Origin of the sequence: uncultured Parasphingopyxis sp., assembly GCF_937129435.1 — a bacterium.
In the GTDB taxonomy this organism is placed as follows: domain Bacteria; phylum Pseudomonadota; class Alphaproteobacteria; order Sphingomonadales; family Sphingomonadaceae; genus Parasphingopyxis.
The window spans coordinates 1-47,232 of sequence record NZ_CAKZNF010000035.1 but is presented as its reverse complement, the minus strand read 5'-3'; the positions used below and the strand labels follow the sequence as shown (position 1 = coordinate 47,232).

Sequence of the window (47,232 nt, the reverse complement as noted above, 5' to 3'; positions counted from 1 at the left end):
TTCGGGCACAGTCAATATATTCGGACAAGAAATGTCGTTTGATACCGGGAGCCGTTTCGCATGCAGATTGCCAAGGGCGTCGAATGGGCCGCCCATGCCGCCGCGCTTTTGAATGCGCTTCCGTCCGGCAAAGGGCTGCGCGCCGAATCGCTGGCCCGCTATCACGGCGTGCCGGGCCCCTATATGGCCAAACAGCTACAAGCGCTGAGCAAGGCAGGGATCGTTCAGGCGGCCCGCGGCCGCCATGGCGGCTATCGCCTGGCGCGCCCCGCGAACGAAATCTCCCTCTGGGATATCATGGCCGCGATCGAGGGGCCCGCGCCGGCCTTCACCTGCACCGAAATCCGCCGCAATGGGCCGTGCGGCGCAAAGCCGGCCGAATGCAAACGCCCCTGCGCCATCGCCGCCTCCTTCCATGCTGCCGAAACCGCCTATCGCGAGAGTCTCAAAGCGAAATCGCTCGTCGACATCGCCGTCGATGTGGTCGGAGAATCGGCGCACGAACATTTGCGCGATGTCGGCCGCTGGCTCGAACGTGAAGCCGTATCGCTAGGCTAACCGGTCTCGGGTATGAAATCCGCGAAGTAATCGTAGATCGCCTCTTCCTCGCGGCTCGCAGCGTTATTCCAGGTCGTCGCCGTTTCGGGATTGAGCAGGCGACCCGAGGATGAAAGCACGAGGACGGTCGGCGTGCCGGCAATCTCGTCGATGCCGTAGCGCGCCGCGACGTCGAGATTGCGCCCTTCGCCCCGCTGCGGCCGGCCGACGTCGACATAGACCAGCTCGTAGCGATCGCCGAGCATCTCCGCGAAGCGCGGGCGTTCAAACCAGCCGGCCAGTCCCCGGCTGTCATGGCACCAGTTGCCGCCCAGGACGACGAGTACGCGTTTGCCCGTCATCAGCGCGCGGGCGCGTGCCAGAAGGATGTCGGCAGCGGCGTTGCGATCGGCGTCGAAGGGCCGGGCTTCGGGATGTTCGGCTTCGGCTGCCGTAGCGACGGCTCCGGTCATTGCGGGCACTGCCGCAAGCGCCAATGCCATCGCTGCAAAAAGCCTCACTCCGCCGCCTTCAGGCCGTCGTTCAGCCGGTCATATTCGACGAACTCATGCGCGATCGAGCCTTCGACCAGCGCTTCCCAGACATCGGCAATCACGCTTTCCGGAATGCCGTGGCGGCGCGCCTCGGCGCGGGCATTGGCGATGACCTCGGCCTTGCGCGCTTCGTCGCGGACCTGTCCCCGCTCGGGCTTGATGCGCGCGGCGGCGTCCATATAGCCGAAACGGCGCTTCAGCAGCGCAACGATTTCCCTATCGACCGCGTCGACGCCTTCGCGCACTTCGGCCATGGTTTTGCAATCTTCGGGAGCGACCGTCCCTGCACTATCCTTCACTCGGCCGCCTCTGCGGTTTCGGTGGCGTTCGCGGCTTCGATCTCGGCCGCCTTCGCCTCGACCAGCTCGACGATATGCTCGATCATGTCCCCGTCGGCGACGTGATGGTCGGTGACGCCGGACAGATAGACCATGTGCTTGCCCTTGCCGCCGCCGGTGATGCCGATATCGGTTTCGCGCGCCTCGCCCGGGCCGTTGACGACGCAGCCGAGGACCGAGAGCGACATCGGCGTGTTGATGTGCTGGAGCCGCTCCTCGAGCGCCTGGACGGTGCGGATGACGTCGAAGCCCTGGCGCGCGCAGCTGGGGCAGGAAACGACGCGGACGCCGCGGGTGCGGATGCCGAGCGATTTGAGGATCTCGTATCCGACCCGGACTTCCTCTTCGGGTTCGGCCGAGAGGCTGACGCGGATCGTGTCGCCGATCCCCGCCCAGAGCAGATTGCCGATGCCGATCGCCGATTTCACCGTGCCGCCGATCAGGCCGCCGGCCTCGGTGATGCCGAGATGGAGCGGGCAATCGACGGCGTCGGCGAGGCCCATATAGGCCGAGACCGCGAGGAAGACGTCGGACGCCTTCACCGCGACCTTGAATTCGTGGAAATCGTGATCCTGCAGGATCTTGATATGGTCGAGCGCGCTTTCGACGAGCGCCTCGGGACAGGGCTCGCCATATTTTTCGAGCAGGTCCTTTTCGAGGCTCCCCGCATTGACGCCGATCCGGATCGCGCAGCCATTGGCCTTGGCCGCGGCAATCACTTCCTTCACGCGCTCTTCGCTGCCGATATTGCCCGGGTTGATGCGCAGGCACGCGGCGCCTGCATCGGCCGCCTCGAGCGCGCGCCTATAGTGGAAATGGATGTCCGCTACGATCGGCACCCGTGCGGCGCGAACGATCTCCGGCATCGCGGCGGTGCTATCCTCGTCGGGGCAGGAGACGCGGATGATATCGACGCCCGCCTCTTCGCAGCGGCGGATCTGGTCGATCGTCGCGGCCGCGTCCGAGGTCGGCGTGTTGGTCATCGTCTGCACCGTCACCGGCGCATCGCCGCCGACCGGCACGTTGCCGACCATGATCTGCCGCGATTGGCGGCGCTCGATATCTCTCCAGGGGCGTACGGACATGCGCGCGATATAGAGGCTTGGCGTTACAAGGGAAAGGCGGAGCGCGATCAGGCGACCGAGCGTACCCAGACATCCTGACCGCCTCGCTGCGCATAGTGATCGCGCTTGGCGCAATAGAGCGCCTCATCGGCAGAGGCCATGACCGCGTCGGGCGATGTTCCGTCGCGCCCCGACAGCGCATATCCGAGGCTACCCGAGAGCGGGACGGTCGTTCCATCGACATCGGCATCGCGGCACAGCGCCGCCATCATATGCTCTGCCCGAGCCGCGGCATCGGCTGCGTCGGCAACTTCACGCATGAGCACCAGAAATTCATCGCCGCCGGTCCGCCCCACCATATCTCCCGCGCGTGCCGATGCGCCCAGCCGTTCGGCGACGATCTCCAGCAGCCGGTCGCCGGCCTGATGGCCCAGCGTATCGTTGATCTGCTTGAACCCGTCGAGATCCAGAACGGCCAACGCATAGCCGGCCCCTTTGCCGTCGGTGGCCTCCACCGCCTCCATGATCGCGCGGCGGTTGGCGAGGCCGGTCAGCGGATCGGTGAGCGCGAGGCGGCGGATTTCCTCTTCCATCACGATGCTGCCGATGATCCGCTCATAGCTTTCAAGGATGAAGACCGTCATCAGTAGCATGACGGTGATCATGCTGGCGCCGAGCAGCCGCGTCTCGAAATCGCCGGTCAGCACCATGAAGAGCCCGCAGGGAAGGACGCCAACAAGCAGCACGCCGACGGCGGCGCGGCGGATCGGCGCGAGGCAATGCGCGATCACCGTCGATCCGAACACCAGCGAGATCGGGATGAGCATGATATCGACGATAAGGCCGCTGGAATAGGCGTAGATGGTCCATGCACTCAGCCCCGCGATCAGCGTCATCGATACGGTGGTGAGCGTGACCATCATCCGTTCGGCATTGTGACGCAACCCGGACTTGTCCCGCTGACGCATCCAGTAGAGCATGCGGGCGAACGCGCCGATGCCGACGATTCCCATCCAGCCATAGGTGGAAAGCGGCAGCCCGCGATGCCCGCACAGGATCATGACGAGCATCAGGTTGAAGATCGCGACCGCGTAGATCATCGGCACATGGGCGAGTGCCCGTTCGAGCTGGACGGCGCGGACGGCATCGGCGATGTCGCCGGATATCCGGTCTTCGCCGCCGGTCGACAAATGGCCGCGTATTCGCCGCATCAGCTCCATTGCGCCCGTGCCCTTCATCCGCGTCAAATCCAGGGTTTTCTTAGCAAAATCAAGGTTAACAACGCGTCAATCAGCCGAACGGATCGTCGATCGAAGGCGGTGGTGTCGTGAAATAGCGCGGCCCTGCTTCGGTCATATGGAAGCAGTCTTCAAGGCGGATGCCGAAGCTGCCGGGAAGATAGAGCCCGGGTTCGTTGGAGAAACACATGCCGGGCGCGAGCGGGGTTTCCTCGCCGCGGACGAGGTTGATCGGCTCATGCCCCTCCATGCCGATGCCATGACCGATGCGGTGCGAGAGGCCGGGAAGGTCGTAATCGGGTCCGTAGCCGAGGCCTTCATAATATTCGCGCACGGCATCATCGACATTCCCCGCCGGCGCGCCAACCCGCGCGGCGGCGAAGGCCACATCCTGTCCCCGCCGCATATGGCTCCAGACGCGTCGCTGTTCGGCGTTCGGCTCGCCGAAGACGAACGTCCGAGAGATATCGCTCTCATAACCAAGGACGTTGCAGCCGCAGTCCATCAGCACGACCTCTCCCTCCCGCACCTCCTGCGGCTGGCCCGATCCATGCGGATAGGCACTCGCCTCGCCCAGCAGGACCAGTTCGAACGAGGGCGTCCCGCCCAGTGCGCGCGTCGCGTCGTTCATGATCGCGGCGATGTCCGCAGGAGTCATTCCCGCTTCGACGCGGGGACATGTATGGCGATAGGCGGCGAGCGTCACATCGTTCGCCTTCTGCATGAGCGCGATCTCGTGCGCCGACTTGATCATCCGGCAGCCGCGAATTACCGGCGCGCCCGGGCGGATTTCGACGCCCCGCAGGGCGTTGCGTAGCCCATCGACAGCAAAGAACCGCACCGTTTCCTCGATCCCCACCGGATCGGTCACGCCCCGGTCGCGCAGCACCCCGGCAACCGTTTCGAGCGGATTCTCATGCTCGTTCCAGACGCGAACATCGGCTTCGATCTTGAGGCTTTCGCGCACCGATGGTTCTTCGAAATGCGGGGTGACGATCACGGGATCGCCCGATAGCGGCAACACCGCCGCCGTCAGCCTTTCGCTGCGCCACCAGCGGACGCCGGTAAAATAGGTCATCGACGCGCCCGGCTCAATCAGCAGCGCGCCGATGCCGTACTCGCGCATCAGGCGCCGCGCCTGTTCGACGCGCGCGGCATGTTCGGCCGGGGAAATCGGCACGGCATCGCCGGTCATCAACGTCAATTCGCTCGTCCCTGTCTGGGCGGCGAGCGGACGCGGCAGGAACAGCGCGGCACCGGCGGCGGCGCTTGCGGCGAGGAGGGTTCGTCGGTCGATTTGCATGGCGCAGGATTGGACCGGGGCCCGGCAAAGCGCAAGCTGCGCCCGTATTTGGAAGAATTGATGGTTAAACCGGGCCGAAGGCGCGCGGTTAACCCATAATCTAGATGGCGCATTCAAGATTCCGGGCGTCTAGGATCGGCCATGCAGCGGCAGGAATCCATTTCGCCTGGCACGGACTTTGCCGGTGGGCGGCATTACGGCCTCGACTGGCTGCGGATCGGCGCGTTCGCGATCCTGATCTTCTACCATATCGGCCTGTTCTTCGTGAACGGAGAGTGGCTGGTGAAAACCGCCGAGCCGGTCGAATGGCTTGCGATCCCGATGGTGTTCACGACGCCGTGGCGGCTCGCGCTGCTGTTCGCCGTGTCCGGCTTCGCCAGCGCGGCGCTGCTGGGCAAGCTCGGCGGCATCGAACGGTTCGTGCGCGAGCGATCGAAGCGCCTGCTGATCCCCCTTGTCTTTGCGATGGCCGTAATCATCCCGCCGCAAAGCTGGGTCGGGCTCAGTTTCAACCATGGGCTGACCGAGAGCTATTGGACGTTCTGGAGCACCGGCTATTTCCGCTTCGGACAGCTCCACGGCGTCACGCTCCCCGGCTGGGAACATCTCTGGTTCGTCGCCTATCTCTGGGCCTTCACCATGGTGCTCGCGATCGGCCATTTCTTCGCGTCCGGCGCGATTCGGCGACGCATCGTGGCGGCGATCGACTGGATGGCGCAGGGCTATCGGCTGTTCTGGCTGCCGCTCGTCTATTTCGTGCCGATGCGCGCCGCGATCACCTTCACGCTGGGCGAATCGCACGGCCTGTTCGACGACTGGCTGACCGATGCGCTTTACCTGCCTGTCTTCCTGTTCGGTTTCGCCCTGGCTCGCTCGCCGCAGCTCTGGCCCGCGATCATGCGCTGTGCCCGGCCCGCACTGCTCCTTGCTTTGGCGAGCTATGCCGTGCTGGCGGCTCTCGAAATCCGGTTCCCCGACATGGAAGGCATATCGCACGCCGAGATGGCGCTGGACCGGGCTGCCGTGGGCGCGATGATGTGGGCCATGGTGCTGTTCCTGCTCGCCATCGGCACGCGCTTTCTCAATCGCGACCATCGCTGGCGCAAGACGCTCAGCGAGGCGATCTTCCCGATCTATATCCTGCACCAGACCGCGATCGTGCTGATCGGCTGGTGGCTGCTGCCCTATGGCCTGCCGCCGCTCACGGAGTTCGCGATCATCCTGACGGGAACGGCTTCGTCCTGTGCGCTGTTCTACCTCGTCGCGCGGCGCGTCTCCTGGCTTGCACCGGTAGCAGGGTTGTCGGAACGCAAGGACGCACCGGTCGCGACCGCACCCATGGCAGAGCCCGCGCGCCAAAGCTGATGACAGTGCGCAAATTGCACTGCTAAGCCTGCTCCCATGAGCTGGGAGAAGGAACTCGAAGAGCTGCGCCAGCGCGAGGCGTGGGCCGAGGAGATGGGCGGCGCCGAAAAGGTGCAGCGTCAGCACGACCGCGGCAAGCTCGACGCGCGCGAGCGGATCCGGCGGCTCGTCGATCCCGGCAGCTTTCGGGAGATCGGCAAGATCGCCGGGCGCGGCAGCTATGACGAGGCCGGCCGGCTCGAACATGCGAGCCCCAGCAACCTGATCTTCGGGCGCGCCGATATCGAGGGGCGTCCGGTCGTTGCGAGCGCCGACGATTTCACGGTGCGCGGCGGCGCGGCCGATGCGGCGCTGCATCGCAAGTTCGTGATGTGCGAGAAGATGGCGCACGAGATGGGCATTCCGCTCATTCGCATGATCGACGGCACCGGCGGTGGCGGTTCGGTCAAGACGCTGGAGGATACCGGCTTCACTTACGTCCCGGCCGTGCCGAGCTGGGAAGACATCATGAAAAACCTCGAGACGGTGCCCGTGGTGGCGCTGGCGCTCGGGCCGACGGCGGGGATGGGTGCGGCACGGACGGTGGCCTCGCACTATTCGGTGATGGTGAAGGGGCTGAGCCAGATCTTCGCGGCGGGGCCGGTCGTCGCACAGGCGATCGGAGAGGATGTCGACAAGGAAGGTCTCGGCGGGAGCGAACTGCACACACGCAACGGCGTGGTCGACGAGGAGGTCGCGAGCGAGGACGAAGCTTTCGCCCATGCGCGGCGCTTCCTGTCTTACCTGCCGAGCCATGTCGGCCAGCAACCGCCACGCACGGACTGCGACGATCCTGCCGACAGGCGCGAAGAGAGCCTGATTTCGCTCGTGCCACACGAGGACAAGCAGGTCTACTCGATGCGCGCGCTGATGGACGCGGCGTTCGACAGGGGCAGCGTGTTCGAAATGGGCCGACGCTGGGGCCGCGCGGCGATCACGGCGTTCGCGCGGCTGGACGGCTGGCCGGTCGCGGTGCTCGCGAGCGATCCGAGTTTTCTTGGCGGCAGCTGGGAGGCGCTGACGAGCCAGAAGGTCAAGCGCTTCGTCGAGACCGCCGAGCTGTTCCGCCTGCCCGTCGTCCACCTGGTCGACAATCCGGGCTTCATGGTCGGCGTCGAGGCCGAGCGGACGGGGACGATCCGCTACGGCGTCGAGGCAATGAACGCGGTCTACAAGGCGACCGTCCCCTGGGCGAGCGTGATCGTGCGGCGCGCCTACGGCATCGCGGGGTCGGCGATGTCGAACGCGACGCGCTTCCAGTACCGCTTCGCCTGGCCGTCGGGCGACTGGGGATCGCTGCCCATCGCTGGCGGGCTCGAGGCGGCGTACAAGAGCGACATCGAGGCCGCCGACGACCCCGCCGCGCGGCTCGCCGAGATCAAGGCGAAGCTCGAACGCGTCACGAGCCCGTTCCGCACCGCCGAACATTTCAGTGTCGAGGACATCATCGACCCGCGCGACACCCGGCCCCTGCTATGCGAATTTGCCGACCTCGCCTGGCGTAAGCTGGGCGCCTCACCCTGATGGAGAGATTTTCATGCGATTGTTGCTTATCCTTGCGGCGCTGTTCCTGACTATGCCCGCCGCCGCCCAGGACGCGCCCGAATGGACGCTCGTCATCCACGGCGGCGCCGGGACGATCGAGCGCGACCGGATCACGCCCGAGCAGGACAGCGCGATCCGGGCGGCGCTGACGCAGGCGCTGGAGACGGGGAGCGCGATCCTCGACGAAGGCGGCAGCGCGCTCGATGCGGTGGAGGCGACGCTGCGCGTGCTCGAGGACGATCCGCACTTCAACGCCGGGCGCGGCGCGGTGTTCACCTGGCAGGGCACGATCGAGCATGACGCATCGATCATGGACGGCGCAACGCGCGATGCGGGGGCGGTGACGGGAACGTCTAACACGCGCCATCCGATCACGCTGGCCCGCCGGGTGATGGACAGCAGCCCGCATGTCTTTCTGAGCGGTGAAGGCGCCGACCAGTTTTCGCGCGAACAGGGTCTGGAGCAGGCCGAGAATAGCTGGTTCGAGACCGGTTACCGGCGCGGGCAGTGGGAAGAGTTCCGCCAGCGCACCGAAGCGGGCGAGGAGCTCGGCGCGCTCGATGTCGAGTTCAAATACGGTACCGTCGGCGCGGTGGCGATGGACCGCGAGGGCCATATGGCAGCCGCGACCTCGACCGGCGGGATGACGGGCAAGCGCTGGGGCCGGATCGGCGATTCGCCGGTGATCGGCGCGGGCACCTATGCCGACGACCGCGCCTGCGCCGTCTCGGCCACGGGCGACGGCGAATATTTCATCCGTGCGGGTGTCGCACAGGAAATCTGTACGCGGATCCGCTACCGTTTCCGCGAGGCGATCGAGGAGGCGCAGGCCTCCGTTCCGGTCGATGAGGAAGGCGTCCCGACCTACGTCGTCCATGCCAGCGAATTCGATCTGCCCGACGAAGACATCCAGCAGATCGCCGACGAGGTCATCGCCGATCAGGAAAGCCTCGGCGGCACCGGTGGCGTTATTGTCACCACACCATGGGGCAATCGCATCTACAGCTTCGACACGCCCGGCATGTATCGCGGCATGGCGGCCGAAGGCGAGGAACCGAGCGTCGCGATCTACGGCGACGAATAGAGACTAGTCTCCACGTCATTGCGAGGAGCGAAGCGACGAAGCAATCCAGAGCCGCAGGGTTCAACGCTAGCCGCTCTGGATTGCTTCGCGACGCTCGCAATGACGGCGAAGGCTTAAATCTCCGGCTTCTCCGCCTTCTCCACCTTCCATCGCGGCCTGGGCGGCTCGTCTCCCGCCGGCCAGCCTTCGCGCTGCCGTGTCCTGTCACCATCGGCCTCTTCGGTCTGATCGTGGAACAGCATGACCTGCGTCGGGAAGGGCAGGTCGATGCCCTTCTCCGCGGCCGTGTCGTAAATTGCCAGCAGCACGCGCGAGCGCACATCGAGCTGCTCGGCGCGCGGCGATTGCGCCCACCAGCGTGCGCGCAGATCGAGCGTCGAATCGTTGAGCTTCCACGGCAGCACCTCGGGCGCGGGATCGGCGAGCACGCCGTCGACGCCTTGAATCGCTTCGAGAAACGCCTCGCGCGCCGCGCGCGGCTCGTCGCCATAGCCGATGCCGATGTCCATCTCGTCGCGCCGGATGTCATAGGCGGTGTTGACCGTGACGGGCGAGGTATAGACGTCGCTGTTCGGAATGATCACGCGCCGTCCGTCATAGGTGCGGATCATCGTCGCGCGGCTTTCGATATGTTCGACCGTGCCTTCGAAATCGTCGACCTTGATCTGGTCGCCGCGATGATAGGGCCGCCGGATCAGGAGGAGCAGACCGGCGAGCAGGTTCTGCAAAATGTCCTTGAACGCGAAGCCGATGGCGACCGAGCCGATACCGAGCATCGCGAGGATGTCGCCGGGATTGACCGTCGGAAAGACGATTGCGGCCGCGGCCAGGATCGCCAGCAGGTAGAAGATGCCCTTGGCGAGCGAACCCAGCAAATTGCCGAGATCGGGCCGCTGCCGCCGCGTGGCGATGCCGGCAACGATGCGCGCCACCACCTTGCCGAACAGCCAGGCGAAGACCAGCAGGATCACCGCCGCGATGATGTTCGGGAGCTGGAGGTAGAACCCCTCGACCATCGCCTGGGTCTTGCCGCTGATCAGCTCGATCGGGGCACGGATGATGCGGTCGGTTCCGGAGGCCATGTATCGTGAACGCTGGGGCGGAAGGCCATGTTCCGCCCCGGTCGATTCGTCGTCGCCGCAATCCGTTGCGGCTGGGCGGATTCTAGAGCGGAACCACCGTCACGGCGCGGCGGTTCTGCGCCCAGCTTGCCGGGTCGGAGCCCAGCGCGACGGGGCGTTCCTTGCCGTAGCTGATGACCGTCATCCGGCTCGCATCGACGCCGCGTGCGGCGAGATAGTTCTTGGCCGAATTGGCGCGCCGTTCGCCGAGCGCGAGATTGTATTCGCGCGTTCCGCGTTCGTCGCAATGGCCCTCGATCGTGACGCGGACGCCGGGATTGGCGACGAGCCAGCGCGCCTGCGCATCGAGGATCGCGCGCGATTCGGGATCGAGATCGTGCGAATCGGTTTCGAAATAGACGGTGTCGGTTCCTGCCTGCTGAACGAAATCGGCGCGGCTGCCGGGGACGATGCCGCCATCGTTCATACCGTCGTTCATGCCGTTGTCGTTCGAGCCGATCGGCGCGGGCGGCAGTTCTTCGGGTGCATCGCGCGAACAGGCACCGAGCGCGAGCGCCGATCCGGCTGCCACGAGAATGGCCGTTTTGGGAAGTCGAGCCATGGTCATCTATCCTTCTCTATCAAGGGTGCGGCCCCGCTATCTGCCGCTCTGTTATACGCGCGGGATACGAAATCGGTTCATTTGCGAGTCTTCAGTCATGCGTTCCTAGTCATTGAGCGGCGACCAGCTCGGGTCGGAGGCGCCGACCGGGGTCGGCAGCCGCCGCTCCATCCGCCCGGTCACGTCGACCGAGTAGAGCGAGGGCAGGCCGTCGCCGCGCGGCGTGCGGAAGAAATGGATGACGCGCCCGTTCGGCGCCCAGCTCGGCGCCTCGTCCTGCCAGCTGTTGGTCAGCAGCCGCGACCCGGAGCCGTCGGGCCGCATGACGCCGATGCGAAAACCGCCGCCGACCTGCGTATAGGCGATCAGGTTGCCGCGCGGGCTCCATTCGGGCGTCGCGAAACTGCCGCCGCCGAAGCTGATCCGCCGCTGGTTCGACCCGTCGGCGTTCATGACGTAGAGCTGCTGCGAGCCCGAACGGTCGCTCTCGAAGACGATCCGGCTGCCGTCGGGCGAATAACTGCCGCCTGTGTCGATCCCCGGCGTGTTCGTCAGCCGCTCGGGCCGTCCGCCGGAAACGGGAACGCGATAGATGTCGGTATTGCCGTTCACCGCCATCGAAAAGACGACATAGCGGCTGTCCGGCGAATAGCGCGGCGCGAAGGTCATATATTGCGAATCGACGAGCGTGCGCTGCCGCCCGCTGGCAAGATCGTAGAAATAGACGCGCGGTTCGTCGTTGAGATAGCTCATATAGACGATGCTCTGCCCGTCCGGCGCATATCGCGGCGTCAGCACGATCGACTGGCCGTTGGTCAGGAAGCGGTGGTTCGCCCCGTCGGTGTCCATCACCGCAATACGGCGCGTGCGATTGTTCTTCGGTCCCGACTCCGCGACATAGACAACGCGGCTGTCGAAATAGGCGCCCTCGCCCGTCAGCCGGGCATAGACCATGTCGGCGCAGCGATGCGCGGCGCGGCGCCAGTCGGCATAATCGACCTCATAACCGGCCCGGTCGAGCGAGCTTTGCGCGAACACGTCGTAGAGATAGCAGCCGATGGTCAGCCGGCCATTGCCGCCATTCTGGACATAGCCCTGAACCAGATGCTGCGCGCCGACCTGGCTCCACGCCGGATAATCGGGGCTCGTCACCTGCGGCATCGTCACGCGGCGCAGCAGGTTGCGCGCAACGGGGTTGAAGAAGCCGGAATTGCGCAAGTCCGCCTCGATCACCTGCGCCACCTGGCGGCCGATCTCGGCGGTATTGCCGGCGGGCGTCCCGACATCGGCGGGCGTCGGGAAATCGGGGATCGCGATGCTGCTGGGGTTGGAGATGCCGCCGACGACATCGCCTTCGATCGGGCCGGAGTTTTCCTGCGCGGAAGCCGCGCTCCCGGCGGAGAACACCATCAGCGCAACGGCGAGACGCCGCAGGAACCGGTGAAGGGAAAGGGTCGGGGCCATCGGTATCGCTCCTCAGGTCAGCTGGGCCGGGATGAAGTTCAGCACGACATCGCTCCAGCCATTTTCATACATGTTGTCGGGAAGGTCGGGAAAGCCGCAGCTCAGCACGGCGGATCGCGCCGCTTCCTGCATCTGCCGCTCATATTGCCGGTTCGACCCGTTGACGCCGCGTGTGCTCCTCACGCTGATCTGGCCGCCGGATATCGAACCGTTGCGCGATGGCTGGAGACGCAGCGAGACGATGATGTCCTCCGCCGCCGTGCCACCCATTGCGCCGAGATTGTAGCAGCGGCGGACATGCCGGGTGATCGCGCTGATCAGGCTCGCCTGGTCGGAGGCGCCGACAGGCGCCTGCGAGCTCGACGTGCCGCTGTCGTTGCTGGCGCTGATGCCGTCGGTAATGCCCGCCATGCGGTTGGGACGGCTGCTCGAGATATTGTCTGCGCGGCGGCGGTCGCCGCGGTCGACCGGGCCGCTCGCCTCGCGCTGCGTCTGCCGCGGGCGTTCGCGCTGGCGCGGACGGACGCGCTCGGTGGGCCGAGTCGAGGGTCGCGGGGCGGGCGAAACCGAGGGCTGCGGCGTCGGAATCACGTCGGGCAGCGGCAGCGGTTCGATCCGGTCGATCGATTCGGGGCTCGGCCTTGCCGCAGCCGCCGGACGATCGCGCGCGGTGGACGTCTCGCCGATATTGTCGGTCAGTACGACGCTGACGGCCTCCCGGCGCGGAATTTCCTCGCGCACGAGCAGCGTCGAGGACAGGATGACGAACAGCAGGGCGTGCGCGACGATCGCGACACCCAGGCCGATCTGTTCGCCGCGTTCCATCAGCCCTCCTCGCTCTCGTCGGCGTTGCCTTCACCCGGCGCGCTGTCGGCGCTGGTCGTGACAAGCGATATCCGGTTGAGCCCTGCGCGGTTGAGCTCGCCCATGACGAGCATCACACGGCCATAATCGAGCGCGGTATCGGCGCGCAGGAAGACCGACGGTCCGTCCGGCCCAGAAGGCCGCGACGCGATCTGGCCGAGACGGGTGGCAAGTTCGACATCGCTGACGGGCACGTCGTCGACATAGATCTGCCCCGAAGCGTCGATCACGATCTGCGTCGGTTCCTGGTCCTGATCGAGCGCCGCGGCACGGCTTTCGGGCAGCTCCACCGGCACGCCCGAGGCGAGCAACGGCGCCGTCACCATGAAGATGATCAGCAGCACGAGCATGACGTCGACGAACGGCGTGACGTTGATCTCCGCCATCGGCGCCCGGCGACCGCGGGTGGATTCGGAAGGGAGCTGGATGGCCATGATCTAAATCCTCCCCGGAGCGAAGCGAGGGGGAGGGGGACCGCCGAAGGCGGTGGAGGGGCACTCTCCCCTTGAGCGCAGTGCTATTGGTAGGCGCCCCTCCACCATGCTGCGCATGGTACCCCTCCCCGTACCGGGGAGGAATTGGGGAAACCGCCTCATCGATCCGTCTCCAATTCCCGGCTGAGCGTCGCATGGAAGCCGTCCGCGAACCGCGTCAGCCGCGCCTCGAGCCGGTTCAGCCCGTGCGTCAGCCGGTTGTAGAAGATCACCGCCGGAATCGCCGCGAACAGGCCCAGAGCCGTCGCGAACAGCGCCTCGGCGATGCCCGGCGCCACGACATCGAGGCTGGTCGAACTCTGCCCGGCGATATCGGTGAAGGCGCGCATGATGCCCCAGACGGTGCCGAACAGCCCGACGAACGGGGCCACGGCCCCCACCGTCGCGAGCACGTTCAACCGGTCCGACAGCTTGTCCATCTCCGCCGCGATCGCCGCGCCCATGGCCGTCGAGAGGCGTTGGCGCGTACCGTCGCGATCGATCGGGCCGCCCTTGGTCGAACGGCGCCACTCGGAAAGCCCCGCCCCGAACACGCGCGCCGCCGGCGTTTCCTCGCCGCCGCGCGTATCGTGGAAGCGGTCGATATCCTCCGAGCGCCAGAAATCCTTTTCGAACCGCTCCGACTTGCGCCGCAGCTTGCCGAGTTTCAGCGTGTGGCTGATGATGATCGCCCAGGTCCAGATGCTGGCGAGCAACAACCCGACCATCACCACCTTCACGACGATATCGGCCTGCATGAACAGGGTCAGCGGGTTCATCAGCGATTCGTCGCCGCCGATTTCAAATCCGGTCATTACGGTCAGTCTTCCCCTTCCATCAGCCGCCTGAACGTCTCGACCCATGCGCGCGGCTGGCGCAGCGGTCGGCCTTCGGGAGACACGAGCGCCGCTGTCACCGTCGCTTGCGTCAATATCGTGTCATCGCGCCTGACTGTTTGATGAATGATAACACGCGCCGGCGACACCCGTTCCACCGTACTGATCACGAGCAGATCGTCCTCCAACCGCGCGGGACTGCGATATTTGATGGCGAGATCGACGATCGCATAGGCGCCCTCGCCCGCTTCGATCGCCTCGCGCTGGTCGATCCCGGCAAGACGCAGCATGTCGGATCGGGCGCGCTCCATGTAGCGCAAGTAATTGGCATGATAGACAATTCCCGAAAGATCGGTGTCCTCGTAATAGACGCGCAGCGGGAAATGGTGCGTATTCCCCGCAAATCGGCCGGTCGCCGGTCGGTCGATTGCCGTCTCGCTCATTCGCCCCGCCATAGGGGAGCCCGAGTCCGGCGGGAAGCAGGGAATTTCGGATCGTCGCGCGATGGAAACCGGTGGGCGCGAAGAACGCTCGGCTGGGCGCAGGCCAAGCTAGCTCCCTCCCCTTCAGGGAGGGATGTAAGGGTGGGGTGAGACGGAGGGGGCTCGATGCCCCCGACGGCTCTCCGTGTTGCAGAACTCCGAAGCGGGCATCGAGCCCGCTTCTCTGTCACCCACCCCTACACCCCTCCCTTGAAAGGGAGGGGGATATCTAGTCGAACAGCCCGTCCTCCGCACTCTTGGGCGGATTGAGCCCTAGATGCTTCCAGCCCTTGGCGTTGAGGCACCGCCCGCGCGCCGTGCGGGCGACGAGCCCGATCTGGATGAGATAGGGCTCGATCACCTCCTCGATCGTGTCGCGCGGTTCGGAGAGGCCCGCGGCCAGCGTTTCCACGCCGACCGGCCCGCCCGCGTAATCCTCGGCGATCATCGCGAGATAGCGCCGGTCCATCGTGTCGAGGCCGAGCCGGTCGACCTCGAGCCGGGTCAGCGCGCCGTCCGCCGTTGTCGCGTCGACGCGCTCGTCGCCGCCGACATGGGCGAAGTCGCGCACCCGGCGCAGCAGCCGCCCGGCGATCCGCGGCGTTCCCCGGGCCCGCGCCGCGATCTCGTGTGCTCCGTCTTCGGTAATCGTCAGGTCGAGCAGCGCGGCAGCGCGGGTGACGACCTGTTCCAGTTCCTCGACGCTGTAGAAGTTCAGCCGGATCGGAATGCCGAAACGGTCTCTGAGGGGCGTCGTGATCAGCCCCTGCCGCGTGGTCGCGCCGACCAGCGTGAAGCGCGGCAGGTCGATCCTCACGCTGCGCGCCGACGGCCCCTCGCCGATGATCAGATCGAGCACGCCGTCCTCCATCGCAGGGTAGAGGATTTCCTCGACCGCAGGGGCGAGCCGGTGAATCTCGTCGATGAAGAGGACGTCGCCCTCTTCGAGATTGGTCAGCAAAGCGGCAAGATCACCGGCCTTGGCGATGACGGGGCCGCTGGTGGCGCGAAAGCCGACGCCGAGCTCGCGCGCGACGATCTGCGCAAGCGTCGTCTTGCCGAGACCGGGCGGGCCGAACAGCATGACATGGTCGAGCGCGTCTTCCCGCCCCTTCGCGGCCGCGATAAACACCCGCAGATTCTCCCGCGCCGCCTTCTGCCCGATGAACTCGTCGAGCGTTTTCGGCCGAAGCGCGGCGTCGACGTCCTCGGGCTTGCGCTCGGGCGTGGTAAGGCGGTCGGGGTCGGTCATGAACCAATCCTCCCCGGCACGGGGAGGGGGACCGTCGAAGACGGTGGAGGGGCACCCTCGGCCGAAGAACGACGATGCGGCCAGCGGGAGACGGAAGCGCACTGAACTCGGTGCCCCTCCACCATGCTTTGCATGGTTCCCCTCCCCGTTCCGGGGAGGATTTCTTCTCGCTCAATCGACATGCTCGACCTCCTCGCCCGGGATCGTCACCCAGTGGTGTTTGCGCTCTTCCCAGACGGAGAAGCGGGGCGGCGGGAAATCGGGGTCGCAGAACAACCCGACGGGGATGGCGATGGCGTCGGGGAAGGGCTTGCCCCGATACCAGACGGTCGTGCCGCAGGTCGGGCAGAAATGATAGGTGGTGACGTTGCCGGCATCGGTCGTCCGCTCCCAGACCGTGCTCTCGCCCGCGATCGTCACCTTGTCCGCCGGCCAGCGCGCCTGCTCGCCAAAGGGCGACCCGCTGCGCTGCTGACAGGCGAAGCAATGGCAGACCGACACGCGCACCGGCTCGCCCTCGCAAGTGGCGGAGAGCTGGCCGCAGCGGCAGGTGGCGGTGCGGGTGTTACTCACTTTCGGCTATCGCCTCTTCAAACATGCGCGACATCACCTCCTCAACCTTCTTCTCGTCAATTCCATACTTTGATCGAATCGGCGCAAGCTTCTGTTCGAGCAGATGATCCGTATTACTAAAATGCTCACGACATTCTTCACAATGAACGATCATCTTCGCACGCCCTGCGGTGCTCAAAAAATCTTCTGCGCTATCTCCAAAAAAGCGATGCGCGAGCGCATTGCGGCGCTGAACGGCTTGTGAAAATTTATCTCGTAGTTGCTCATCCATAATTGAATGTTCGTTCATTTTTCGAACTAACTTGCCGAGGGTGTTCTGGAACTCTCCTTCGACAAAGTTGTCGTACTCAAGTGTCCATTCTTCTTCCGACGAAAAATCCGACGCGCGCGGAATAAATTCAAACACGGTCAAGGCGTTTACGATCCCGTGTTCGAGCACTTGAGCGAAATAGATAGCCACGCCGAATCGTGCGTAAACCTCTTTGATTTGAGCATCTCCGTCTAGCTTAGAAAGCTCGGCCACCCACTCACTCTGGTTCACTTCGCAGCCTTCTTAAGCGCCGTCCGCACCAGCGCATCCAGCCCGGCGTCAGCCCCCAAATCGCCCTGCGCTTCGGCGACGGCCTTGCTGGCTTCGGCGGGTTTGAAGCCGAGGTTGAGGAGGGCGGAGACCACGTCGGCGGAGGCGCCGCCAGCCGGTGCGGCGGGGGCGCCTCCGGTTGTCGCGGCGAGGCCGCCGGCCTTGTCCTTCAGTTCGTTGACGATGCGGCTGGCGAGCTTGGGGCCCACGCCGGGGGCGCGGGAGACCATGGCGGCGTCGCCGGCACCGATGGCGCTTTGCAGCTCGCCGGTTTCGAGCGTCGAGAGGATGGCTAGCGCGACCTTGCTGCCGACGCCCTGCACGCTGCCCAAGAGCCGGAACCAGTCGCGCTCGGCAGCGCTCGCAAAGCCGATCAGCCGGATGAAATCATCGCCGACGAGCATTTCGGTATGGATGGTAACGTCGCCGCCCTTCGGGCCGAGAGCGTCCAATGTCCGCGAAGAGGCGGCGACCTGATAGCCGACGCCGCCGACATCGATCACGGCATGGTCGGCCGCGACCTCGTCGAGAATGCCGCGCAGCTTGGCGATCATGCGGCGGCTCCGATCCGGCGCGCGGTCGCCGCGCGATGCGCGTGGGTCACGGCGATGGCCAGAGCATCGGCGGCGTCCGATCCGGCCGATTTCGCGCGCGGCAGCAGGGTCGCCACCATCGCATGGACCTGTCCCTTCTCCGCGCCGCCCGTGCCGACGACCGCCTTCTTCACATGGCGCGGCGCATATTCATCGACCGGCAGCCCGGCCTCGGCAAGGCACAGCAGCAGCGCGCCGCGCGCCTGCCCCAGTTTCAGCGTCGATTGGGCGTTGGAGTTGACGAACACCTCCTCGATCCCGGCGCAATCGGGGCGATGTTCGGCGAGCACGGCGCGCAGCCCGTCGGCCAGCGTCACCAGCCGTTCGGGCAGCGGCGCCCGCGCATCGCTGCGGATCTGGCCGTGCGCGATGTGCGAGAGACGGTTGCCGTTCGCGGCGATCACCCCCCAGCCGGTCGTGCCGAGCCCCGGATCGAGACCTATAATGATCATAGGGATGGGGTTAGCGCAGGCGGAACGAAAAGGGAATCCCGCGTGGACGTGAACGGTGCTTCGCCGTCTGGCGCACGTTTCGTGTCCGTCATTGCGAGCGAAGCGAAGCAATCCAGAGCCAAATTGCGCAGCGCCTGTAGCCCTGGATTGCCGCGTCGCCTTCGGCTCCTCGCAATGACTATGTAAGTGGGCGTGACGAAGTTGCCTGGAACGGCCGCTCTAGAGCTTCACCCGGCGGACATTCCACACCAGCCCGACCGCCTGCATCGCGCGCAGCACCCAGTAGCTCAGATCGAGCTCATACCAGGCCATGCCGGCATTGGCGGCGCGCGGGTGGCGGTGATGGTTGTTGTGCCAGCCTTCGCCGAGCGTCACGAGGCCCAGGAACCAGTTGTTGCGCGCCTCGCCCTGCCCTTCAAACCGCTTCGATCCGAATTTATGCCCGAAGCTGTTCACCGCTGCGATGGCATGGAGCGCGAGGGCCAAGCGCAGGAAACCGGCGATCATCACGGTGCCGATCACGGCGTCGGCCCCGCCCAGCGCAAAGCCCCAGAGCGCCGGCAGCACCAGCACCGAAACCGCGAACCACAGGTACCGCGTCTTGTGCGCCCACAGAATCGCCGGGTCGTCGGCCACGCCTTTGCCGTAGACCTCCATGTCGGTCATGCAGTCGTCATAGGCCCAGGCGAGATGCGCGTGTTTCAGTCCTTTGCGGCCAACAAGCGCGCGGCCATGGCCGTCGAAATACGGGCTGTGAATGTCGCCGGGCTTGTCCGACATCGCATGGTGCCGCCGATGGTCGGCGACCCAGCGCAGCAGCGACCCATAGACGCCGAACTGCGCCCAGGCGGCGAACACGTAGCGCATCGGCCTGGATGTCTCGAAGGCACGGTGCGTGAAATAGCGGTGATAGCCGATCGACATCGACAGGATGTTGAGGACGTAGAAGAGCGCGAAGCCCGTCCATTCGACCCAGCCGGTCGGGAAGAAGAACAGATAGGCGATCGCCGCGACTGCCCCGCCCTGCTTCACCGCCGCATAGAAGAGATGCTCGCGCCGCCGGGACGTGGCCGAAGGATCGCCGATCCGCACGCCGAGCGGCGGCTTTTCGATCAGCAGATCTTCGACATCGCGCGACGGATCGCGGGTCCTGACGTCGTAATTGGCGAAATTCGTCGCCATGAATGCGGCCCTCCGTCCAGAAACAGGACCGCTATTTACCGAATTTTAACAATTATTGCAAAAGACTTTACGTTAACGGTAATTTTCACGTTAACCATTTGGCGGTCGGCGCCGGCCCGAAGACCGGCGCCGTGCCGCAATTTCAATAGCCGACGATGCCGCCGTCATCCTTGGTGATGACGATGGTCGCCGAACGGGGCCGGCTGCCCGCGCCGCCGCCGCCCTGGCTCGCCGGCCAGTTGCTCGTGATGTTGCCGGGGCCGCCATTTTCGCCGGGGTGCTGTATGTTGACGAAGATGGCGCTGCCGTCCGGCGTCGAATCGATACCGGTGATTTCGCATTCGGCCGGACCGACGAGGAAGCGGCGCAGGTTCACATCGTCCGCCGACTTGCCGACGAACGTCCCCTGCTGACGCGTAGTGCCGTCCGATGCCTCGTTGGTGATCGTCACGGCCTCGCCATCGCCGACCGTGCCGGGCTGCGCGACCAGCATCTGATTGTTGGTCTGGTCGGTCAGCGCGCCGTCATCGGTTTGGATCCACAGCAGCGGGAAGCCCTGGCCTGAAATGTTCGACGGGCGGCCGAACCACAGTCCGTCGGGGCTCGAAAATTCGTTGCTTCCGTCGAGGCCCGACAGGTTCACATTGTCGGCATCGAGGCTGTCGTCGGCACCGAAGAGGAAGATATCCCATTCGAAGCTCGTCGCCTCCGAGCTGCCGCCCGTTTCCTTCAGCCGCAGGATATGGCCGTTGGGATTGCCGAAATTGTCGCCGCCCGGATTGGGATCGTTGTAATGGCGGGGATTGGCGGCGTTGGCCGCCTCGATCGGCTTGCTGCGTTCGCGGTTGTTGGTGAGCGTCAGATACATCTCGCCGTTGCGCGGGTTGGTCGCGGTCCATTCGGGCCGGTCCATCGGCGTCGCGCCGGCGACATCGGCGGCGAGCCGTGCATGGGTGAGCACATCGGCCTGATCGGCAAAGGGATAGGCGCCGCCCCCGCCGATGCCGTTCTGGCCGAGAACGAGCGCCAGCCACTGCCCGGTCCCGTCTTCATTGAAACGCGCGACATAGAGCGTACCGGCATCGAGATATTTGTCGCCGATCGCGAGCCCGGTCCCGTCCGCATCGGCCGCACTCCACGGCGTGTCCGAGACGAATTTGTAGAGATAGTCGTTGCGATTGTCGTCGCCCATATACCAGGCGGGCTTCGTGCCATCGATGAACAGCGACGGCCAGCAGCCCTCATGCGCGAAGCGGCCGAGCGCGGTGCGCTTGCGCGGCTTGCTCGCCGGGTCATAGGGGTCGATCTCGACGATCCAGCCGAACTGGTTCATCTCGTTGCGGAAATCCTGCGTCGCATCGCCGCCCATGACCTCGGCATTCCAGCGCGCGAAGCTGGTATCGGCGGGATCGGCCGTCTGGACGGTGACCCAGCCATAATTGCCGGTGGTGCTGGTGACGCCGTAGCGGTTGAACGCCGTGATTTCCTTGGCGCTGCGCGCGCCATTGTCGGTGGCGGGGTTGCGCTTGAAATAGAAGGCCCAGTTTTCCTCGCAGGTCAGGTCCGTGTTCCAGGGCGTGAAGCCGTTGGCACAATTGTTGATCGTGCCGCGCCCTTCGGTGCCGTCGGGCGAATACTGCGTGACGAGCAGCGCGTTGCCCGCCACCGGACCGCTGAAATCGACCGGGGTCAGCGGCGTGATGCGGCGGTTGAACGTCGATCCGCGATCGATGCTCCAGCCATTGTCCGCGCTCACCTCGACGATGCTGAGGCCGTGGGCGAACATCTCCTTGCGGGCCTCGGCCTCCGGCCGGCGTCCATCGGGCAACACCGTCGGGCCGTTCGCGTGCAGATAGCTCTCGGTAATGTTCTCGTGATTCATCACGAGCAGCCCGCGCTGGCTGTTGCCGGGATCGGGCGCGCCGCCGGATCCGAGACCGAAATAATAGAGCGCGTCGTGGTGATCGCCGGCGCGGCGGTCGAAATTCGCGTCGCTGCCATTGTTGCTATAGGGCGGCGTCGTCGCGTCGATCGGATCGCCAAGCGCATAGAGAATGCTGACCGAATAGCCGTCCGGCACCGTCACGACATCGTCGAGGCTTTTGGGGATCGCCATAAAGCCGATCAGTGCCGGCGAAACGGTGACGGTAACCTCGTCGGTCACGACGGCGAGGCCGTTGTCGGTCACCCGAAGCGAGAAGACGAGCTGCGTATCCTGCGTTACGGCGGGCGCGAAGAAGCTCGCCATTGTCGTGTTCGCGCCCGTCAGCGTCACGGTCGGGCCTTCGGTCTGCGTCCATTGGACGCTGTCGACAGTACCGTCGGGATCGGTGGCGCTGCCCTGGAGCGTGACCATAGAGCCCGCCACGGCCTGGATATCGGCGCCGGCATCCGCCGTCGGCTGCTGGTTGTTCGCGGGCGTGTCTTCGTCGCACGCGGCAAGCATGGTGCCGGCAAGCGCGGCGACGGTGAAGCCCTTCAGCCCGCCGATCAGCGTCGCGCGGCGCGAATACCGCTGGCCGATCAGGTCGTTGAGCGATGTCGCCGTTGAAGGATTGGTGTCGATTTCACCGTCGGAATATCCGACGAAAGGATTATCTGTCGTCATCGCCTGCCCCTGAAATTAGCCATAGAAAATGCCGGGCAGCGCGGCCCGGCTCATTCCCTCATGGCGGCTTTCGGTGGCAGTCCGGCGACGGCTCGTTGAAAGGGCGATTTCAGATTTGCGACAGCTATGTGATGGCGGGCGGGAGGCGCGCCGAAATCGTCAGTCCCCGATCTTGTCGGCGATCTCGTCGGGCACATCGTAATTGCCCCAGACGGTCTGCACGTCGTCATTGTCGTCGAGCGTGTCGATCAGCTTGAACAGCGTTTCGGCGTCCTTCTCATTGTCGACCGTCACTTCGACATTGGGCCGCCAGGCAAGCTTCGCGCCTTCCGGTTCGCCGAGCGCCTTTTCGAGCTCACTGGCGACAGCGTGGAGATCGTCCGCCGCCGTCCAGATTTCGTGGCTCTCGTCATCGGAGCGGATATCGTCGGCCCCGGCCTCCATCGCCGCTTCGAGGATCTTCTCCTCGTCGCCCGCGCTTGCCGGATAGGTGATGAGGCCCAGCCGCTCGAAACCGTGCGCGACCGAACCGGATTCGCCCATATTGCCGCCATTCTTCGAAAAGATCGTGCGGACATCGGTGACGGTGCGGTTGCGGTTGTCGGTCAGCGTCTCGACGATCAGGCTGACGCCCGCCGGGCCGAAGCCTTCGAAGCGGATTTCCTCGTAATTGTCGCCATCGCCCATCGTCGCCTTGTCGATGGCGCGCTGGATATTGTCCTTGGGCATCGACTGGCCCTTGGCGGTGTTGACCGCGAGCCGCAGCCGCGGGTTCATGTCCGGGTCCGGCATGCCCGATTTCGCGGCCACGGTGATCTCGCGGCTGAGCTTGGAAAAGAGCGCCGAGCGCTTCTTGTCCTGCGCGCCCTTGCGATGCATGATATTCTTGAATTTGCTATGGCCTGCCATGGTCTTCCATCGATGTGCTGAAAAAGGATTGGGGGCGCTTTAGCCCAGCGATTGCGCGGCGCGCAACGGGGAGAGGGGTTTGTTTGTCAGACTCGATCTGGCGGTCGAACGCCGCAAAAACCTCACAACACCTTTTGCCACCAGCCGACATCGCGCCATTCGCCGAATTTAAAACCGACTTCGCGATAGACGCCGATCTTCGTGAACCCGGCCGCTTCGTGCAGCGCGATACTCGCATCGTTGGGCAGCGCAATCCCGGCAAAGGCAGCGTGCATGCCGCGCTCGGCGAGGCGGGGAAGAAAGGTGTCGTAGATCGCGCGGCCCACTCCCTCGCCCGCATGCGCCGGATCGATATAGATCGCGACATCGCAGCTATATCGATAGGCCTCGCGAAGCCGGTGCGGCGAGCCATAGGCATAGCCGGCGATCGTGCCGTCGATCTCGGCGACGACGAAGCCGTGGCTCTCGCCATAGCCTTCGATCCGCCGCCGCATTTCGCGCACCGAGGGCACTTCTTCCTCGAAGCTGACCCAGGTCTCGGTAACGAAGGGCGCGTAGATAGCCCTGCACCCTTCGGCATCGGAAGCCACGCCGTCGCGGACGGTGACCACCGGCGCTACCCCAGCCGGACCGCTGTGCCCGAGATCGACACCATGAGCATCGACCCGGTATCGCCGATCACCTCATAATCGAGATCGACGCCGACCACGGCGTCCGCGCCCTTGGCCGCCGCCTCGCGTTCCAGATCGGCGAGCGCTTCTTCGCGCGCCGAACGCAGCGCTTTCTCATAGGCGCCGGACCGGCCGCCGACGATATCGCGGACCTTGGCAAAGATGTCGGAGAAGATGTTGGCGCCGATAATCGCTTCGCCGGTGACGATGCCGTGATATTCGGCAATGGGCCGGCCTTCGATACCGGGCGTGGTGGTGACGATCATCGCGAGTCTCCTTCCCTGCAAACATAGGGAAAGAGGCGCGCCTAATCCATGCCGAGCGCGGCCTTGTAGGTTTCGAGCAGGTCGTCCTGCTCGCGCCGGTCGGCATTGTCCATCTTCCGCAAGCTGACGACCTTACGCATGATTTTGGGATCGTAGCCGACGGCCTTGGCTTCGGCATAGACGTCCTTGATGTCGTCGGCGATGCCCTTCTTCTCTTCCTCGAGCCGCTCGATACGCTCGATCAGCAGTTTCAAACGCTCGGCCTGTACGGCGCCTTCGGCCATCTCGTGATTCTCCATGTCGTACGGGAGGCGCGGCTCTAGGTGAAGGCAGCGCCGGCCTCAAGGTCGATACCCACTGTCTTACGCGTTTTTGGCGACGCTCTCCTTCATCCGGGCCAGCTGCGCCTCGGTCGCTTCGCCCTGATAGCGGCCCTTCCATTCGGCATAGGGCATGCCGTAGATCGCCGCGCGTGCCTCTTCCTTCTCCATCGGCTGGCCGCGCTCGGCCGAGGCTTCGGCGATCCAGTCCGACAGGCAGTTGCGGCAGAACCCGGCGAGCCCCATCAGGTCGATATTTTCCGCGTCATGACGGTGGCGCAGATGCGCGACGAGGCGGCGAAAGGCGTCCGCGGCGACGGTGTCGTCGATTTCGGGCATGATGGTTTCGGACATTTATCGCTCCTGCACGGTTTAATCTGTCACCGACTGACTCTAGGACGGGGGCGTTCGCGACACCAGAAGCGAAGGGCCGCATGACTTCAGACATTGCTCCACGAAGCAGGAAAGTCCGCATATTGGCGACGCTCGGCCCGGCGAGCGGCGATCCGGCGATGATCGCCAAACTCTATCGTGCGGGCGCCGATGCCTTCCGCATCAACATGAGCCATGGCGACCATGAGGATCATGCCAAACGCATCGCCGCGATCCGGGCGCTGGAAAAGGAGACGGGCCGGCCGATGACGATCCTGGCCGACCTGCAAGGACCGAAATTGCGGGTCGGCAGCTTCGAGGGCGACAAGGCGGTGCTCGAGGAAGGCCAGTCCTTCACGCTGGATCGCAGCGACGAGCCGGGCGACCGCAAGCGCGTCGAATTGCCGCACCCCGAAATCTTCGAGGCGTTGGCGACGGGCAACCGGCTGTTGCTCGACGATGGCCGGATCGTGTTGCGCGCAACGGACGTGTCGGACGAGCGAATCGAAACCAAGGTCGAAGTCGGCGGGACGCTCTCGAACAACAAGGGCCTCAACGTTCCCGATATCGTGCTGCCGTTGAAGGCGCTGACCGACAAGGACAGGGCCGATCTCAATTTCGCGCTCGACCAGGGGGCCGACTGGATCGCACTCTCGTTCGTGCAGCGACCGGAGGATCTGGCCGAGGCGCGCAAGATCATCCAGGGGCGGGCCGCGCTGCTGGCGAAGATCGAAAAGCCGTCGGCCGTCCGCCGGATCGACGAGATCCTCGAGGCGGCCGATGCGGTGATGGTGGCGCGCGGCGATCTGGGCGTCGAGATGCCGCCCGAAGCGGTGCCGCCGCTGCAGAAGCAGATCGTCGAAAAGGCACGGATGCTGGGGCGGCCCGTCGTCGTCGCGACACAGATGCTCGAATCGATGGTCAAGGCGCCGACGCCGACGCGCGCGGAAGTCTCCGATGTCGCGACGGCAGTCTATGACGGCGCCGATGCGATCATGCTTTCGGCGGAAACGGCGGCCGGCGAATGGCCCGAAGAGGCGGTGTCGATGATGGATGATATCGCCGTCGCGGTCGAAGCTGATCCCAGCCATTGGGCGCGCGTCCATTTTACCGAAACGCTGCCCGATGCGACGAGCGCCGATGCACTGGCACAGGCGTCTGGCGGTATCGCGCAGACGATCTCGGCCGCAGCGGCGATCTGCTACACCACCTCCGGCTCCACAGCCCGGCGCCTGTCGCGCGAACGGCCGACCGTGCCCGTGCTCGTGCTGACGCCGCGGCTGAAGACGGCGCGGCGGCTCGGCCTGTTATGGGGAGCGCATGCGGTTCACACGCGCGACGTCGCGAGTTTCGAAGAGATGGTGGCCAAGGCTAAGCGGATGGCGCTGCGCGCAGGCATCGCGAAGGGCGGCAACCGGGTGATCGTGATTGCCGGTGTTCCCTTCGGCACACCGGGATCGACCAACGTCCTCCATATCGTCCAGCTGACCGGCGACGAGCTGAAGCGGCATACGAAAAAGGCGATGGACGAGGACGGCCTCTAGGAGAGGCTCAGAGCAGCCCTTTTGCCAATAGATCGCGCTCCAGCGTCCCGGCATCGGTGAAATGGTGGCCGACAAAGCCGGCTGCGTCGCTGGCCGCGACATTGGCTTCGATATCGTCGATGAATACCGCCCCGCCCGCTTCCAGCCCGAACCGGTCGAGCGCAAGCGCGAAAATGCGCGGGTCGGGCTTCATCATCTCGACCTCGCCCGAGACGACGATATCGTGGAAATGATCGAGGACCGGTGCCGTTGGCATGAAGCGGGCCCAGAATTCGGTGCCGAAATTGGTGATCGCGTAAAGCGGCACGCCGCGCGTGGCCAAGCGCTCGACAAGGTCATGCACGCCGGGCACGGGCCCGGGAATCGTTTCCAGCCAGCGGTCGCGATAGGCGTCGATCAGATCGGACGAATCGGGAAATTGCGCCTTCCGCTCGGCAATCATCGGATCGAGCGCGCGCCCGGCATCGTGCTGGGCATGCCATTCGAGCGTGATTACATTGTCGAGAAACCAGCGCCGTTCATCGGCACCGGGAATCAGCTTCCGAAAGAGAAAGTCCGGGTCCCAGCGATACAGGACATTGCCGACGTCGAAGACAACGGCAGTGGGATTCACTAGCCTTGGCGCGCCTTGAACCGGCGATTCGTCTTGTTGATCACATAGACGCGGCCGCGACGGCGAATGACGCGGTTATCGCGGTGGCGACCCTTGAGCGATTTCAGAGAATTGCGGACTTTCATGGCGGTCACCCGGCCTTCAGCTTGTTCGGTTGTCGGAAACGAGCCGCGCATCTATGGACGAAGCACGCCAAAGTCAAGCTGCATCGGGCGCGAAATGCGCGGCCAGGCGGCGATATCGGGGAGCCCTCATGATCCGTTTCCTGCTGCCCATCGGGCTGTTTCTCTCTGCCTGCGGCGCCGCCCAGACGGCCGCGCCCGAACTCGGCACCTCATCGGCGATCGGCACGATGGTGGTCGGCAACAAGGGCGAAGCGACGGTAAGCTTCGTCGATCTCGCGTCCGGCGAGGAACGCGCACGGCTCGAAACCGGCGACCAGCCGCACGAAGTCGCGATCTCGCCCGATGGCACGCGCGCCGCCGTCGTTTCCTATGGCGGCACGACGATCGATATCTTCGACGTCGCCAGCGCCACACGAACCGAAACGATCGATCTGTCGCCCAATGCGCGACCGCACGGTATCGTCTGGACCAACGACAACCGGCTGATCGCGACGACCGAGGGTAGCGGCACGCTGACCGTCGTCGATCTTTCCGACAACGATGTGGAAGCGGTCGAGACCGGGCAGGACGTGTCGCACATGGTCGTCGTCAGCCCCGATTTGAGCCGCGCCTATGTGTCCAATATCGGCAGCGGCACGGCGACGGTGATCGACCTCGAAAATGGCCGCAAGCTGCGCGACCTGCCCGTCGGCGCGGCGGCAGAAGGTATCGCGCTGACGCCCGATGGCAGCGAGCTATGGGTTGCCGATCGCGACGGCATGAAAGTGACCGTCTTCGACACCGAAACCTTCGAGATTATCGCCGAAATCGGCGTCGGCCTTGGGCCGATCCGGATCGCGATCAGCCCCGATGGGTCGCGTGGTTTCACATCCAATTACGGCGACGGCACCGTCACGGAAATTCGCGGATCGGATCACCGAGTGACGCGTGTGCTTTCGATCTCTGATAGTGTCGAAGCGGCGCAGGTGACGATCCTGTTCTCCGAAGATGGCGAGCGGCTCTTTGTCGCCGAAACCGGCACCGACACGGTCGCAGAACTGGATGTCGCATCGGGAGAGGTGCTGCGCCGGATCGATGTCGGGCGGCAGGGCGACGGGCTCGGCATATCGCCCGTGGTGATCGAAACCGACTAGCCGCGCTCCTGCAGCTTGCGCTCCCAGGCAAGCGCGTCGCCGACGATCGTGTCGAGATCGTCGCGCTCGGGCCGCCAGGGCAAGGTCTCGAGGATTTTCGCATTGTTGGACACGATTATGCCGGGATCGCCTTCGCGGCGGGGCGCCATGCGGCGCTCGATCGTCCGGTTGGTCGCGCGGTCGACGGCGTCGAGCACTTCGAGCACCGAAAACCCCCGGCCATAGCCGCAATTGAGCGTGAAGCTTTCTTCGGGTTCCGCAATAAGCTTTTCGAGCGCCAGAACATGCGCCCGGACAAGGTCCCAGACATGGATATAGTCGCGCACGCCCGTGCCGTCGGGCGTGTCGTAATCGGTGCCGAAGATGGCGACATGATCGCGCTTTCCCGTTGCAGCCTCGACCGCGACCTTGATCAGGTGCGTCGCGCCCGCCGTCGACTGGCCGGTGCGCCCTTCCGGATCGGCCCCGGCGACGTTGAAATAGCGCAGCGCGCCATAGTTGATGTCGTGCGCCGCCGCCGCATCGCGCAGCATCCACTCGGTCATCAGCTTGGATCGGCCATAGGGGTTGATCGGAACCGTCGGTGTCTCTTCCGACACCCGCTCCACGTCCGGCATGCCATAGGTCGCGGCGGTCGAAGAGAAGATGAAATGCTTCACGCCGCCATCGATGGCGGCGCCGATCAGCGCCCGGCTGCGGCCGGTGTTGTTGTCGTAATATTTGAGCGGGTCGGACACCGATTCGGGCACGACGACCGAACCGGCGAAATGCATGATCGCGCCGATATCGTGCTCGGCAATCACGCGGCCGACGAGCGCTGCATTGCCGATATCGCCTTCCACGAAGGTTGCGCCATCGGCCACCGCCCAACGAAACCCCGTCACCAGATTGTCGACGACGACGACCGGAAAGCCGCTGTCGAGCAGCGCGTGAACGGCATGGCTGCCGATATATCCGGCACCCCCGGTTACCAGCACGGCCGGTCGCTTTTCCTCAGTCATGGGCGAAAGACTCCCCCTTGCAGCCAAATCGTGCCACGTTCGTTCATCCTATACCGTTCAATTGCGCGTTATGGAGAGCCCCGATGAAGAAATCGCTTAGCCGCGCCGCCGCGCTTGCCGGGTTCGGCCTCCTTGCGGCATGCCAGACGCCCGGCATGCAACAGGGAACGCAGGTTACGCGCTTCCATCTCGAACAGCCGATCCCGAACCAGCAGGTCGCCATCGAACCGGCCGATCCTGCGGAAGAGGGAAGCCTCGAATTCCGCACCTATGCCGATATCGTCGCCGAGCAGCTGGGCCGTCTGGGTTTCGTTCGCGGCGAAGACATCGAAGAAGCGGAAATGGTGGCCGTGGTCGAGGTGTTGCGCGGCTCTCGCGCCGTCCAGGCGCAACGCTCGCCCATTTCGATCGGGATCGGCGGCGGCAGTTTCGGCCGCAATGTCGGCGTCGGTGTCGGCACCAGCGTGGGCGTGGGCGGATCGCGCGGCGGCGAGGTCGACGTGACACAGCTTTCCGTGGCGCTGAAACGGCGCTCCGAAGGGACGACGATCTGGGAAGGACGCGCAATCCGCGAAAGCCAGCCCGGCGAAATGAGCCCGGCGGCGAGCGTGCGTAGGCTGGCCGATGCGCTGTTTCAAGACTTTCCCGGCGAGTCGGGCACGACTATCACCGTTCCATGACCATCAGCATCACTTCCGCCTTTGACGGCGGCAACATTCGCCCGATCTCGGTCGACGGCACGACCGCCGAACTCGAAATCGTCATCGATCACCAGTCCGAATTCTACCAGTGGTTCTATTTCCGCGTCACCGGCGGCGCGGGGCAGGAACTGACGCTGCGGATCACCAATTGCGGCGGTTCGGCCTATCCCAAGGGATGGGAGGATTACGCGGCGCGCGTTTCGGTCGATCGCGAGGATTGGCGCTGCGCCGATACCAGCTATGAGAACGGCGTCCTCACCATCCGGCACAAGAGCGATGCGAACAGCCTGTGGTTCGCCTATTTCGCACCCTACACGACCGAGCGGCACCACGAACTCGTCGCCCGGATCGCCGAGCGCGACGGCGTGACTCTGCAATCGCTGGGCAAAACGCTCGACGGGCAGGAACTCGACTATCTGACGATGGGCACGGGGCCGCTCCAGATCTGGCTCTATGCGCGCCAGCATCCCGGCGAGAGCATGGCCGAATGGTGGATGGAAGGCGCGCTGGCACGATTGACCAATCCCGACGACGATGTGGCGAATACGCTGCGCAAGAAAGCGACGCTCCACATCATCCCCAATATGAACCCCGATGGATCGAAACGGGGACATCTGCGAACCAACGCGGTTGGCACGAACCTCAATCGCGAATGGCATAAGCCGACCGCAGAGAAGAGCCCCGAAGTTCTCTACGTCCGCAATCGGATGGACGAGACCGGCGTCGATTTTGCGATGGACGTCCATGGCGACGAGGCAATCCCCGCCAATTTCATCGCCGGTTTCGAAGGTATTCCGAGCCGGACGGAGCGGCAGAGCAAGCTTTACGACCTCTATCTCGAAAAGCTGCTCGAAGCTTCGCCGGAATTCCAGGTGAAGCTCGGCTATCCGGTGGCCGCGCCGCGCAAGGGCAACCTTTCCATGTCGACCAACCAGGTCGCCGAGCGCTTCGGCTGTGTCGCAATGACGCTGGAGATGCCGTTCAAGGACAATCACGAACGGCCCGATCCCGACCATGGCTGGTCGCCCGAACGCTGCGCCGAACTCGGCCGCGAATGCCTCGCCGCGCTCGCCGCGATGATCGACGAACTGCCTGTCTGATGGAGATCCGGGCGGGCGGGCTCGACCATCCCGACGTCGTCGCGCTGCTCGAAGAGCATTTCGCCGAGATGCTCGCCGCCTCGCCACCCGGCACCTGCCACTTTCTCGACCTGACGAAGCTCGCTGCAGACACCGTCCACTTCTTCACGGCGTGGGATGGTGAAACGCTACTCGGATGCGGCGCCTTCCAGGCGCTGTCGGACGATCATGGCGAGATCAAATCGATGCGGACGACCAAGGCGGCGCTGCGACGCGGCGTGGCGGCGGCCCTGCTCAGCCATATCGAACGCGAAGCGAGGGCGCACGGCATCAGGCAATTGAGCCTCGAAACCGGCACGGGCGCACCGTTCGAGGCCGCCCACGGCCTCTATCGCCGCTTCGGCTATGGCTATTGCCCGCCGTTCGGCGATTATGAGGCGACCGACTTCAACGTTTTCATGACGCGGACTCTGGACTGAACAGTTCGGCCAGGAAATCGGTCATCGACTTCCAGCTTCGCCGGTCGCTGTCGGGCTGATGCCCGAAGCCCGGCCGGCCCGGTGCCGCGCTGTCCGTAAAGCCGTGGCCGGTATGGCCATAAGCGTGGATCTGCCAGTCGGCGCAGGCCTCGGTCAGTTCCTCGCCGAGATCGATGACCGATTGCGGCGGCGCGAGGGGATCGTCCCAGCCATGGCAGACGAGGATCTTCGCGGCGATCTTGCCCGTCTCATAGCCGGGCCGGTCGTAGAGCCCGTGAAAACTGACCACGCCACGCACGCCGCCGCCCGCCCGCGCGAGATCGAGGACGCATTTGCCGCCGAAGCAATAGCCGGTTGCCGCGCACTGGCTCGCATCGACCGCATCGAGACCCTTCATCGCTTCGAGCGAGGCCAGCAGCCGGTCCCGCAGCAGCGCCCGATCGGCATTGAGCGCATTCATATACCGCCCCGGATCGTCGTCTTCCCGGCTCGCGCGCTTTCCCTGCCCATAGACATCGGCGACGAATGCCGCATAGCCGAGGTCCGCCAGTCGCTCCGCGTTTTCGAAGTCCGCTTCCTTCGTGCCGAGAACATTGGGCACCAGCATCACGCCGGGGCGCGGCGCGTTCCAATCGCTGTCGGCAACGGCTACCCCCTCGAACGGCCCGCCCGGACCTTCATAGACAATCGTTTCACGGTTGATGGGCATCGAAATACTCCCTCCGGGCCGAGCCGGTCGAAGCCCTGCCCTTTTCTTTTTAGGCGCGGCAAGTAAGGACAGCCCTTCGACAAGCTCAGGGCAAACCGCTTTCCCGCCTGGGCCGACATTCTCCACGGAGTCCATCATGCCGCAACTCGTCCTCGTTCGCCACGGCCAGTCCGAATGGAATTTGCAGAACCGCTTCACGGGCTGGTGGGACGTCGACCTGACCGACAAGGGCGTCGCCGAGGCGCGCGAGGCCGGGCAGCTGATGCGCGACAAGGGCATCGAGAACGACGTCTGCTTCACCAGCTACCAGACCCGCGCGATCAAGACGCTGAACCTGGCGCTGGAGGAGATGGACCGGCTCTGGCTGCCCGTGCACAAGCACTGGCGGCTGAACGAGCGGCATTATGGCGGGCTGACCGGCCTCAACAAGGACGAGATGCGCGAGAAGCATGGCGAGGGGCAGGTCCATATCTGGCGCCGCAGCTTCGATATCCCGCCGCCCGAGATGGAGGCCGGAAGCGAATATGACCTGTCCGGCGATCCCCGCTATGCCGGCGTCAAGATTCCGCAAACCGAGAGCCTGAAGCTGACGATCAAGCGCGTTCTTCCCTATTGGGAGCGGCGGATCGCACCGGCACTGAAGGACGGCAAGCGCGTGCTGATCTCCGCGCACGGCAATTCGCTGCGCGCGCTGGTCAAGCATCTGTCGAACATTCCCGATGACGAGATCACCGGCCTGGAAATTCCGACCGGGCAACCGATCGTCTACGATCTCGACGACGATCTGGCGGCGAAGGACCGCTATTATCTCTCCGAACGCTAGCCGCATCATCGCGATTGCGCGGAACCGCGTTCGGCATTAGAAGAAATCGCTTCTTCCGGCTCCAGCCACAGGACGAAGCATGACCGACGCACCGCTTATCGGCATCATCATGGGTTCCCGTTCCGATTGGGCAACGATGCGCCATGCCGCCGATATCCTGACCGATCTCGATATCGCGCATGAGTGCAAGGTCGTCTCCGCGCACCGGACGCCGGACCGGCTCTATGCCTATGCCAAGAAAGCGGCCGATCGCGGGCTCAAAGCGATCATTGCGGGCGCGGGTGGCGCGGCGCATCTTCCGGGCATGTGCGCGGCGATGACGCGGCTTCCGGTGCTCGGTGTCCCTGTCCAGTCCAAGGCGTTGTCGGGCATGGATAGCCTCCTTTCGATCGCGCAGATGCCCGCCGGCGTTCCCGTCGGCACGCTCGCCATCGGCGTCGCGGGCGCAAAAAATGCTGCGCTTCTGGGTGCAGCAATTATCGGTGCCTATGACGAGGGCATCGCGGCACGGCTCGACACCTGGCGCAGCGCGCAGACCGACGCCGTCGGGGAGAACCCGGCCGAATGACCGCGCTGCCCACGGGTTCGACAATCGGGATACTGGGCGGCGGCCAGCTCGGCCGGATGCTCGGCGTCGCTGCCGCGCAGATCGGCTATCGCTGCCTGATCTACGCGCCGGAGGAAAATCCATGCGCCGCGGCGGTTGCGGCCGGGCATGTGCGTGGCGACTATGACGACGTCGATGCGCTTCGGGATTTTGCCGCGCGCTGCGATGTGCTCACCTACGAATTCGAGAACGTACCGGCCGCGCCGCTCCGCGCGCTCGGCGATGCCGTAGCGCTACACCCCAATGCCGATGCGCTCGAGCTGGCGCAGGACCGGCTCCGCGAGAAGGACTATATTCTGTCGCATGGCGGCCGGCCTGCGGACTATCGCGAAGTCGACAGCCGCGAAACGCTCGAAGCGGCACTCGACGCGATCGGCGTACCGGCGATCCTCAAGACGCGCCGCTTCGGCTATGACGGCAAGGGACAGGTGCGGATCATGTCCCGGAACGAGGCTGCCGCGGCGTGGGCCGATATCGGCAAGCGCCCCGCCGTGCTCGAGGCGATGGTGGCGTTCGAGCGTGAATTCTCGATCATCCTCGCGCGCGGCCATGACGGTGACACGCGCGTCTATCCGCCCCCCGACAACCGCCATGAGGACGGCATCCTGTCGCGCTCGATCGCGCCCGGAACCGGCCTGATCGCTGAACAATCCGCCGCCGCTGCCGATCTCGCGCGCAAGGTGGCCGAGGCGCTGGGCTATGTCGGCGTGCTGACCTTCGAATTCTTTGCCAGCGCCGAAGGCCCGGTCTTCAACGAAATGGCCCCTCGCGTGCACAATAGCGGGCACTGGACGATCGAGGGCGCGCAATGCTCGCAATTCGAGAACCACATTCGCGCGATTTGCGGCCTGCCGCTGGGATCGACCGCGCTCACTTTGCCGCGCGTCGAGATGACGAACCTGATCGGTATCGATGGCGAGGAGGCCCAGCGCTGGCTGGAGACCCCGGGCGCGCATCTGCATTTCTACGACAAGGGCGAAGCCCGCCCCGGCCGCAAGATGGGCCATGTGACGCAGCTTTTCACCGAATAGCCCGGACGCAAAACGGCCCGCGACCGGAGTTCCCGGCGCGGGCCGCTCTGTTCAAAGGGGGCGCTGCTACTGCTTCGAGGCCTTGAACGGCATGTCGCCGAAGGCGCCGGCCTTGATCGCGCCGGTCATTTCATCGCCGGCCACCGTGGTCTTGCCTTCGAGCGTCATCGGCATCGGGACGGTGATGTCCTGCTTCCAGGTGAAGGTATCGCCGTCGACCTTGCCCTCGGCGATCTCGGCCGAACCCTGCGCGCCCGAGGCGGTGCCGGTCACGGTGTCGCCGTCCTGGTTCAGCGTCAACGTCACCTTCTGCTCGCCCATCGGCGAATTGATCGTGGCGTCCCAGGTTCCGCTTACGTCGGTCATATGGTCTATCCTTCCTTACAGGGTTGTCAGTTATTCGGTTTCGACTGTTTCCACGGGCAGCCCCAGCGCGTCAAGCTGCGGCCGGACATTTTCCGCCTCGCCGACCACCACCCAGATGAAATTGTCCGGGTCGATCACCGCGCGGGCCGCAGCGTCAAGCTGCTCCCGCGTGAGGCCGCGATACATTTCCGCGATGCCGTCATAATAATCGTCGGACCGCTCGTAGAGCGCGTTGCGCTGCATTCCGCCGATGACATCGCCCGACGTTTCGAAGCTTCCCGGCAGGCTGCGGATATTGCCCGCGATGGCGCGTTCGAATTCGACCTCGGTCACGCCTTCATCGCCGAGGAACGTGGCGATATTCTCGCGCAACGCCGCGATCGAATCGCCGGTGCGATCGGCCTGCACCGGCGCGGCGACGGTATAGCTGACCGGCCCCGCAAAACGGTTGACCGAACCGCGCACGCCATAAGACCAGCCGCGCGTTTCGCGCAGGTCCATGTTGAGACGCGAGAGAAAGCTTCCGCCGAGCGCTTCGTTCGCAGTGAGCAGCGGCAAGACTTCGTCAGTTCCCTGAAGCGGCAGGACCTGGCCGCCATAGATGAACGACTGCGGCGAACCCGGCCGGTCGACGAGGATGATCCGCGGCTGAGGCGCGGCGATATCGGCCTCGAGCGACTTGGTCCCCGCTTCGCCTTCCACACGCCAGGTGCCGAAACGCGGTTCGAGAGCGGCGACGACTTCGTCGAGCGTCGTATCGCCGACGACGAAGATCGACAGCTTCTCGGGCCGAATCCACGACTGATGGAAATTGACGAGATCGTCGCGCGTAATCGCGGCGACCGATTCCGCGGTCCCGAGCCCGCTTGTCGGGCGGCCATAGGGATGGTTCTCACCGAACAGCCGCGGCCAAAGGTTGCGCTGCGCGAGGCCGCTTGGCGATGTCAGCTCCGCCGAAATACCGGCAAGCTGCGTCGCGCGAAGCCGTTCCACTTCCGACAGCTCAAAGGCCGGGTTCTTAACGATATCGGCCAGCAGATCGAGCGAAGGTTCGTAATTCGGCGCCAGCGCATAGAGCCCGATCGTCGTGCGGTCGGTCGAGGCGCCGGTGTTGATCGAGGCGCCGAGCCGCTCCTCGGCCTCGGCGATCTCGATCGAATTCAGGCTCTCCGTACCCTCGTTGAGCAGCGCCAGCATCAGCGATTGCGTGCCGAGACGGTCGGCCCGGTCGGCGGCGTTACCGGCATCGAAGCTCAGCTGCGTCAGGATCGTCGGGACCGCATCGCGGCGGACGAAGCGCACCTCGACGCCGTTGGAGAGCGTGGCGCGTTCGACGGCCGGGAAGTCGAGATCGTCGATCATGCCGACTTCGGGCCGAGGCTGCGAGCGTGTCGAAGCGCCGGCTTCTGCCTCAGCCTCCGCCTGCTCCTCGGCCGCCTCTTCGGCTTCCGCCTCGGCGCCGGTCTGCGCCTCATTCTCACCGCCCGGGATCATCCCCGCCTCGGTGCCGGGCTGCATATAGAAAGCCGGCGCGGACAGAGTCCCGGTGCGCTCGGTAGCGCCGACCGATCCGGCCTCGACATATTCGCCGCGTTCGCCCGGATCGACGCGCGTCGCGAGCACGGGCCGGGTCAGCCAGCGCTGCATCGCGGCGGTCACACTTTCGGGCATCGCATTCCCAAGCCATTCGAGCTGCGTGCGATAAAAGGCCGGATTGTCCGAATAGAGCGCACCCTGCGCCAGAACCACGGCCTTGCCGCCAAAGCCACCGACCGATTCAAGGCCTGCGATGCGCGATGAGATTTCGCTCATCGCGACGCGGTTGACCTCATCTTGAGTGGGGCCGTTGGCGATATAATCGGCGAGCAGCTCGTCGAGCCGCGCGGAGACCGCATCGGCGTCGGCCGTCGGCGCGACATCGACCTGGACCTCGAACAGGCTGTTATATTCAAACTGCTGGACGAAGGCGCGAACGGCGACAGCCGTCTGTTCGCCGCGCACCAGAATATTGTCGAGCCGCGAGCTGGCGAGGCCGCCGAAGACGGAAGCTGCGACATCGAGCTGCGCCGAAGCCTCGTCGTTGAGGCCCGGCACCACCCAGGTGCGATAGAGCCGCGTCGTCGCGACATTATCCTGCATCACAATTTCTAGCCGCTCATCAAGCGTCGGAATGCCGGGATCGACCTGTGCCGTTTCGGGTCCGCGCGGAATATCGCCGAAATAGCGCTCGACGAGCGTGCGTGCCGTGGCGGTATCGACATCGCCCGCAAGCACGAGCACGGCGTTGTTGGGGCCATAATGCGCGCGGAACCAGTTCCGCACGTCATCGAGGCTCGCCGCGTCGAGATCGGCCATCGAACCGATCGTGGAATGGCCATAGGGATGGTCGGGCCCGAACAGCGCTTCGATCTGCGCATAATCGACGAGGCCATAGGGCTGGTTGTCGCCCTGCCGCTTTTCGTTCTGGACGACGCCGCGCTGGTTATCGAGCTTTTCCTGCGTCACCGCGCCGAGCAGATGGCCCATCCGGTCCGATTCGAGGAACAGCGTCAGTTCGAGGCCTTCGGTCGGCACCGTCTGGAAATAATTTGTGCGGTCGTACCAGGTGGTGCCGTTATAATCGGTGGCGCCGACTTCGCGGAGCGGTTCGAAATAATCGCCGGGCGCGTTCTCGGACCCGTTGAACATCAGATGCTCAAACAGATGCGCAAAGCCCGTCTGGCCTTCGGGCTCGTGGCGCGAGCCGATATGATACCAGATCGACACCGCGACGACCGGCGCCTTGCGGTCCTCATGCACGATCACGCGAAGACCGTTGTCTAGCGTGAACTCCTCATAGGGAATCTCGATATCGTTAACGAGATCCGCGGCAGTCACATTGGGCTGAGGTCCCGCAGGCGCGGCACCCTGGGCGAGCGCCGGTGCGGCCATCAGTGCGAGCGGCGCGAGCAGCGCCAGCAGGAAGGAGCGCATGGGATTCCTCTTTTTCGCGATGTGTCGGGCGCGACAATAGCGGCCCGAAGCCCCGGCGCAAGCCGCGCTTGCGCGCGCTCGACAGGAGGCTACATGTTTCGACGAATTGCGGCTCGAACGCCTTGTGTTGCATTTTGGCAACACTATATAGGCTGGAACTCATTCTGACGGGGACAGGCCATGAATCTCGAACAATTTACCGACCGCGCCAAGGGCTTCCTGCAGTCGGCGCAGACCGTCGCGATCCGCATGAACCACCAGCGCGTTTCGCCACTGCATATCGCCAAGGCACTGCTCGAGGACGAGCAAGGCATGGCGGCGGGGCTGATCGGGCGCGCCGGCGGAAGCGCCGAGGCGGCGGTGCGCGAAATCGACGCCGCGCTCGCCAAGGTCCCGCAGGTATCGGGTGGCGGCGCGCAACAGACGCCGCAGCTCGACAATGACGCCGTTCGCATGCTCGACCAGGCGCAGCAGATCGCCGACAAGGCCGGCGATTCCTATGTCACGGTGGAGCGGATGCTGCTGGCGCTGGCGATGGCGAAGGGCACGGCGACGGGCGACGCCTTCGACACGGCGGGGCTGAAGCCCGAAGCGCTGAACGCGGCGATCAATGCGCTACGCGGCGGCCGCACCGCCGACACGGCAAGCGCCGAGGATCGCTACGAAGCGCTGAAGAAGTTCACCGCGGACCTCACCGAGCGCGCGCGCGAGGGCAAGATCGACCCGATCATCGGCCGCGACGAGGAAATCCGCCGCACCGTGCAGATCCTGGCGCGACGGACCAAGAACAACCCCGTGCTGATCGGCGAGGCTGGCGTCGGAAAAACGGCGATCGCCGAGGGCCTCGCGCTGCGCATCGCCAATGGCGACGTGCCCGACGGCATCAAGGACCGGCAATTGCTGTCGCTCGACATGGGCGCGCTGATCGCCGGCGCGAAATATCGCGGCGAGTTCGAGGAACGTCTGAAGGGCGTGCTCGACGAGGTGAAGCAGGCCGAGGGCCATATCATCCTCTTCATCGACGAGATGCACACGCTGGTTGGTGCCGGGAAGTCCGAGGGCGCGATGGACGCGGGCAACCTGCTGAAGCCTGCGCTCGCGCGCGGCGAGCTGCATTGCATCGGTGCGACGACGCTCGATGAATATCGCAAATATGTCGAGAAGGACCCGGCGCTCCAGCGGCGCTTCCAACCCGTCTTCATCGAGGAGCCGAGCGTCGAGGACACGATCTCGATCCTGCGCGGTATCAAGGAGAAATACGAGCTGCATCACGGCGTCCGGATCACCGACGGCGCGCTGGTCGCGGCGGCGACGCTCTCCGAGCGCTACATCACCGACCGGTTCCTGCCCGACAAGGCGATCGACCTGATGGACGAGGCTGCCTCGCGCATCCGGATGGAGGTCGAGTCGAAGCCCGAGGAGATCGAGGCGCTCGACCGGCGGATCATCCAGCTCAAGATCGAACGCGAGGCGCTGGCGAAGGAAAGCGACAAGGCGAGCGCGGACCGGCTCGCTGCGATCGAGGAAGAGCTCGCCAATCTCGAAGAAGAAAATGCCGCGCTCACGCAACGCTGGCAGGCCGAGCGCGAGAAGATCGAGGGCGAGGCGAAGCTGAAGGAGCAGCTCGACGCCGCGCGCATTCAGCTCGAACAGGCGCAGCGTGCCGGCGATCTCGCCAAGGCGGGCGAGCTTTCCTACGGCACCATTCCCGATCTCGAACGCAAGCTCGAAGAGGCCGGCGAGGCCACCGAAGGCGCGATGCTGCGCGAGGAAGTGACGAGCGAAGACATTGCCTCGGTCGTTTCGCGCTGGACCGGCGTGCCGATCGACAAGATGCTCGAGGGCGAGCGCGAAAAGCTGCTCGCGATGGAAGAGCATATCGGCACGCGCGTCATCGGACAGGAGGATGCCGTTAAGGCGGTGTCAACCGCCGTGCGCCGCAGCCGCGCGGGCCTACAGGATCCGAACCGGCCCTTGGGCTCGTTCCTGTTCCTCGGCCCGACCGGCGTCGGCAAGACTGAACTGACGAAAGCACTCGCCGAATTCCTGTTCGACGATGTCAACGCGATGGTCCGCATCGACATGAGCGAGTTCATGGAGAAGCACGCCGTGTCGCGCCTGATCGGCGCCCCTCCCGGCTATGTCGGCTATGACGAAGGCGGCGTGCTGACCGAAGCCGTTCGGCGGCGCCCCTATCAGGTGATCCTCTTCGACGAGGTCGAAAAGGCGCATGGCGACGTGTTCAACGTGCTGCTCCAGGTGCTCGACGACGGGCGGCTGACCGACGGCCAGGGTCGCACGGTCGACTTTTCGAACACGCTGATCATCATGACCTCGAACCTCGGCAGCCAATATCTCACCGACCTGCGCGAGGACCAGACGGTCGACGATGTCGAACCGCAGGTGATGGAACAGGTGCGGGCGCATTTCCGGCCCGAATTCCTCAATCGCCTCGACGAGATCATCCTGTTCCACCGCCTCAGCCAGGAGCATATGGCGCCGATCGTCGATATCCAGGTCGCACGTGTGCAGAAGCTGCTGAACGACCGCAAGGTGACGATCGACCTCAGCGAGAAGGCGCGCGAATGGCTGGGACGGGTCGGCTACGATCCCGTCTATGGCGCAAGGCCGCTTAAGCGCGCGGTGCAGAAATATCTGCAGGACCCGCTCGCGGACGCGATCCTGCGCGGCGACATGCCCGACGGTTCGACGGTCAAGGTGGACGAAGGGGACGGCGAGTTGAAGATCGACGTCGCTGTCTGACGCCGCGACACCAATCGGTCGTCAGCGCGAGCCGCTCAGTCGCAGCAGGTTCCTGCCGCCGGCCTGGGATCGTCGACGCCCGAGCCGATAGCCGAGTTGCCGACCCAGCCGCGCGCGCGTTCTTGCTGCATATGGGCGTTGGCGTTCCATTGGCTCTCGGTCCGGCAGACGCGCGGGCCGCGCCGGTGCGAGCCGGTCATTGCGACACGGCGGCAGATAACCTCCTCCTCTTGCGCCTGTTGAGCCTCGGACGCTTCGGGTTCGGACTGGGCGAGCGCAGGCACTGCCATGGATGGGCCGAGCAACGCCAATGCTAAAAGCGTTAGCCGCAACATCGTCTTCTCCCTCTCTGAAAGCGTGAATGCTCCACCGACAGGTTATCGCGAATGGCCGACGACTGCCAGAGGCACGCTTGGGCAGGCCGACCGCGTGCACACACCATGGTGCGTAACAGCGTGAATTGGGCTAGCGACACCGGCATGGACAACGACCAGGCCTGGTCGGCCTATTGGGCCGAAAAGGGAGCGACCGGAAACTGCCTTCCCGGCGCGCCGGATCATGTCGCCGAACGGCTGGCGAACCATTGGCGCGAATTCGCGGCAACACTGGCGAAGGGCGCGTCCTGCCTCGATCTGGCGACCGGCTCGGGTGCCGTCCTGCGCCTGATCCGTGCCCAGAGATCGGACTTGCTGCTTGCGGGTATCGACTATGCCGAACTGCCCGAAAGCGCCGACCCGGACGTCACACTGATCGGGCGGACCGACATGGCGGCGCTTCCCTTCGACGATGATAGCTTCGATGCGTTCGTCAGCCAGTTCGGATTCGAGTATGGCACACATGGCGAAATCGTCGCGGAGCTGGTTCGCGTCTCGCGACCCGGTTCGCTGTTCCAGTTGATCATGCATCACCGATCGAGCCCGGTCGTGGCGCAAAATCGGACAAGGGCTGCCGCGCTGGACGCCATTGGGCAAAGCGATGCCCTTGTCCGCGCCGCCGAGGGCGATGCTTCGGGCGTCATTGCGGCGCTCGATCCGGTGTTCGACGAGCATGGCGATCAGCCGGTCGTGGCCGAGATCGCGGCGGCGCTGCGCGATATCGCCGGACGCAGCGGCCGCGAGGCGGAGAAGGATCTCGATTGGGTGGCGTCGGGCATGGCGCGCGAGCGAGCCCTTTTGCGTCACCTGAGCGAAAGCGCGCTCGACGAGGACAGCGCCGCGCGAATTTCTGCGTTGTTTGCGGACAGCGGCTTTATCGTCGAGCATCGCGCGCCGATCCCCGGCGACGAGAACGGCCCGATTGCATGGCTGGTCAACGGCCGGCGGGCGGATTAGGGCCGGGTCATGGTCGATATCCAGCAGGGCTTTGCCGAAGCGCAACGCGCATTGCAGGCGGGTGATCTCGAACGCTGTTCGGCGCTGCTAGGCGAACTGATCGAGGCCGATCCGAACCAGCCAGCTTTTTACCATCTGGCCGGTGTCACGCTCAAAAAGCAGGAACGGCTCGAACAAGCGCGTGCCGCGTTCGAGCGCGGAATCGCGCTTCGGGACGACATCCCCGCCATGCATGCCGAATATGCAAGCCTGCTCGACGACCTTGGCGAGGGCGAGGCGGCAGTTGCCGCCTATGATCGCGCGATCGCACTGGCACCCGATCTGGTGGACGCGCGGATCGACCGGGCGCTCGTGCGCCACCGGCATGTCGATTCGATGGGTGGCTATCGCGATCTTTCGGCGCTGACGGAAAGCTATTCCGACAATGCCCGCCTGTGGCTCAATGTCGGGCTGACAGCCCGGGCGCTCGGGTTGCTCGATGAGGCCGAAGAGGCGGTGGAGCGTGCACTCGCTCTTGCACCCGAGGCAGCGAAGTCGCTGCGATTGAAGGCGCAGCTGGCACTCGATCGGGGCAAACCCGCAGTCGACCTGTTTCGCGCCGCCCATCGAGTGAAGCCCGACGATAAGGATATCTGGGCCGGCGAAGCCGCGGCGCTTCTCGACGAGAGCCGGCGCGACGAGGCCGAGATTTTCCTGAAGGCACGACTGGAGAAGACGCCGACCTGGTATCACGGCCAGCATATGCTCGCGCAGGTACGCTGGCAGTCGGGCGACCCCGAAGGCTATGTCGACGGCTATCGCAACGCGTTGCGCAATCATCCTCGCGACAAGCGATTGTGGATGGACATGATCGTAGCGACCGCGCGCGGGCAGGGCCATGACGTGGCGCTACCTCTTTACGACGAGGCGCGCCGCACGGCCGGAGACGATCCGCGCTTCGACAATCTGGAGGCCAATTCGCTGACCGAACTCGGCGAGTTGGAGAAGGCCGGGGAACTATATGAGCAGCACGCCAGCGAGCGGGCGTCGTTCTTTCGCATGCCCTTCGTGCGGTATTTGCTGAAGACGCGCGATTTCGATCGAGCGCAGCGGCTGGCAATGGAGCTTGTCGAGAATGGCGAGGGCGCCGAAGCCTGGCCCTATATCTCGATTGCGTGGCGCATGATGGGCGACCCGCGCTGGGGCTGGCTCGAAGGTGATCGCGATCTTGCCAAAGCTATCGATATTGAACCGTTGCGCGCCGAGCTACCGGCGCTGGCGGATAGGCTGCGGCATTTGCATCGGTGGGAAACACATCCGTTCGAACAATCGCTACGCAATGGCACGCAGACGGACAGCATCCTGTTTACGCGCTCCGAACCCGAGATCGTTTCACTGGTCGGCCATATTCGCACGGCCGTACGAAGCTATATCGACGGCTTGCCGCCCCCGGAAAAGGATCATCCGTTTCTCGGCGGGCGCCGCGGCGATTTTCGTTTTTCGGGATCTTGGTCGGTCCGGCTGACCGGCAGCGGCTTTCACGTCAATCATATCCACAACCAAGGCTGGCTCAGTTCCGCGCTCTATGTCGCTTTGCCCGATACGATCGGCGAAGAACAGAGCCGGGAGGGATGGCTTGCTCTGGGCGAAGCGCCACAGGAATTCGGGCTGGACGCACCCCCGATCAAGATGGTGAAGCCCGAGCCCGGGAGGCTGGCGCTGTTTCCTTCGATCATGTGGCACGGCACGAAGCCCTTTTCCGAGGGCGAACGGCTGACCGTCGCGTTCGACGTAGTAGTCAGCTAGCAGCTTGTGCGCGGATCCCGATTGAGGACGATTGTCATGCCCGAAAAACCCGGACCAGATGAACTGCTCGAAATGTTCCGAGCGGATCAGCACAATGCCCGATTGGCATTGTTCACCGGCGCCGAGTTATTGGCAGCGGGCCGGGAAGAGGAAGCTGTCGCGGTATGGACACTGGGCGACGATGCCGATCCGCATCTGCGGCGGATCAAGGACGACGATGGCGAGCATCCACTGGCTCGCGAACATTCCGCTCAGGCGGACGGCGCTATCAGTCGTTTCCTGACCGACCTTCATCAACGGTCGCTCGACGCATGGGAAGCCGATGGCCAAGGCGCGGCAGGCCGAATTCGGAACGCCATCTGGGCAATGACGCACGAGCGTGAATTTGCCTACCGCACGCCTTATCAAGAGCCTCAGGTCTTCTACGTACCGGACTTGCCTGCCCTTCCGGTCACACCGCACGAACAGCTGCCTTGGGCAGAGAATGTCGAGGCCTATTGGTCGGACATCCGGGACGAATTTCTGTCGGCGTCGCGGGAGCAATCGCTCACGGTACCCTATGTCCCCACCAACATCCAGATGCCGGCATGGCGCAAGCTCAGCGGATCGTTGGACTGGTCTGCGATCTATCTGTTCAAGGACAGTCGTCCTATCGCGGCCGAGAAGCATTTCCCGGTGACCCATGCAGCGCTCGATAAGGCCGATCTCGTTCGCGTGAACGGTGTGCCCATGGAAGCGTTCTTTTCATCGCTCCAGCCAACAGCACACATTCCACCGCATCATGGCCTGACCAATGCCCGATTGACCGTGCACCTTCCGCTGATCGTCCCTGACGATTGCGCAATACGCGTTGGCCAGGACACCTATCATTGGCAGGAAGGTTCGATTTTGGCGTTCGACGACAGTTTCGAGCACGAAGCCTGGAACCGGTCCGATAGCGGTCGCACGGTCCTGATCTTCGAAAGCCATCATCCCGATCTCACGCCCGATGAGCGCGCGGCGATCGAGCATGTCTTTGCCGAACGCTCCCGCTGGATCGCTCGGCGAACCGTTCTGCTCGGCTGGCATAACTGGTAGCTCCGCTCGCGCACCCTCACCGGCAACGGGACACGGACGACTACCCAATATCACAATCGCACAAACAAAAAGGGCAGGAGATTTCTCTCCCGCCCTCTTCGTTCTGTTTCGAGGTCGCTTAGAACTGGATGCGACCACCGAAGTAGATGTAGCGGCCGACCGGATCGTACACACCCGGGAAGGTGTTGCCGTTCGACGGGCCGAACGAGCCACCGATCGTCGGCGGTTCGCGGTCGAAGACGTTGTTCACACCGGCCGAGAGGCGCAGGTTGTCGGTGATGTCGTACGACGCGCTTATGTCAAACCAATCGTACGAGTCGATCGTGTCATCGACCGTACCCAGCTGGGTGGGGTCGTTCAGATCGGGCTGCGACGACGAGGCATCGACATCGACGCTGCCGAAGTGACGCCAACGCAGCGTCAGGCCCCAACCCGAGTCGGCCGTGTAGCCAACCGACAGACGGTGCCGCCAATCAGGCTGCGGCGTACCGCAGGTGTTGCCGTACAGGCCGACGCAATCGATGAAGTTCGCCGTCGGGGTCGACTGGAACGCGTTCTCGAACGTGTAGGTACCCACGATGTTCGCGAACAGACTGCCGTTCCACACCGGGAAACGATAACCGGCCGAGATATCGATACCGTCGGTCCGGAGACCACCGATATTCTGCTGCGTGTTGATCACGAAGCCGTTCTGACCGAGCCAAAGCGATCCCGAGCCCGGAGCACGATTGACCAGGCTACAGAACTCCGGAAGGCCGGTGGCAAGACACTGGTTGAGAGCGTTCTGCGCACCGATGCCGGCGATCGAGTCTTGGATCTCGATGTTGAAATAGTCGACCGTGGCCGTGAAGCCGTCGAGGCCCAGGCCGCGACCGTCGACGACGATACCCACCGTGTAGGAGTCGGCCTTTTCAACGTCGAGGTTCGGGTTGCCACCGGCCAGCTGGTTGTACTGGTTAGCTGGGTTGCCGGCGATGTTGCCGTACTGGGCAGCCGACACGCCGGTGTTCTGACACGCTGCGAGCGTTGCCGTCGGCGTCGCGCCGGAACAAGGATCGACACCGCCGAACAGACCGATCGACTGCGGCGAGAACAGCTCGACGATGTTCGGCGCGCGAACAGCGCGGGCATACACACCGCGAAGACGAATGCCTTCCATCGGGGCGATTTCGACACCACCGGTATAAGTGTGGCTCGTACCCGAGGTGTTATAGTCCGACAGACGATAACCACCGGTCAGTTCGATCGCACCGCCATTGCCCCACTCAACGAGCGGCAGGCGGAGTTCGGCGAAGACTTCACGGACCGAGAACTCGCCCGCAATGGCTGGCGACGGACCGCCCTGGCCAGCCAACGTGCCTTCGGCGAAATTCTGGTCAGGCGTCAGTTCATACTGTTCCTTGCGGTATTCCGCACCGAAGACGAGACTGATCGGAGTCGACGTGCCGAGCGGGTTGTCCATGTTGCCAGAGACATAGCCCGACGCGACATAAGTCTCGAGATTGGCGTCCTGCAGACCCGGAACCGAGATGAAGTTGAACTGGTCGCGGGTCACGCCGGTCGCCGAGAAGACGTTGAGCGGGACACAGCCGTTCGACTGATCGCGGCAGACAATCTGGCCGTTCGCGTCGCGCACGGCGTCGAGCGCCTGGTTGATGCGATTGACCGAAAGGTCGTTCAGATAGACCTGGTTGAAGATCGTTTCACCGCGAAGCAGGTGGAAGTCATAGTTCCAGTCGCTGCTGATCGAGCCACGGGCACCAACGACCGCACGGTAGGAGGTGTGCCGCAGATCGCTTTGACGCGGAATACCTTCGACCAGACGCTTACCGATGTAGACATAGTCGGTCGTGTCGGCGAGCTCGGCGGCCGAGAACAGGCCGTCGCCATCACGGTCGCAGCCGAAGGCCAGGCGCTGCTGGTTGCTGAACAGGGCGTTGTCGCACTGCAGGAACGGATTGTTCGCGAAGAACGTACCCGAGAACGCGATCTGCGCGACCGAACGGTCGTCCATGAACTGGAATTCCGCATAAGGAACGATCGACGGGCTGATTTCGTACTCGGCGAAGAAGCCGGCCGTGTAGCGCTTGTCGGGACGCTGGAAATAGTTGGTCGGCGCGTAGTTATATGCATTGGCACCCGTATAGGGAACCAAACCGCCTGGATTGCCCGGCTCGTTGCGAAGGCTCGACGAAGCGAAGGTGTTCCGATCGAAGATCAGGAAGCGGCCTTCGGGAATTGTCGACGATCCCGTGCAGTTGTAACCCGAAGGCTGCGTGGCCGAGAAATCGAGGGCGCACGCGCTGTAGTCGCGATTGGCCTGGAGGATCGGGTCGATCTGGCGATAGCCGAGATAGGCGGTGACATGGCCACGGCCGTCGTCGAAGCCGGCACCCATGGCGAGGTTCACGTCATAGGTGAAACCGTCAACCGGATTGCCGCCCG

The 47,232-nt window shown here is 64.5% G+C and carries 48 protein-coding genes; 16 read left to right on the top strand and 32 right to left on the bottom strand.

The genetic code is table 11. The features are described 5' to 3' along the window. Positions 1–60 precede the first annotated feature (60 nt). A complete protein-coding gene (locus Q0139_RS06990; protein WP_298019490.1) occupies positions 61–558 on the top strand; it encodes an Rrf2 family transcriptional regulator in 498 nt (165 codons plus the stop codon). Here Q0139_RS06990 and Q0139_RS06985 read toward each other — a convergent pair. Genes Q0139_RS06985 through Q0139_RS06965 form a run of 5 tightly spaced genes read right to left on the bottom strand, consistent with a single transcriptional unit; the run spans position 555 to position 5,034 of the window. Further along, positions 555–1,058 carry a thioredoxin family protein gene (locus Q0139_RS06985; protein WP_298019488.1) on the bottom strand — a complete coding sequence of 168 codons (504 nt, stop codon included), beginning with the start codon at positions 1,056–1,058 and terminating at the stop codon, positions 555–557. The two genes, Q0139_RS06990 and Q0139_RS06985, sit on opposite strands and share 4 nt — an antisense overlap. Next, entirely contained in the window at positions 1,055–1,345 is a 291-nt protein-coding gene (locus Q0139_RS06980; protein WP_298019486.1) for a chorismate mutase, read from the bottom strand. The genes Q0139_RS06985 and Q0139_RS06980 overlap by 4 nt, the downstream gene beginning before the upstream one ends. A 41-nt stretch (positions 1,346–1,386) precedes the next feature. Next, positions 1,387–2,514 (bottom strand): flavodoxin-dependent (E)-4-hydroxy-3-methylbut-2-enyl-diphosphate synthase, encoded by a 1,128-nt coding sequence (gene ispG, locus Q0139_RS06975; protein WP_298019484.1) that lies wholly within the window; start codon positions 2,512–2,514, stop codon positions 1,387–1,389. 47 nt (positions 2,515–2,561) lie between these two features. After that, a complete protein-coding gene (locus Q0139_RS06970; RefSeq protein ID WP_298019496.1) occupies positions 2,562–3,731 on the bottom strand; it encodes a diguanylate cyclase in 1,170 nt (389 codons plus the stop codon). A 52-nt stretch (positions 3,732–3,783) separates the two neighbouring features. Next, positions 3,784–5,034, bottom strand: a complete 1,251-nt coding sequence (locus tag Q0139_RS06965) for a Xaa-Pro peptidase family protein (RefSeq protein ID WP_298019482.1) — start codon at positions 5,032–5,034, stop codon at positions 3,784–3,786. Between the two features lie 141 nt (positions 5,035–5,175). On the opposite strand from Q0139_RS06965, the gene Q0139_RS06960 reads away from it, so the two are divergent. From Q0139_RS06960 to Q0139_RS06950, 3 genes are read left to right on the top strand one after another with little or no spacing between them, the layout of a single operon-like run. Further along, on the top strand, positions 5,176–6,399 hold the full coding sequence (locus Q0139_RS06960) for an acyltransferase family protein (protein WP_298019480.1): 1,224 nt from the start codon (positions 5,176–5,178) through the stop codon (positions 6,397–6,399). Positions 6,400–6,435: 36 nt separating this feature from the next. Next, on the top strand, positions 6,436–7,962 hold the full coding sequence (locus Q0139_RS06955; protein ID WP_298019478.1) for an acyl-CoA carboxylase subunit beta: 1,527 nt from the start codon (positions 6,436–6,438) through the stop codon (positions 7,960–7,962). Between the two features lie 13 nt (positions 7,963–7,975). Continuing rightward, complete coding sequence (locus tag Q0139_RS06950; protein WP_298019476.1) at positions 7,976–9,067, top strand: isoaspartyl peptidase/L-asparaginase family protein; 1,092 nt, start codon at positions 7,976–7,978, stop codon at positions 9,065–9,067. Positions 9,068–9,180: 113 nt separating this feature from the next. Here the strand turns inward: Q0139_RS06950 and Q0139_RS06945 are convergent, their stop codons facing one another. From Q0139_RS06945 to Q0139_RS06855, 19 genes are all read right to left on the bottom strand, one after another. Then, the gene (locus tag Q0139_RS06945; protein WP_298019474.1) at positions 9,181–10,149 is read right to left on the bottom strand and encodes a mechanosensitive ion channel family protein; all 969 of its coding nucleotides are present in this window, start codon (positions 10,147–10,149) and stop codon (positions 9,181–9,183) included. Positions 10,150–10,231: 82 nt separating this feature from the next. Beyond that, positions 10,232–10,750 (bottom strand): peptidoglycan-associated lipoprotein Pal, encoded by a 519-nt coding sequence (gene pal, locus Q0139_RS06940; protein WP_298019472.1) that lies wholly within the window; start codon positions 10,748–10,750, stop codon positions 10,232–10,234. A 105-nt stretch (positions 10,751–10,855) separates the two neighbouring features. Beyond that, the gene (gene tolB / locus Q0139_RS06935; protein ID WP_298019494.1) at positions 10,856–12,160 is read right to left on the bottom strand and encodes a Tol-Pal system beta propeller repeat protein TolB; all 1,305 of its coding nucleotides are present in this window, start codon (positions 12,158–12,160) and stop codon (positions 10,856–10,858) included. 66 nt (positions 12,161–12,226) lie between these two features. Then, positions 12,227–13,039: a hypothetical protein gene (locus Q0139_RS06930; RefSeq protein WP_298019471.1), complete on the bottom strand. Its 813-nt coding sequence runs from the start codon at positions 13,037–13,039 to the stop codon at positions 12,227–12,229. Continuing rightward, positions 13,039–13,512, bottom strand: coding sequence for an ExbD/TolR family protein (locus Q0139_RS06925; protein ID WP_298019469.1), 474 nt, complete (start codon positions 13,510–13,512; stop codon positions 13,039–13,041). The genes Q0139_RS06930 and Q0139_RS06925 overlap by 1 nt, the downstream gene beginning before the upstream one ends. 158 nt (positions 13,513–13,670) lie before the next feature. Continuing rightward, positions 13,671–14,366: a protein TolQ gene (gene tolQ / locus Q0139_RS06920; RefSeq protein ID WP_298019467.1), complete on the bottom strand. Its 696-nt coding sequence runs from the start codon at positions 14,364–14,366 to the stop codon at positions 13,671–13,673. Positions 14,367–14,371: 5 nt separating this feature from the next. Continuing rightward, entirely contained in the window at positions 14,372–14,830 is a 459-nt protein-coding gene (ybgC, locus tag Q0139_RS06915) for a tol-pal system-associated acyl-CoA thioesterase (RefSeq protein WP_298019465.1), read from the bottom strand. A 268-nt stretch (positions 14,831–15,098) separates the two neighbouring features. Continuing rightward, on the bottom strand, positions 15,099–16,121 hold the full coding sequence (gene ruvB / locus Q0139_RS06910; protein ID WP_298019463.1) for a Holliday junction branch migration DNA helicase RuvB: 1,023 nt from the start codon (positions 16,119–16,121) through the stop codon (positions 15,099–15,101). 171 nt (positions 16,122–16,292) lie between these two features. Then, complete coding sequence (locus Q0139_RS06905; protein ID WP_298019461.1) at positions 16,293–16,694, bottom strand: GFA family protein; 402 nt, start codon at positions 16,692–16,694, stop codon at positions 16,293–16,295. Further along, entirely contained in the window at positions 16,687–17,235 is a 549-nt protein-coding gene (locus Q0139_RS06900) for a hypothetical protein (RefSeq protein WP_298019459.1), read from the bottom strand. The genes Q0139_RS06905 and Q0139_RS06900 overlap by 8 nt, the downstream gene beginning before the upstream one ends. Beyond that, positions 17,232–17,828 (bottom strand): Holliday junction branch migration protein RuvA, encoded by a 597-nt coding sequence (ruvA, locus tag Q0139_RS06895; protein ID WP_298019457.1) that lies wholly within the window; start codon positions 17,826–17,828, stop codon positions 17,232–17,234. Before ruvA ends, Q0139_RS06900 begins: the two co-directional genes overlap by 4 nt. Continuing rightward, the gene (gene ruvC, locus Q0139_RS06890; RefSeq protein WP_298019455.1) at positions 17,825–18,319 is read right to left on the bottom strand and encodes a crossover junction endodeoxyribonuclease RuvC; all 495 of its coding nucleotides are present in this window, start codon (positions 18,317–18,319) and stop codon (positions 17,825–17,827) included. Before ruvC ends, ruvA begins: the two co-directional genes overlap by 4 nt. Before the next feature lie 219 nt (positions 18,320–18,538). Further along, positions 18,539–19,501 carry an acyl-CoA desaturase gene (locus Q0139_RS06885; RefSeq protein ID WP_298019453.1) on the bottom strand — a complete coding sequence of 321 codons (963 nt, stop codon included), beginning with the start codon at positions 19,499–19,501 and terminating at the stop codon, positions 18,539–18,541. Between the two features lie 142 nt (positions 19,502–19,643). Then, complete coding sequence (locus Q0139_RS06880; protein ID WP_298019452.1) at positions 19,644–22,109, bottom strand: alkaline phosphatase PhoX; 2,466 nt, start codon at positions 22,107–22,109, stop codon at positions 19,644–19,646. A gap of 159 nt (positions 22,110–22,268) precedes the next feature. Then, entirely contained in the window at positions 22,269–23,018 is a 750-nt protein-coding gene (locus tag Q0139_RS06875) for a YebC/PmpR family DNA-binding transcriptional regulator (protein ID WP_298019450.1), read from the bottom strand. Between the two features lie 122 nt (positions 23,019–23,140). Then, positions 23,141–23,629 carry an arsinothricin resistance N-acetyltransferase ArsN1 family B gene (locus tag Q0139_RS06870; protein WP_298019448.1) on the bottom strand — a complete coding sequence of 163 codons (489 nt, stop codon included), beginning with the start codon at positions 23,627–23,629 and terminating at the stop codon, positions 23,141–23,143. A 5-nt stretch (positions 23,630–23,634) separates the two neighbouring features. Next, positions 23,635–23,955 (bottom strand): heavy metal-binding domain-containing protein, encoded by a 321-nt coding sequence (locus Q0139_RS06865; RefSeq protein WP_298019446.1) that lies wholly within the window; start codon positions 23,953–23,955, stop codon positions 23,635–23,637. A gap of 41 nt (positions 23,956–23,996) precedes the next feature. Continuing rightward, entirely contained in the window at positions 23,997–24,239 is a 243-nt protein-coding gene (locus tag Q0139_RS06860) for a DUF2312 domain-containing protein (RefSeq protein WP_298019444.1), read from the bottom strand. A gap of 78 nt (positions 24,240–24,317) precedes the next feature. After that, on the bottom strand, positions 24,318–24,629 hold the full coding sequence (locus Q0139_RS06855; protein WP_298019442.1) for a DUF1244 domain-containing protein: 312 nt from the start codon (positions 24,627–24,629) through the stop codon (positions 24,318–24,320). Between the two features lie 80 nt (positions 24,630–24,709). Here Q0139_RS06855 and pyk point away from each other — a divergent pair, with 80 nt between their 5' ends. After that, positions 24,710–26,191 (top strand): pyruvate kinase, encoded by a 1,482-nt coding sequence (gene pyk, locus Q0139_RS06850; RefSeq protein WP_298019440.1) that lies wholly within the window; start codon positions 24,710–24,712, stop codon positions 26,189–26,191. Between the two features lie 7 nt (positions 26,192–26,198). Here pyk and Q0139_RS06845 read toward each other — a convergent pair whose 3' ends face one another. After that, on the bottom strand, positions 26,199–26,804 hold the full coding sequence (locus Q0139_RS06845; protein WP_298019438.1) for an HAD family hydrolase: 606 nt from the start codon (positions 26,802–26,804) through the stop codon (positions 26,199–26,201). Then, a complete protein-coding gene (ykgO, locus tag Q0139_RS06840) occupies positions 26,804–26,929 on the bottom strand; it encodes a type B 50S ribosomal protein L36 (RefSeq protein ID WP_298019492.1) in 126 nt (41 codons plus the stop codon). Before ykgO ends, Q0139_RS06845 begins: the two co-directional genes overlap by 1 nt. A 128-nt stretch (positions 26,930–27,057) precedes the next feature. Here ykgO and Q0139_RS06835 point away from each other — a divergent pair, with 128 nt between their 5' ends. Further along, entirely contained in the window at positions 27,058–28,062 is a 1,005-nt protein-coding gene (locus Q0139_RS06835) for a beta-propeller fold lactonase family protein (protein WP_298019436.1), read from the top strand. Here Q0139_RS06835 and galE read toward each other — a convergent pair. Continuing rightward, complete coding sequence (gene galE, locus Q0139_RS06830) at positions 28,059–29,063, bottom strand: UDP-glucose 4-epimerase GalE (protein ID WP_298019435.1); 1,005 nt, start codon at positions 29,061–29,063, stop codon at positions 28,059–28,061. The two genes, Q0139_RS06835 and galE, sit on opposite strands and share 4 nt — an antisense overlap. 83 nt (positions 29,064–29,146) lie before the next feature. On the opposite strand from galE, the gene Q0139_RS06825 reads away from it, so the two are divergent. From Q0139_RS06825 to Q0139_RS06815, 3 genes are read left to right on the top strand one after another with little or no spacing between them, the layout of a single operon-like run. After that, on the top strand, positions 29,147–29,743 hold the full coding sequence (locus tag Q0139_RS06825; protein WP_298019433.1) for a DUF4136 domain-containing protein: 597 nt from the start codon (positions 29,147–29,149) through the stop codon (positions 29,741–29,743). Continuing rightward, positions 29,740–30,864: a M14-type cytosolic carboxypeptidase gene (locus tag Q0139_RS06820; protein ID WP_298019431.1), complete on the top strand. Its 1,125-nt coding sequence runs from the start codon at positions 29,740–29,742 to the stop codon at positions 30,862–30,864. The genes Q0139_RS06825 and Q0139_RS06820 overlap by 4 nt, the downstream gene beginning before the upstream one ends. Next, positions 30,864–31,322 carry a GNAT family N-acetyltransferase gene (locus tag Q0139_RS06815; protein ID WP_298019427.1) on the top strand — a complete coding sequence of 153 codons (459 nt, stop codon included), beginning with the start codon at positions 30,864–30,866 and terminating at the stop codon, positions 31,320–31,322. The genes Q0139_RS06820 and Q0139_RS06815 overlap by 1 nt, the downstream gene beginning before the upstream one ends. Here Q0139_RS06815 and Q0139_RS06810 read toward each other — a convergent pair. Then, positions 31,300–32,031 carry a dienelactone hydrolase family protein gene (locus Q0139_RS06810; protein WP_298019425.1) on the bottom strand — a complete coding sequence of 244 codons (732 nt, stop codon included), beginning with the start codon at positions 32,029–32,031 and terminating at the stop codon, positions 31,300–31,302. The genes Q0139_RS06815 and Q0139_RS06810 overlap by 23 nt on opposite strands. Before the next feature lie 136 nt (positions 32,032–32,167). On the opposite strand from Q0139_RS06810, the gene gpmA reads away from it, so the two are divergent. The 3 genes from gpmA (at position 32,168) to Q0139_RS06795 (ending at position 34,492) form a co-directional block, all read left to right on the top strand. Then, a complete protein-coding gene (gene gpmA / locus Q0139_RS06805; protein WP_298019423.1) occupies positions 32,168–32,854 on the top strand; it encodes a 2,3-diphosphoglycerate-dependent phosphoglycerate mutase in 687 nt (228 codons plus the stop codon). A 79-nt stretch (positions 32,855–32,933) separates the two neighbouring features. Beyond that, entirely contained in the window at positions 32,934–33,422 is a 489-nt protein-coding gene (purE, locus tag Q0139_RS06800) for a 5-(carboxyamino)imidazole ribonucleotide mutase (RefSeq protein WP_298019421.1), read from the top strand. Then, positions 33,419–34,492: a 5-(carboxyamino)imidazole ribonucleotide synthase gene (locus Q0139_RS06795; RefSeq protein WP_298019419.1), complete on the top strand. Its 1,074-nt coding sequence runs from the start codon at positions 33,419–33,421 to the stop codon at positions 34,490–34,492. The genes purE and Q0139_RS06795 overlap by 4 nt, the downstream gene beginning before the upstream one ends. 66 nt (positions 34,493–34,558) lie before the next feature. On the opposite strand, the gene Q0139_RS06790 is transcribed toward Q0139_RS06795, so the two are convergent. Then, positions 34,559–34,858: a hypothetical protein gene (locus Q0139_RS06790; RefSeq protein WP_298019417.1), complete on the bottom strand. Its 300-nt coding sequence runs from the start codon at positions 34,856–34,858 to the stop codon at positions 34,559–34,561. Between the two features lie 30 nt (positions 34,859–34,888). Continuing rightward, positions 34,889–37,831, bottom strand: coding sequence for a pitrilysin family protein (locus Q0139_RS06785; protein ID WP_298019415.1), 2,943 nt, complete (start codon positions 37,829–37,831; stop codon positions 34,889–34,891). Between the two features lie 180 nt (positions 37,832–38,011). On the opposite strand from Q0139_RS06785, the gene clpB reads away from it, so the two are divergent. Further along, on the top strand, positions 38,012–40,594 hold the full coding sequence (clpB, locus tag Q0139_RS06780; protein ID WP_298019413.1) for an ATP-dependent chaperone ClpB: 2,583 nt from the start codon (positions 38,012–38,014) through the stop codon (positions 40,592–40,594). A gap of 35 nt (positions 40,595–40,629) precedes the next feature. On the opposite strand, the gene Q0139_RS06775 is transcribed toward clpB, so the two are convergent. After that, complete coding sequence (locus Q0139_RS06775) at positions 40,630–40,929, bottom strand: hypothetical protein (protein WP_298019412.1); 300 nt, start codon at positions 40,927–40,929, stop codon at positions 40,630–40,632. A 144-nt stretch (positions 40,930–41,073) separates the two neighbouring features. On the opposite strand from Q0139_RS06775, the gene Q0139_RS06770 reads away from it, so the two are divergent. The 3 genes from Q0139_RS06770 to Q0139_RS06760 all read left to right on the top strand — a co-directional run bounded on the left by Q0139_RS06770 (position 41,074) and on the right by Q0139_RS06760 (position 44,787). Continuing rightward, complete coding sequence (locus tag Q0139_RS06770; RefSeq protein ID WP_298019410.1) at positions 41,074–41,925, top strand: class I SAM-dependent methyltransferase; 852 nt, start codon at positions 41,074–41,076, stop codon at positions 41,923–41,925. A 9-nt stretch (positions 41,926–41,934) separates the two neighbouring features. Continuing rightward, entirely contained in the window at positions 41,935–43,710 is a 1,776-nt protein-coding gene (locus Q0139_RS06765) for a putative 2OG-Fe(II) oxygenase (protein ID WP_298019408.1), read from the top strand. 108 nt (positions 43,711–43,818) lie between these two features. Further along, a complete protein-coding gene (locus Q0139_RS06760; RefSeq protein WP_298019406.1) occupies positions 43,819–44,787 on the top strand; it encodes an aspartyl/asparaginyl beta-hydroxylase domain-containing protein in 969 nt (322 codons plus the stop codon). Positions 44,788–44,905: 118 nt separating this feature from the next. On the opposite strand, the gene Q0139_RS06755 is transcribed toward Q0139_RS06760, so the two are convergent. After that, the coding region (locus tag Q0139_RS06755; RefSeq protein ID WP_298019405.1) for a TonB-dependent receptor at positions 44,906–47,232 on the bottom strand (2,327 nt) is incomplete at its 5' end.

What these genes read in the sequence shown, in the direction of transcription:
- Q0139_RS06950 (WP_298019476.1), top strand. Translation starts at nt 7,976, where the DNA reads ATGCGATTGTTGCTTATCCTTGCGGCGCTGTTCCTGACTATGCCCGCC.
- Q0139_RS06930 (WP_298019471.1), bottom strand. Translation starts at nt 13,039, where the DNA reads ATGGAACGCGGCGAACAGATCGGCCTGGGTGTCGCGATCGTCGCGCAC.
- Q0139_RS06770 (WP_298019410.1), top strand. Translation starts at nt 41,074, where the DNA reads ATGGACAACGACCAGGCCTGGTCGGCCTATTGGGCCGAAAAGGGAGCG.
- pyk (WP_298019440.1), top strand. Translation starts at nt 24,710, where the DNA reads ATGACTTCAGACATTGCTCCACGAAGCAGGAAAGTCCGCATATTGGCG.
- Q0139_RS06970 (WP_298019496.1), bottom strand. Translation starts at nt 3,731, where the DNA reads ATGAAGGGCACGGGCGCAATGGAGCTGATGCGGCGAATACGCGGCCAT.
- Q0139_RS06815 (WP_298019427.1), top strand. Translation starts at nt 30,864, where the DNA reads ATGGAGATCCGGGCGGGCGGGCTCGACCATCCCGACGTCGTCGCGCTG.
- clpB (WP_298019413.1), top strand. Translation starts at nt 38,012, where the DNA reads ATGAATCTCGAACAATTTACCGACCGCGCCAAGGGCTTCCTGCAGTCG.
- Q0139_RS06925 (WP_298019469.1), bottom strand. Translation starts at nt 13,512, where the DNA reads ATGGCCATCCAGCTCCCTTCCGAATCCACCCGCGGTCGCCGGGCGCCG.
- Q0139_RS06825 (WP_298019433.1), top strand. Translation starts at nt 29,147, where the DNA reads ATGAAGAAATCGCTTAGCCGCGCCGCCGCGCTTGCCGGGTTCGGCCTC.
- ruvA (WP_298019457.1), bottom strand. Translation starts at nt 17,828, where the DNA reads ATGATCGCCAAGCTGCGCGGCATTCTCGACGAGGTCGCGGCCGACCAT.
- Q0139_RS06795 (WP_298019419.1), top strand. Translation starts at nt 33,419, where the DNA reads ATGACCGCGCTGCCCACGGGTTCGACAATCGGGATACTGGGCGGCGGC.
- galE (WP_298019435.1), bottom strand. Translation starts at nt 29,063, where the DNA reads ATGACTGAGGAAAAGCGACCGGCCGTGCTGGTAACCGGGGGTGCCGGA.
- Q0139_RS06785 (WP_298019415.1), bottom strand. Translation starts at nt 37,831, where the DNA reads ATGCGCTCCTTCCTGCTGGCGCTGCTCGCGCCGCTCGCACTGATGGCC.
- Q0139_RS06980 (WP_298019486.1), bottom strand. Translation starts at nt 1,345, where the DNA reads ATGGCCGAAGTGCGCGAAGGCGTCGACGCGGTCGATAGGGAAATCGTT.
- Q0139_RS06885 (WP_298019453.1), bottom strand. Translation starts at nt 19,501, where the DNA reads ATGGCGACGAATTTCGCCAATTACGACGTCAGGACCCGCGATCCGTCG.
- Q0139_RS06960 (WP_298019480.1), top strand. Translation starts at nt 5,176, where the DNA reads ATGCAGCGGCAGGAATCCATTTCGCCTGGCACGGACTTTGCCGGTGGG.
- Q0139_RS06945 (WP_298019474.1), bottom strand. Translation starts at nt 10,149, where the DNA reads ATGGCCTCCGGAACCGACCGCATCATCCGTGCCCCGATCGAGCTGATC.
- Q0139_RS06775 (WP_298019412.1), bottom strand. Translation starts at nt 40,929, where the DNA reads ATGTTGCGGCTAACGCTTTTAGCATTGGCGTTGCTCGGCCCATCCATG.
- Q0139_RS06820 (WP_298019431.1), top strand. Translation starts at nt 29,740, where the DNA reads ATGACCATCAGCATCACTTCCGCCTTTGACGGCGGCAACATTCGCCCG.
- ykgO (WP_298019492.1), bottom strand. Translation starts at nt 26,929, where the DNA reads ATGAAAGTCCGCAATTCTCTGAAATCGCTCAAGGGTCGCCACCGCGAT.
- Q0139_RS06965 (WP_298019482.1), bottom strand. Translation starts at nt 5,034, where the DNA reads ATGCAAATCGACCGACGAACCCTCCTCGCCGCAAGCGCCGCCGCCGGT.
- Q0139_RS06790 (WP_298019417.1), bottom strand. Translation starts at nt 34,858, where the DNA reads ATGACCGACGTAAGCGGAACCTGGGACGCCACGATCAATTCGCCGATG.
- ruvB (WP_298019463.1), bottom strand. Translation starts at nt 16,121, where the DNA reads ATGACCGACCCCGACCGCCTTACCACGCCCGAGCGCAAGCCCGAGGAC.
- Q0139_RS06855 (WP_298019442.1), bottom strand. Translation starts at nt 24,629, where the DNA reads ATGTCCGAAACCATCATGCCCGAAATCGACGACACCGTCGCCGCGGAC.
- tolB (WP_298019494.1), bottom strand. Translation starts at nt 12,160, where the DNA reads ATGGTGTTCTCCGCCGGGAGCGCGGCTTCCGCGCAGGAAAACTCCGGC.
- gpmA (WP_298019423.1), top strand. Translation starts at nt 32,168, where the DNA reads ATGCCGCAACTCGTCCTCGTTCGCCACGGCCAGTCCGAATGGAATTTG.
- Q0139_RS06810 (WP_298019425.1), bottom strand. Translation starts at nt 32,031, where the DNA reads ATGCCCATCAACCGTGAAACGATTGTCTATGAAGGTCCGGGCGGGCCG.
- Q0139_RS06880 (WP_298019452.1), bottom strand. Translation starts at nt 22,109, where the DNA reads ATGACGACAGATAATCCTTTCGTCGGATATTCCGACGGTGAAATCGAC.
- Q0139_RS06765 (WP_298019408.1), top strand. Translation starts at nt 41,935, where the DNA reads ATGGTCGATATCCAGCAGGGCTTTGCCGAAGCGCAACGCGCATTGCAG.
- Q0139_RS06865 (WP_298019446.1), bottom strand. Translation starts at nt 23,955, where the DNA reads ATGATCGTCACCACCACGCCCGGTATCGAAGGCCGGCCCATTGCCGAA.
- Q0139_RS06990 (WP_298019490.1), top strand. Translation starts at nt 61, where the DNA reads ATGCAGATTGCCAAGGGCGTCGAATGGGCCGCCCATGCCGCCGCGCTT.
- ruvC (WP_298019455.1), bottom strand. Translation starts at nt 18,319, where the DNA reads ATGATCATTATAGGTCTCGATCCGGGGCTCGGCACGACCGGCTGGGGG.
- tolQ (WP_298019467.1), bottom strand. Translation starts at nt 14,366, where the DNA reads ATGACCGGATTTGAAATCGGCGGCGACGAATCGCTGATGAACCCGCTG.
- pal (WP_298019472.1), bottom strand. Translation starts at nt 10,750, where the DNA reads ATGGCTCGACTTCCCAAAACGGCCATTCTCGTGGCAGCCGGATCGGCG.
- Q0139_RS06875 (WP_298019450.1), bottom strand. Translation starts at nt 23,018, where the DNA reads ATGGCAGGCCATAGCAAATTCAAGAATATCATGCATCGCAAGGGCGCG.
- Q0139_RS06835 (WP_298019436.1), top strand. Translation starts at nt 27,058, where the DNA reads ATGATCCGTTTCCTGCTGCCCATCGGGCTGTTTCTCTCTGCCTGCGGC.
- Q0139_RS06860 (WP_298019444.1), bottom strand. Translation starts at nt 24,239, where the DNA reads ATGGCCGAAGGCGCCGTACAGGCCGAGCGTTTGAAACTGCTGATCGAG.
- purE (WP_298019421.1), top strand. Translation starts at nt 32,934, where the DNA reads ATGACCGACGCACCGCTTATCGGCATCATCATGGGTTCCCGTTCCGAT.
- ispG (WP_298019484.1), bottom strand. Translation starts at nt 2,514, where the DNA reads ATGTCCGTACGCCCCTGGAGAGATATCGAGCGCCGCCAATCGCGGCAG.
- ybgC (WP_298019465.1), bottom strand. Translation starts at nt 14,830, where the DNA reads ATGAGCGAGACGGCAATCGACCGACCGGCGACCGGCCGATTTGCGGGG.
- Q0139_RS06955 (WP_298019478.1), top strand. Translation starts at nt 6,436, where the DNA reads ATGAGCTGGGAGAAGGAACTCGAAGAGCTGCGCCAGCGCGAGGCGTGG.